The sequence below is a fragment of the Mycobacterium simiae genome (genome assembly GCF_008370645.1).
GTDB lineage: Bacteria > Actinomycetota > Actinomycetes > Mycobacteriales > Mycobacteriaceae > Mycobacterium > Mycobacterium simiae_A.
Window position 1 is genome coordinate 1 of the sequence record NZ_VTZN01000025.1, and the last position, 43,391, is coordinate 43,391.

At 63.6% G+C, this 43,391-nt stretch carries 31 protein-coding genes and 1 tRNA gene; 25 read left to right on the forward strand and 7 right to left on the reverse strand.

Features of this window, described 5'->3' with window-relative positions; genetic code table 11:
* The first annotated feature begins 33 nt into the window (after positions 1–33).
* Complete coding sequence (locus tag F0Q45_RS06525) at positions 34–1,374, forward strand: MFS transporter (protein ID WP_149653172.1); 1,341 nt, start codon at positions 34–36, stop codon at positions 1,372–1,374.
* On the opposite strand, the gene F0Q45_RS06530 is transcribed toward F0Q45_RS06525, so the two are convergent.
* Together F0Q45_RS06530 and F0Q45_RS06535 are read right to left on the reverse strand one after the other, a co-directional pair.
* Positions 1,371–2,156, reverse strand: coding sequence for an MmpS family transport accessory protein (locus F0Q45_RS06530; protein ID WP_149653173.1), 786 nt, complete (start codon positions 2,154–2,156; stop codon positions 1,371–1,373). The genes F0Q45_RS06525 and F0Q45_RS06530 overlap by 4 nt on opposite strands.
* Positions 2,157–2,283: 127 nt before the next feature.
* The gene (locus F0Q45_RS06535; RefSeq protein WP_149653174.1) at positions 2,284–2,922 is read right to left on the reverse strand and encodes an SACE_7040 family transcriptional regulator; all 639 of its coding nucleotides are present in this window, start codon (positions 2,920–2,922) and stop codon (positions 2,284–2,286) included.
* Between the two features lie 141 nt (positions 2,923–3,063).
* Here F0Q45_RS06535 and F0Q45_RS06540 point away from each other — a divergent pair, with 141 nt between their 5' ends.
* From F0Q45_RS06540 to F0Q45_RS06595, 12 genes are all read left to right on the forward strand, one after another.
* Positions 3,064–4,677, forward strand: a complete 1,614-nt coding sequence (locus tag F0Q45_RS06540; protein ID WP_149653200.1) for an AMP-binding protein — start codon at positions 3,064–3,066, stop codon at positions 4,675–4,677.
* A 112-nt stretch (positions 4,678–4,789) separates the two neighbouring features.
* Entirely contained in the window at positions 4,790–5,536 is a 747-nt protein-coding gene (locus tag F0Q45_RS06545) for a CoA transferase subunit A (RefSeq protein ID WP_149653175.1), read from the forward strand.
* A gap of 120 nt (positions 5,537–5,656) precedes the next feature.
* A complete protein-coding gene (locus F0Q45_RS06550; RefSeq protein ID WP_149653176.1) occupies positions 5,657–6,304 on the forward strand; it encodes a CoA transferase subunit B in 648 nt (215 codons plus the stop codon).
* On the forward strand, positions 6,301–7,881 hold the full coding sequence (locus F0Q45_RS06555) for a carboxyl transferase domain-containing protein (protein ID WP_149653177.1): 1,581 nt from the start codon (positions 6,301–6,303) through the stop codon (positions 7,879–7,881). Before F0Q45_RS06550 ends, F0Q45_RS06555 begins: the two co-directional genes overlap by 4 nt.
* Positions 7,882–7,885: 4 nt before the next feature.
* Positions 7,886–9,859, forward strand: a complete 1,974-nt coding sequence (locus tag F0Q45_RS06560; protein ID WP_149653178.1) for an acetyl-CoA carboxylase biotin carboxylase subunit — start codon at positions 7,886–7,888, stop codon at positions 9,857–9,859.
* Positions 9,856–11,022 (forward strand): acyl-CoA dehydrogenase family protein, encoded by a 1,167-nt coding sequence (locus F0Q45_RS06565; protein WP_149653179.1) that lies wholly within the window; start codon positions 9,856–9,858, stop codon positions 11,020–11,022. Before F0Q45_RS06560 ends, F0Q45_RS06565 begins: the two co-directional genes overlap by 4 nt.
* Entirely contained in the window at positions 11,019–11,576 is a 558-nt protein-coding gene (locus F0Q45_RS06570; protein ID WP_149653180.1) for a MaoC family dehydratase, read from the forward strand. Before F0Q45_RS06565 ends, F0Q45_RS06570 begins: the two co-directional genes overlap by 4 nt.
* A complete protein-coding gene (locus tag F0Q45_RS06575; RefSeq protein ID WP_149653181.1) occupies positions 11,573–12,394 on the forward strand; it encodes an HpcH/HpaI aldolase/citrate lyase family protein in 822 nt (273 codons plus the stop codon). The genes F0Q45_RS06570 and F0Q45_RS06575 overlap by 4 nt, the downstream gene beginning before the upstream one ends.
* Before the next feature lie 183 nt (positions 12,395–12,577).
* Positions 12,578–13,669: a pyruvate dehydrogenase (acetyl-transferring) E1 component subunit alpha gene (gene pdhA, locus F0Q45_RS06580; protein ID WP_188112817.1), complete on the forward strand. Its 1,092-nt coding sequence runs from the start codon at positions 12,578–12,580 to the stop codon at positions 13,667–13,669.
* Positions 13,670–13,679: 10 nt separating this feature from the next.
* Positions 13,680–14,723 (forward strand): 3-methyl-2-oxobutanoate dehydrogenase subunit beta, encoded by a 1,044-nt coding sequence (bkdB, locus tag F0Q45_RS06585; protein ID WP_149653183.1) that lies wholly within the window; start codon positions 13,680–13,682, stop codon positions 14,721–14,723.
* Complete coding sequence (locus F0Q45_RS06590) at positions 14,720–15,925, forward strand: dihydrolipoamide acetyltransferase family protein (RefSeq protein ID WP_149653184.1); 1,206 nt, start codon at positions 14,720–14,722, stop codon at positions 15,923–15,925. Before bkdB ends, F0Q45_RS06590 begins: the two co-directional genes overlap by 4 nt.
* 439 nt (positions 15,926–16,364) lie before the next feature.
* Positions 16,365–17,342 (forward strand): LLM class flavin-dependent oxidoreductase, encoded by a 978-nt coding sequence (locus tag F0Q45_RS06595; RefSeq protein ID WP_149653185.1) that lies wholly within the window; start codon positions 16,365–16,367, stop codon positions 17,340–17,342.
* Between the two features lie 36 nt (positions 17,343–17,378).
* Here F0Q45_RS06595 and F0Q45_RS06600 read toward each other — a convergent pair whose 3' ends face one another.
* Together F0Q45_RS06600 and F0Q45_RS06610 are read right to left on the reverse strand one after the other, a co-directional pair.
* Positions 17,379–17,747 (reverse strand): DNA-binding protein, encoded by a 369-nt coding sequence (locus F0Q45_RS06600; protein WP_149653186.1) that lies wholly within the window; start codon positions 17,745–17,747, stop codon positions 17,379–17,381.
* Positions 17,748–18,375: 628 nt separating this feature from the next.
* Positions 18,376–18,449 (reverse strand) — tRNA-Arg (locus F0Q45_RS06610).
* 186 nt (positions 18,450–18,635) lie between these two features.
* Between F0Q45_RS06610 and F0Q45_RS06615 the strand changes: the two genes are divergently transcribed.
* The 12 genes from F0Q45_RS06615 (at position 18,636) to F0Q45_RS06675 (ending at position 40,623) form a co-directional block, all read left to right on the forward strand.
* On the forward strand, positions 18,636–19,889 hold the full coding sequence (locus F0Q45_RS06615) for an alpha/beta hydrolase (protein WP_149653201.1): 1,254 nt from the start codon (positions 18,636–18,638) through the stop codon (positions 19,887–19,889).
* Between the two features lie 220 nt (positions 19,890–20,109).
* Positions 20,110–21,582 (forward strand): WS/DGAT/MGAT family O-acyltransferase, encoded by a 1,473-nt coding sequence (locus F0Q45_RS06620; protein ID WP_149653187.1) that lies wholly within the window; start codon positions 20,110–20,112, stop codon positions 21,580–21,582.
* Positions 21,579–23,372 (forward strand): HAD-IB family hydrolase/lysophospholipid acyltransferase family protein, encoded by a 1,794-nt coding sequence (locus tag F0Q45_RS06625; RefSeq protein ID WP_149653188.1) that lies wholly within the window; start codon positions 21,579–21,581, stop codon positions 23,370–23,372. Before F0Q45_RS06620 ends, F0Q45_RS06625 begins: the two co-directional genes overlap by 4 nt.
* Positions 23,369–25,735: a glycerol-3-phosphate 1-O-acyltransferase gene (locus tag F0Q45_RS06630; protein WP_149653189.1), complete on the forward strand. Its 2,367-nt coding sequence runs from the start codon at positions 23,369–23,371 to the stop codon at positions 25,733–25,735. The genes F0Q45_RS06625 and F0Q45_RS06630 overlap by 4 nt, the downstream gene beginning before the upstream one ends.
* 299 nt (positions 25,736–26,034) lie before the next feature.
* The gene (locus F0Q45_RS06635) at positions 26,035–26,550 is read left to right on the forward strand and encodes a single-stranded DNA-binding protein (protein WP_149653190.1); all 516 of its coding nucleotides are present in this window, start codon (positions 26,035–26,037) and stop codon (positions 26,548–26,550) included.
* A 77-nt stretch (positions 26,551–26,627) separates the two neighbouring features.
* Positions 26,628–28,304, forward strand: a complete 1,677-nt coding sequence (ettA, locus tag F0Q45_RS06640; RefSeq protein WP_149653191.1) for an energy-dependent translational throttle protein EttA — start codon at positions 26,628–26,630, stop codon at positions 28,302–28,304.
* A gap of 159 nt (positions 28,305–28,463) precedes the next feature.
* Positions 28,464–33,290, forward strand: coding sequence for an NAD-glutamate dehydrogenase (locus F0Q45_RS06645; protein ID WP_149653192.1), 4,827 nt, complete (start codon positions 28,464–28,466; stop codon positions 33,288–33,290).
* Complete coding sequence (locus F0Q45_RS06650) at positions 33,287–33,700, forward strand: acyl-CoA thioesterase (protein ID WP_149653193.1); 414 nt, start codon at positions 33,287–33,289, stop codon at positions 33,698–33,700. The genes F0Q45_RS06645 and F0Q45_RS06650 overlap by 4 nt, the downstream gene beginning before the upstream one ends.
* Positions 33,688–34,350, forward strand: a complete 663-nt coding sequence (locus F0Q45_RS06655; RefSeq protein ID WP_149653194.1) for a hypothetical protein — start codon at positions 33,688–33,690, stop codon at positions 34,348–34,350. Before F0Q45_RS06650 ends, F0Q45_RS06655 begins: the two co-directional genes overlap by 13 nt.
* Before the next feature lie 1,291 nt (positions 34,351–35,641).
* The gene (locus tag F0Q45_RS06665) at positions 35,642–36,469 is read left to right on the forward strand and encodes a hypothetical protein (RefSeq protein WP_149653195.1); all 828 of its coding nucleotides are present in this window, start codon (positions 35,642–35,644) and stop codon (positions 36,467–36,469) included.
* Positions 36,470–36,904: 435 nt separating this feature from the next.
* Positions 36,905–39,085 carry an Rv1355c family protein gene (locus F0Q45_RS06670; RefSeq protein WP_149653202.1) on the forward strand — a complete coding sequence of 727 codons (2,181 nt, stop codon included), beginning with the start codon at positions 36,905–36,907 and terminating at the stop codon, positions 39,083–39,085.
* Positions 39,082–40,623: an MFS transporter gene (locus F0Q45_RS06675; RefSeq protein WP_149653196.1), complete on the forward strand. Its 1,542-nt coding sequence runs from the start codon at positions 39,082–39,084 to the stop codon at positions 40,621–40,623. Before F0Q45_RS06670 ends, F0Q45_RS06675 begins: the two co-directional genes overlap by 4 nt.
* 267 nt (positions 40,624–40,890) lie before the next feature.
* On the opposite strand, the gene F0Q45_RS06680 is transcribed toward F0Q45_RS06675, so the two are convergent.
* The 3 genes from F0Q45_RS06680 to F0Q45_RS06690 form a co-directional block, all read right to left on the reverse strand.
* Positions 40,891–42,468, reverse strand: coding sequence for a glycoside hydrolase family 13 protein (locus F0Q45_RS06680; protein WP_149653197.1), 1,578 nt, complete (start codon positions 42,466–42,468; stop codon positions 40,891–40,893).
* A gap of 8 nt (positions 42,469–42,476) precedes the next feature.
* Positions 42,477–42,878: a globin gene (locus tag F0Q45_RS06685; protein WP_373424932.1), complete on the reverse strand. Its 402-nt coding sequence runs from the start codon at positions 42,876–42,878 to the stop codon at positions 42,477–42,479.
* 49 nt (positions 42,879–42,927) lie between these two features.
* Positions 42,928–43,391: hypothetical protein (locus tag F0Q45_RS06690; RefSeq protein ID WP_223163880.1), on the reverse strand; the 464-nt coding region annotated here is incomplete at its 5' end.

Genomic DNA, 43,391 nt, shown 5'->3' on the forward strand with positions numbered 1-43,391 from the left:
GGGTCGCTGCCAAGACAAATTAGAGTGCCGAACATGGTCAACCCGATTTCGGGCACGGATGCGCGATCTCGGGTGGTGGCATGGGCGCTGTGGGACGCCGGTTCTACCGGTCTGAACGCCATCGTAACGACTTTCGTGTTCTCGGTGTACCTGACCAGCACGGTTGGGGAGGGCATGCCGGGCGGCACTTCCCCGGCGAGTTGGTTGGGTCGGGCCGGGGCCGCCGCGGGGTTGACTATCGCGCTGCTGGCTCCAGCGGTCGGAGTCTGGGTCGAATCCCCGCATCGCCGGCGGGTCACGCTGGGTGTGTTGACAAGTCTCGCGGTGGGGCTGACCTGTGCGATGTTCTTGATTCGCGACAGCCCCGGTTACCTTTGGGCCGGGTTGGCATTGCTGGCGACGACGGCGTCATGCAGTGACCTGGCTAGCGTTCCCTACAACGCAATGCTGCGCCAGCTCTCGACGCCGCGGACGGCAGGCCGAATTTCCGGATTCGGATGGGCAGCCGGCTACACCGGCAGCGTGCTGCTGCTGTTGCTGGTCTATCTGGGCTTTATGGCCGGTTCCGGTGCGGAGCGGGGGCTGCTGCGCTTGCCTGTCCATGACGGGCTCAACGTGCGGGCCGCGATGCTCTTGGCCGCGGCATGGCTGGCGATATTGGCCCTGCCGCTGATATTGGTTGCACACCGATTGCCCGACGCCGGCGCAGCGTCGAGCCCCACGACCAGCATGCTGGGCGGCTACCGAAAGCTGTGGGCGGACCTTAAGGCCGAATGGCGCCGCGACCATAACCTGGTCTACTTCCTGGTGGCCAGCGCGATTTTCCGGGACGGGTTGGCGACGATATTTGCTTTCGGAGCGGTGTTGGGCGTCCATGTGTACGGTCTCGCGCAGGCCGACGTCCTCGTGTTCGGTGTGGCCGGCAGCGTGGTGGCCGCGGTGGGCGCAGTGCTCGGCGGGTTCATTGACCACCGGGTTGGGTCCAAGCCGGTCATCGTCGCGTCATTAGCCGCGATCCTGTGCGCAGCGCTGATCTTGATGGCGCTGTCGGGTGCGCTGGCCTTCTGGCTATTGGGGCTGGTGCTAACACTTTTCATCGGGCCGGCGCAGTCGTCGGCGCGCGCCTTGTTGTTGCGGATGGCTCAGCATGGCAAGGAAGGGGTTGCCTTCGGGCTATACACGATGACGGGTCGGGCCGTGGCGTTCGTCGGGCCTTGGATGTTTTCCGTCTTCGTCGACGCGTTTCACGCAGTGCGCGCTGGGTTAGGCGGTATCTGTCTGGTGCTGTTGGCGGGGCTCCTGGCGATGCTGGTGGTGCATGTTCCGCGGTGTCCCGCCGTCCCAGTAACTCACGCTGTACCAGAATCGCCCTAGCCCGAGGCGTCGCAGATGGTCAAACCCACCCCGGTGCGCTGGCGCACCTGAACCCCGGCCACCGTCACCGAACAGGTCACGTTGTGGCCGATATTGATGATGGTGACGCTGGCCGGATGGACCGACGACCTCGACAGGCTCACCTCTTTGGTCCACGGCAGCGCCACGTTGAACTCGGTCTGTATGACATCGCCGGTATCCATGTAGGTCACGCTGATTGCGCGGCCTTCTCCGGTGACGTTGTACACAACGGTCTGCATCGCCCCTGGGATCGGCGTCTCGGTGGGCGCAGCCGAGCCGCGTGTCGTTGTGGGCGCGGGCAGGGTGCTGGGGGAGAGCGTTCGGGTCGTGGGCGCCTGATATGTCGAACTTGGGGTCGGCATCGGCGGTAGCGGCTCGACTGCCGTCTGGTTTTCGACCGACATATTCGCGATGACCAGGGCGATGACCAAACCGACGACTAATAGGACGGCCGTGCCGGCAGCGACCCACAGCCAGCGCGGCGTTCCCGGCTCGTTGGGCGGTTGTGGGCCGTCGGGAAGTGCCTCGCCGGATCGGGGCTCGGCTTGCTGCCAGTACTGCGGTGGCAACCGCTGAGTCTGGTTGGGTTCATAGGGGCCAGGCAGCCACTGCGGAACATGGCCGCCGTAGGTGGGCGCATAGGGGGCTTGGTCGGCGTAGGCCGGGTCGGCGGGGGGCGGGTTTACGGGACCCGACGGCCAGCTTGGTGATGGCTCCGGTTGAGGAGGACCATACTGCTGGGGTCGACGTGGATCGTTCATGTCCACCTCATAGTTTGAAGGGTACCTAAGAGTTGAGCGGCGGCGGTTTCGGACTGCGCTTGTACGAGATGACGCCGCATTAATCGGCGGCTGCTCCCTGCGTCCTGCTGGCGGAGTGGTAGACCTACTAAATCTTGGCGGTCAGCGCCGCAATTGTCATGGCGCGCATAACGGTGCGGGAACGAAGCGCGGGCGCCGATTTGGCGTCGGCCGATTTCATGCTGTGCGGCGTGGAGTTCAATAATCCGAAAGCGGCGTGCGCCATCAGCCGGGCGTCGGCTTCGGCCAGGTCGGGATTACGTTGGCGCAGGACGCCCACCCAGAGTTCCACGTATTGCCGCTGCGCCTTGCGCACCTGTCGGTGCGCGGCCGTGGGCAGGTGTCCAAGGTCGCGGTCCTGTATGCGGATGAGGTCCGATTCGCCCAAGGCAAAGTCGAGGTGAAAATCGATGAGCCCGTCCAGCGCGGCGATCGCGTCCGAGCTGCGGGTTGTCACATCGCGGGCGCCGGCGAGCAGTCGGGAGCTGATCCCGACCAGCAGCTCGACCAGCAGCGACTCCTTGTTGGGGAAGTGCCGATAAACTGCCGGTCCGCTGATGCCGGCCGCGGCGCCGATGTCCTCCAGTCGCACGGCGAGGAAGCCGCGTTCGGCGAATAGCCGTTCGGCGGCCGAGAGTAGCTGCAAACGCCGGTCGGACTTCAACTGGCTGCGACGATTTGGGGCATCAGATTGACCAGAAGGACCATCCGGGGCGGAAGCTGTCATGACGGCCTCCGCACTCGTCCTGGACACTTCGGTTAATCGTCACTAACGTAGCACGAGTTATCCCTTACTAACTGTCAGGTCGCGCGGTCAGCAGCAGCTGGAGGAACCGTGGTAGCCAGCGGGCCCGCAGAACGCAGTCCGATGCTGTCCTATGACCAGGGTCCCTGCGTACCCGCGCTGCTGGAGACCACCATCGGCGCCAATCTTGCCGTGACCGCCTCGCGATACGGGCATCACGACGCACTCGTGGACGTGTATGCGGGGCGACGCTGGACGTACAACGAATTCCTGACCGCCGTACGGCGACTGGCAACAGGATTGGTGCGTGCGGGTATCGGTGTGGGTGACCGGGTTGGCATTTGGGCGCCAAACCGTTGGGAGTGGGTGCTTGTTCAGTACGCGACCGCGGAGATCGGCGCGATCCTGGTGGCCTTCAATCCGGCCTACCGAGCTCGCGAATTGCAGTATGCGCTAAAGCATTCTGGCGTCGCGATGGTCATTGCCGCGCCGGGCTTCAAGGAAGTGCTTTACCCGGCGATACTGGCCGAGGTGGCGCCTGATTGCCCGGACCTGCGTGAAGCGGTGTTCATGGACAGCGAACGGTGGGACGAGCTGGCCGATACGCAGCTGGACTTGACCGTGCTGCAGCAGATCATGGCCACGCTGGCAGGTGGCGATCCGATCAACATCCAATACACTTCGGGCACAACGGGATACCCGAAGGGGGTCACGTTGACCCACCGCAACATTCTCAACAACGGCTACTTCGTAGGCGAGCTACTCACTTACACGGCACAAGACCGAATCTGTATCCCGGTGCCTTTCTACCACTGCTTTGGCATGGTGATGGGCAATCTGGCCGCCACTACGCACGGGGCCTGTATCGTCATCCCGGCGCCCGGCTTCGACCCTGCGGCCACCCTGCGGGCAGTGCAGGCGCAGCGCTGCACCAGCCTCTACGGGGTGCCGACCATGTTCATTGCTGAGCTCGGACTGCCGGACTTCGCCGATTACGACCTCACCAGCCTGCGCACCGGGATTATGGCCGGCTCGACCTGCCCGGTTGAGGTGCTGCGTAGGGTGATCGAACAGATGCATATGCGCGCGATCTCGATCTGCTACGGCATGACAGAAACCTCTCCGGTCTGCACCCAGACCCGTACCGATGATTCCCTAAAGCGGCGGGTCAGCACGGTCGGCCGGGTGGGTCCACAGCTGGAGATCAAGGTGGTGGACCCGTCCACAGGCGAGACCGTACCCCGCGGCGTCCCCGGTGAATTCTGCGCCAGGGGTTATTCGGTGATGGCTGGATACTGGAATGACCCGAATCAGACCGCAGAGGTGATCGACGCCGACGACTGGATGCATACCGGAGACCTGGCCGCCATGGACGAATGCGGGTACATCCAGATCACCGGTCGGATCAAGGACATCGTCATCCGCGGTGGAGAAAACATCTCGCCGCGCGAGATCGAGGACTTCCTGCACACGCATCCGAATATCGAGGATGCCTATGTCATCGGCGTGCCCGACGAGCGCTTCGGCGAGGAGATTATGGCGGTGGTCAAGCTAAGGTGCGGCGCGCCAAAGCTGACCATCGAGGGGCTGCGGGAGTTCTGTGTCGGCCAGATCGCCAAGTTCAAGATTCCGCGGTATCTGCAGGTCGTCGACGAGTTCCCCATGACCGTCACTGGAAAGGTCCGCAAAGTCGAAATGCGTCAACAGGCGCTCGACTATCTGCGGGCACAAGACTAAGTGTGGCTCCGGTCCCTTTACCGGCCGCTTAGGCAATGGTATTGTCAGACCTCAGTTAATACTGATTAACTGAAAATTTCAGCCGGCCAGACAGCAAGGAGACTCTGCGGCAATGGACAAGGTGGTTGCTACCGCCGCCGAAGCGGTAGCTGACATAACCGACGGGTCATCCCTTGCCGTGGGAGGATTCGGGCTATGTGGTATCCCGGAAGCGCTGATTTCGGCGCTGGCAAAACACGGCGTCGCTGATCTGGAAACGGTGTCGAACAACTGTGGAGTCGACGGCGTCGGACTAGGGATACTGTTAGAGAACAAGAGGATCCGCCGCACTATCTCCTCTTATGTGGGGGAGAACAAGGAATTCGCGCGTCAGTTCTTGTCCGGTGAACTCGAGGTAGAGCTAACCCCGCAGGGCACGTTGGCCGAGCGGTTGCGCGCCGGCGGAATGGGCATACCAGCTTTCTACACTCCGGCCGGAGTCGGCACCCAGATCGCCGACGGCGGACTGCCGTGGCGCTACGATGCCTCGGGTGGGGTGGCGGTGATGTCGCCACCAAAGGAAACTCGCGAGTTCGACGGTGTCACCTACGTTCTCGAACGGGGAATCCGCACCGACTTCGCGCTGGTGCACGCTTGGAAGGGTGACCGGCACGGCAACCTGGTCTACCGTCATGCCGCGGCCAACTTCAACCCCGAGTGCGCTCCGGCCGGACGAATCACGATCGCCGAGGTCGAGCACCTTGTCGATCCCGGTGAGATCGACCCCGCCGAAGTGCACACGCCGGGTGTCTTCGTGCAGCGGGTGGTGCATGTGCCCAACCCCGTCAAGCGAATTGAGAGAGAGACGGTGCGCTCATGACTGCGGTGACGACGATACAGTGGGGGCGCCGCAGGCTTGCGGGGCAGAGCGGTGCCAAATGACCGCGCCGCTGACGATGCGATGGGGGCACTTCCCGCTTGCGGGGGAGAATGGCGCCAAATGACTTGGAGCAGAGACGGTATGGCTGCGCGGGTAGCCGCCGAATTCAAGGACGGCCAGTACGTCAACCTCGGGATCGGGATGCCCACCTTGATTCCCAACCACATTCCCGAGGGCGTGACCGTTGTCTTGCACTCGGAAAACGGGATCCTGGGTGTCGGGCCATATCCCGGGCCTGAGGACATCGACGCGGATCTGATCAACGCCGGCAAGGAGACGGTGACCACGCTGCCGGGCGCGGCATACTTTGCCTCGTCGACCTCTTTCGGCATCATCCGCGGCGGCCATCTCGACGTCGCAGTGCTTGGCGCCATGCAGGTTTCGGTCACCGGCGACCTCGCCAACTGGATGATCCCGGGCAAGATGGTCAAGGGCATGGGTGGTGCGATGGACCTCGTGCACGGCGCCCGCAAGGTGATCGTGATGATGGAGCATGCGGCCAAAGACGGCAGCTCCAAGATCGTCGAGCACTGCTCCTTGCCGTTGACCGGAGTGGGTTGTGTGGACCGCATCGTCACCGAGTTGGCGGTTATCGATGTCTGCGACAACGGCTTGCACCTGATCGAAACCGCACCCGGAGTGACGGTCGAGGAGGTTGTCGCCAGAACCGAACCACGGCTCATATTGCGGGATTTGGTCACGCCATGACAACAGTCGCCGCACCATCCTTCGCCGACGAGCACCGTCGGTTGGTAGCCGAGTTGAACGCCAAGCTGGCCGCCGCTGCGCTGGGGGGCAGCGAACGCGCCCGGGAGCGTCACGTCAGCCGCGGCAAGCTGCTGCCCCGCGAACGGGTGGATCGGCTGCTCGATCCGGGCAGCCCGTTCCTGGAGTTGGCGCCGTTGGCCGCCCACGGTATGTACGGTGACGAGTCCCCAGGTGCAGGCATTATTACCGGAATCGGCCGGGTATCCGGGCGCGAGTGCGCGATCGTCGCTAACGATGCGACGGTCAAAGGCGGCACCTACTACCCGATCACAGTGAAGAAACATCTACGGGCTCAAGAGGTCGCGCTGCAGAACCGGTTGCCGTGCATTTACTTGGTCGACTCTGGCGGCGCCTTCTTGCCGCGCCAGGACGAGGTGTTTCCCGACCGCGAGCACTTCGGCCGGATTTTCTACAACCAGGCCACTATGAGCGCCAAGGGCATTCCGCAAGTAGCGGCGGTCCTCGGTTCGTGCACGGCGGGTGGTGCCTACGTGCCGGCGATGAGCGACGAGGCCGTCATTGTCCGCGAGCAGGGCACCATCTTCCTGGGCGGTCCGCCACTGGTCAAAGCTGCCACCGGCGAGATCGTCACGGCCGAGGAGCTCGGCGGCGGCGATTTGCACTCCCGGATATCGGGTGTCACTGACCATCTCGCCGACGACGACGAACACGCGCTGCGGATCGTGCGTTCCATCGCGGCCACCTTCGCACCCCGTGACCCGGCTCAGTGGGACGTGGCTCGCGCGGTGGACCCCAAATACCCGCCGACCGAGCTTTACGACGTCGTGCCCCCCGACCCGCGGGTGCCCTACGACGTGCACGAGGTCATCTTGCGCCTGGTCGACGGCAGCGAATTCACGGAATTCAAAGCGAAATACGGCAAGACCCTGCTGACTGCCTTCGCGCGCATCCACGGGCACCCGGTCGGCATCATCGCCAACAACGGCGTATTGTTCAGCGAATCCGCGCTCAAGGGAGCGCATTTCATCGAACTGTGCGACAAGCGCAAGATCCCGCTGCTGTTCCTGCAGAACATCGCCGGGTTCATGGTCGGCCGGGACTACGAGGCCGGCGGTATCGCCAAGCACGGCGCTAAAATGGTCACCGCCGTGGCCTGCGCCCGGGTCCCCAAGCTGACCGTCGTGATCGGCGGATCCTATGGAGCAGGCAACTATTCGATGTGCGGACGGGCGTACTCGCCGCGCTTCCTATGGATGTGGCCGAATGCGCGGATCTCGGTGATGGGCGGTGAGCAGGCGGCATCGGTGCTGGCCACCGTGCGCGGCGAGCAGCTGTCCGCGGCGGGCACGCCCTGGTCTGCTGACGACGAAGAGGCGTTCAAGGCGCCGATTCGTGAGCAGTACGAGTACCAGGGCAATCCCTACTATTCGACCGCCCGCCTGTGGGACGATGGCATCATCGACCCGGCTGATACTAGAACAGTTGTCGGGCTTGCTCTTTCGGTGTGCTCTCGGGCACCGCTGGAGCCGGTATCCTACGGCGTCTTCCGGATGTGACGGGATGTTTGACACGGTACTGGTGGCCAACCGCGGCGAGATCGCGGTACGGGTGATCCGCACCCTGCGCCGGCTGGGTATCCGCTCGGTGGCCGTCTACAGCGACCCCGACGCCGAAGCGCGGCATGTGCTGGAAGCCGACCAGGCGGTACGGCTGGGGCCGGCCCCGGCGCGTGAGAGTTACCTGGACATCGACAAGGTGCTCGACGCTGCCGCGCGCACCGGATCGCAGGCGATCCACCCCGGTTACGGGTTCCTTTCCGAGAAAGCTGATTTCGCGGCGGCCTGTGAGCGTGCCGGGGTGGTTTTCCTCGGGCCGCCGACGCGGGCGATCGAGGTGATGGGGGACAAGATCACCGCCAAGAACGCGGTCGCCGCCTTCGACGTGCCCGTGGTACCCGGTGTTGCGAAGCCGGGGCTCAGCGACGACGACCTGGTTGCGGCGGCCGACGAGGTCGGCTATCCGGTGCTGATCAAGCCGTCCGCGGGCGGTGGCGGCAAGGGTATGCGGTTGGTCGAGGACCCCGCGCGGCTGCGTGACGCGTTGGTGAGTGCACGTCGTGAAGCCGGCTCCTCCTTCGGAGACGACACGCTGTTCCTGGAGCGATTCGTGTTGCGGCCCAGACATATCGAGGTGCAGGTGCTCGCCGACACCCACGGCAATGTGGTGCATCTGGGCGAGCGGGAATGCAGCTTGCAGCGTCGCCACCAAAAGGTCATCGAGGAGGCTCCGTCGGCCCTGCTCGACGCTCAGACGCGGGCGCGAACCGGCACCGCCGCCTGCAACACCGCCCGCAGTGTCGACTACGTCGGGGCCGGAACGGTGGAATTCATCGTCTCCGCGGACCGCCCGGACGAGTTCTTCTTCATGGAGATGAACACCCGCCTGCAGGTGGAGCACCCGGTCACCGAGGCGATTACCGGGCTGGACCTCGTCGAGTGGCAGCTGCGGGTGGCTGCCGGTGAGAAGTTGTCGTTTGCACAAGACGACATTGAGCTTTCCGGACATGCGATCGAGGCCCGGGTGTACGCCGAGGATCCCGCACGGGGATTTCTGCCCACCGGTGGCCGGGTGCTGCGGGCAATTGAGCCCTCCGGCGCCGGGGTGCGGGTGGATTCGTCGCTGCTGGCCGGCACGGTGGTGGGCAGTGATTACGACCCGATGCTGAGCAAGGTGATCGCCCACGGGGCCGATCGCGAGCAGGCGCTGGCGCGGCTGGACCAGGCGCTGGCGCAGACCGCGGTATTGGGCGTGCAGACTAATGTCGAATTCCTGCGCTTCCTGCTCGCCGACCAGCGGGTGCGGTCCGCAGACTTGGACACCGCCTTGCTGGACGAGCGGGTAGCCGACTTCGCGCCGCTGGCCGCGCCTGACGACGTATTCGCGGCGGCCGGGCTTTACGTGCAGTGGGTGCTGGCTCGTCGCGCTGCCGGCGAGCTGTGGGCCGCTCCGAGCGGATGGCGGGTGGGTGGCGGCGGCGCCCCGGTGCGGACTGCGATGCAGACGCCGATGCGTAGTGAAACGGTGTCGGTGTGGGGCTTACCGGAGGCGGCCCGGGTGCAAGTTGGCGACGGTGAAACCATGGACGCCCGTGTGCAACTGGAACGGGACCGGATGAGTGTGACGCTGAACGGGGTGCGCCGTGACTACCGTTGGGCTGAGGCGGACCGGCATCTGTGGATCGCCGACGAGCGCGGAACCTGGCATATTCGCGAGGCCGAAGAGCGCAAGATTCATCGCGCGGCCGGCGAGCGGCAGGCCGAGGTGGTCAGCCCCATGCCCGGCAACGTCATCGCAGTGCAGGCTATGTCGGGCACTGAGGTTGCCGAGGGCGACGTGGTACTGGTGGTCGAGGCGATGAAAATGGAACACTCGCTCTCCGCACCCGTTTCTGGACAGCTGCAGGTGTTGGTGTCCGTCGGGGAGCAGGTGAAAGTCGACCAGGTGTTGGCCCGGATCAAGGATCGAGAATCATGACGACAGCAATTACCGCAGGGACGTTGCCCAAGGAATACCAAGATCTCCGTGACACGGTGGCAGATTTCGCGCGTACCGTGGTGGCGCCGGTATCGGCCAAACACGATGAGGAACATAGCTTTCCGTACGAGGTCGTCGCAAAGATGGGCGAGATGGGGCTGTTCGGTCTACCGTTCCCAGAGGAGTACGGCGGCATGGGCGGCGACTACTTCGCGCTGGCGCTGGCGCTGGAAGAACTCGGCAAGGTCGACCAGTCGGTGGCCATCACCCTAGAGGCCGCGGTCGGCCTGGGCGCGATGCCGATCTACCGCTTCGGCACCGTGGAGCAGAAGCATGAATGGCTGCCGGACTTGACCGCCGGGCGCGCCCTGGCCGGATTCGGGCTCACCGAGCCCGGAGCCGGCTCGGACGCCGGTAGTACCCGTACCACGGCTCGCCTCGAGGGTGATGAGTGGATCGTCAACGGCAGCAAGCAGTTCATCACCAATTCCGGAACCGATATCACCTCACTGGTCACCGTCACCGCGGTCACCGGAACCCGCGCCGGCAGCAGCAAGGAAATATCGACGATCATCGTGCCCAGTGGCACAACAGGATTCATCGTAGAACCGGTCTACAACAAGGTCGGCTGGAATGCATCGGACACCCACCCGCTGACTTTCACCGATGCCCGCGTCCCGGCCGCAAACCTGCTGGGTGCTCGCGGGACTGGTTATGCGAACTTCCTGTCCATCCTGGACGAGGGCCGTATTGCGATCGCCGCGTTGGCGACCGGGGCGGCGCAAGGCTGCGTCGACGAGAGCGTCAAGTACGCCAAGGAACGGCAGTCGTTCGGCCAGCCGATCGGTTCCTATCAGGCGATCAGCTTCAAGATCGCCCGGATGGAAGCCCGGGCCCATGTCGCGCGCACCGCGTACTACGAGGCCGCGGCAAAGATGTTGGCCGGCAAGCCGTTCAAGAAAGAAGCGGCGATCGCCAAGATGGTTTCCTCGGAAGCGGCGATGGACAATGCCCGCGACGCCACCCAAATCCACGGCGGATACGGCTTCATGAACGAGTACCCGGTGGCACGTCACTACCGCGACAGCAAGGTCCTCGAGATCGGTGAGGGCACCACCGAGGTGCAGCTGATGCTCATCGCGCGCTCGCTGGGGCTCTCGTGAGCGGGCCGGTCGGCGAGAGTGAATCTGGCGACGCCGCATCGGCGAGTTGCGTCGCAGAATCCACAGTCACCCAGAGGATTGTTCAACGAGGCTTGTGGTTTGAAGAATTCGAGATCGGGACGACCTACCTGCACCGGCCCGGACGCACGGTCACTGAAGCCGACAACGTCGTGTTCACCACGCTGACGATGAACACCCAATCACTGCATCTGGACGCGGCTTGGGCGGCCCAGCAGCCGGGTTTTCGGGGCGAGCGGCTGGTCAACTCGATGTTCACCCTCTCAACGCTGGTCGGGCTGTCGGTGTCACAGCTGACGCTGGGCACCATCGTGGCCAACCTTGGTTTCGCGGAGGTGTCGTTTCCCAAGCCGGTCTTTCATGGCGACACCCTGTACGCAGAGACGGTGTGCACCGGCAAGCGGGAATCGAAAAGCCGTCCCCGCGAAGGCATCGTCATTTTGGAGCACACTGCCCGCAACCAGCACGGTGATGTCGTCGCGCGTGCCGTGCGTACCACGCTGGTGCAAAAGCGGCCGGTCGAGGATGCGCAATGAGCCTACGTGCTGCCGGCCCGGGGTGGCTATTTTGTCCGGCCGACCGCCCCGAGCGGTTCACTAAGGCCGCCGCTGCCGCCGATGTGGTCATCCTCGATCTCGAAGACGGTGTGGCCCAAGCGGAGAAGCCCGCTGCCCGGCAAGCGCTGCGCGATCACCCGTTGGACGCCGAGCGCACCGTGGTCCGCATCAACGCCGCCGGCACCGACGAGCAGGCCCGCGATCTGGAGGCCCTGGCCGGCACCGCATACACGACGGTGATGCTGCCCAAGACCGAATCAGGCGCGCAGGTGGCCGCGCTGCAGCCGCGGGACGTTATCGCGCTGGTTGAGACCGCCCGCGGTGCGTTGTTCGCCGCTGAAATTGCCGCTGCGGACGGCACTATCGGGATGATGTGGGGCGCCGAAGACCTGATCGCCACCCTGGGTGGCAGCTCCAGCCGGCGCCCAGACGGCCAGTACCGGGATGTGGCGCGGCACGTGCGCTCGACGGTCTTGCTGGCCGCGTCCGCCTTCGGGCGTCTGGCCCTCGACGCCGTGCATCTGGATATCCCCGATGTCGAAGGCTTGCTGGCCGAAGCCATCGACGCAGCGACAGTGGGCTTCGACGTCACCGTGTGCATCCACCCCAGCCAGGTCCCGGTAGTGCGCAAGGCGTACCGGCCCGGCGACGAGAAGCTGGCGTGGGCGCGACGGGTGCTGGCCGTGTCCCGAGCCGAGCGTGGCGTGTTCGTGTTCGAGGGGCAGATGGTCGACTCTCCGGTGCTTCGGCACGCAGAGATGATGCTGCGCCGGGCGGGCGAATCTGCTCCGGGTTGACGCCTTCGCTGTCCGCAGGGCACCGGCTTGCCGCGTCGTCTGATCGGTTGCGCTGCGCCCGACACATCCGGACTTGGGCGCATAATGGGAGAAGCGCCAGTGGTGCGACGAGCGAAGGCTTTCGTGCAACGGGCAATTGTCTTCGACTCGCGCTGGTGTGACCGCGTGAGGTAGGGAGGCGGCATGGTTGGGGATTCTCATTCGCCCATGACGGTTGACCTGCAGCCGGTGCAACTCGTCGGCCCCGACGGTAAGCCGACGGCAGAAGACCGTTACAGCCGCGACCTTCCGGCCGAGACGCTGTGCTGGCTATACGAGATGATGGTGCTTACTCGTGAGCTGGACGCCGAGTTCGTCAATCTGCAGCGCCAAGGTGAGCTGGCGCTGTTCACGCCCTGCCGCGGTCAGGAGGCCGCGCAAGTTGGTGCGGCGGCATGCCTGCGCACGACGGACTGGTTGTTTCCCCAATACCGCGAGTTGGGTGTCTATCTGGTGCGCGCTATCCCGCCCGCACACGTGGGCGCCGCCTGGCGCGGCACCTGGCATGGCGGCCTGGAATTCACCACGAAGTGTTGCGCGCCGATGTCTGTGCCGGTCGGCACCCAGACGTTGCACGCCGTCGGCGCGGCGATGGCCGCACAACGCCTCGGCGAGGACTCGGTGACGGTGGCCTTCTGCGGCGACGGCGCCACCAGCGAGGGCGACGTGCACGAGGCGCTGAACTTCGCCGGGGTATTCGGGGTGCCGTGCGTGTTCTACGTCCAAAACAATCAGTGGGCGATCTCGACGCCGGTACAGAAACAGACTGCCGCTATTTCACTCGCGCACAGGGCCATTGGTTATGGCATGCCCGGTGTCCGGGTGGACGGCAACGACGTGTTGGCGTGCTACGCGGTGATGGCGGAGGCCGCCGCGCGGGCCCGAGCTGGCGGCGGGCCCACCCTGATCGAGGCGGTTACCTATCGCCAGGGCCCGCACACCACCGCCGACGATCCCACCCGCTATCGCAGCCAGCAGGAGCTGGATCACTGGCTAGCTCTGGATCCGATTCCGCGTTTTCAGCGGTATCTGCAGGGCCAGGGGCTGTGGTCGCAGGGCCTGCGGGAAGGGGTCGTCGACCGGTCAGCGCGGCAGCGGGCCGAACTGCGCGATGCCGTGGTGGGCATGCCCGACATGGATCTCGACGAACTGTTTACCGCGGTGTACGCCGATATCACGCCGGATTTGCAAGCGCAGCGCCGGCAGCTCCGCGCCGAACTGGCGCACACCGACTAGGGAGGCGTTCATGACTCAGATTGCCGATCGCCCGTCGGATCAGAAGCTGCCCTTGTCACGGTTGGTCGGCGATTCGCAGCCGATCACCATGGTCCAAGCGCTCAACCGCGCACTGCACGACGCGATGGCTGCTGACGAGCGGGTGTTGGTCTTCGGGGAAGACGTCGGGACCCAGGGTGGGGTGTTCCGGGTGACCGAAGGGCTAGCCGAAACATTTGGCGGAGAACGGTGTTTCGACACACCGTTGGCCGAGTCGGCGGTGATCGGCATCGCCGTGGGGCTGGCGCTACGCGGGTTTGTGCCGGTGCCAGAGATCCAATTCGACGGCTTCACCTACCCGGCGTTCGAGCAGGTGGTGAGCCACCTGGCGAAATACCACTTCCGGACGCGCGGTCAGGTGGACATGCCGGTCACGGTCAGGATTCCGTCCTTCGGTGGTATCGGTGCGGCCGAACACCATTCGGAATCCACGGAGACCTATTGGGCGCACACCGCGGGCCTGAAGGTGGTGGTCCCGTCGGGCCCGTCGGATGCGTATTGGTTGTTGCGACACGCCATTGCTTGCTCGGACCCGGTGATGTACTTGGAGCCAAAGCGCCGATATTGGGCGCGCGGGGTCGTCGATACCAGCCGGCCTGAAGCCCCGATCGGGCAGGCCGCGGTGCGGCGGGCCGGCGACGACGTCACTGTTTTGACCTACGGTGGCCTGGTTGGCACTGCGCTGGCTGCCGCGGATCTTGCTGACCAGCAATGGGGTTGGAACCTAGAGATTGTGGATCTGCGTTCGCTGGTGCCGTTGGACTTCGACACGATTGCCGCGTCGATCCGCCGCACCGGGCGGTGCGTGGTGCTGCACGAGGGCCCGCGAAGTGTGGGTTATGGCGCCGAGTTGGCGGCTCGCATTCAGGAAGAGTTGTTCTACGACCTGGAGGCGCCGGTGCTGCGCGCCTGCGGTTTTGACACCCCGTATCCACCGGCGCGGCTGGAAAAGGTGTGGCTGCCCGGCCCGGATCGGTTGCTGGACTGTGTGGAGCAGGTGCTGGGGCAGCCGTGACGTCCCAACCGCAGCGCATCAAGGACTTCCTGGTCCCCGACCTCGGGGAGGGGCTGGACGAGGTGACGCTGTCGTGCTGGAACGTCGCGGTCGGCGAGGACGTCGAGCTCAATCAAACGCTGTGTGCGGTCGAGACCGCCAAGGCGCAGGTCGAGATTCCCAGCCCGTATGCCGGGCGGATCGTCGAGCTCGGCGGGATCGAAGGCGATGTGCTCAAGGTGGGTGCAGTGCTGGTGCGAGTCGACACCGCACTGGCTGGGGCGGTCGCGACCGTGATGGTCGGCGATGGTGAGGCCGCTGCGCCGATGTTGGTGGGGTACGGGGCCGACGCGGATTTTGACACCAGCAAGCGAGGCTCGCGACCGTCTCGGCCGCGGGCGGTGCCGGCCGCGCGCAAGTTGGCCAAGGAGTTGGGAGTTGAGCTGGGCTCGCTGCAGCGCGAGTCGGATATTAGCGGGGTGATAACCCGCGCCGACGTCCAGGCTGCGGCGGCTGGACCCGGGCTTGCTGTGGATGTGCAGCCGGTGCGCGGTGTACAGGCTCGAATGGCAGAGCGAATGACTTTGTCTCACAGAGAAATACCGGCTGCGCAGGCCAGCGTGCAAGTTGATTGCAGCGGCCTGTTGGGGCTGTGTGATCTGCTCCGCGCCGGCCACGGTGTCGACATCACGCCATTCACGCTGACGTTGCGGCTCGTTGTAATCGCGTTGAGGCGGCACATGATTCTCAATTCGAGCTGGGTTGTTTCGGCCGCGGGCCCGCAGGTGCATCTTCATCGCCGGGTGCATTTGGGATTTGGCGTGGCCACTGAGCGCGGGCTGCTGGTCCCGGTGATCACCGACGCCCAGAATCTGACCACCCGCGAACTTGCCTGCCGCGCAGCCGAATTGATCAACGGGGCGCGCGTAGGCGCGTTGTCGCCGGCCGAGTTGCGCGGTTCAACCTTTACCGTGTCGAATTTCGGTGCTTTGGGTGTCGACGACGGCGTGCCGGTGATCAATTATCCCGAAGCGGCGATCCTGGGGATGGGGGCGATCAAGCGGCGACCGGTGGCCGTCGGCGACGATATTGTGGCCCGGCCGACGATGACGCTGACCTGTGTGTTCGATCATCGAATCGCCGACGGTGCCCAGGTAGCCTGCTTCTTGTCCGAGCTGCGCGATCTCATCGAGTCACCGCAGCTGGCGCTGGTGGACTTGTAGGCGCGGGTGCTCGGCGGTATCAGGGGGATACGCCGGTGCTGGATCATGCTTTCTGGTGGCGCCCAGCACCATCGCCGATCAGGTGCGTCCACTGGCAGCCCTCGCTGCCCAGCCCTATACCCCTGTCCGCCAGGCTCCAGCCACCTTGCCGCGGCACAGTCTGTAGCCCGCCCGCGACCACCACTCCTCAGCACGCCCACCGCCCGCTAGCGACAGCCCCGTTGCGAACCCGCAACCCGCCAACACCTCGCCACGCGGCGTGACTAATCGCCGTTGACATATCGAGCAGCTGATTGGATTGTCTTTATCGCAATTGCGGTTCGACAGCGCCTCCCGACTCGGCCGGTGTGGATGACCGAAGGTCACCTGCCATGTCGACCCGTCGGAAGCTGCAGTCGGGGCGAGAATCATCCCACGGGTGCGGAGGAGGCGGGTCAGGGTGGTTGCCAGCGGTATCGCCATCAACCAGATTCCAGGCGTTTCTGTCCAGCGTATGGCCGAACTGGCCCAGGAGGCGGAGCGCCTCGGGTTTAACCGATGCTGGGTGTGCGACCAGGGTCTGGACTGCCACGATATCTTCGTCACCTTGACGGCAGCGGCGCTTCAGACCGGATCGATCAGACTGGGGACCGGGATCACCCACCCCTATGCCCGCCACCCGGCGGTGACTGCGGCCGGCATCGCCAGCTTGGACGAGCTTTCGGGTGGCCGAGCGTTTCTGGGTCTGGGGGCTGGAGGGATCGACACGCTGTCGCCGATGGGTCTCAAGCGCCAGAAGCCGCTGGCCGCGGTTCGGGAAACCATTCAGATCGTGCGGGCACTGGGCGGTGGCTCGCCGGTGGATTTCGACGGTGAAGTGTTCCGCCTGCACGGCGCATATCTGGATTACGCGCGGTGTGACATGGAGATCTGGGTGGCCGGGCGTGGGCCGAGAATGCGGGCTCTCGGTGGCGGGCTGGCAGACGGCGTGGTTTTCGAATTCGTGCACAAAGACATGCTGGCCGGCGACATCGCACGGGTACGGCAAGCAGCTGCGCAGCAGGGCAACCGGCCGCGGATCTGTTACGCGACCATGGTCGTCGTAGACGACCGGACGTTGGATAAAGTTCGACCTGCGCTGTTCTGGCGGCTGGCCGACGCGCCACCGGAGCTGCGAGCGCAGTTGGGTGTCTCCGACACGGACGTCACGGCCATGCGGCAGGCGATGGCGTCCGGCGGCTTTCCCGCGGTTGCTCGGTTGATCAAAGACGACTGGGTACGACCGTTTGTCATCATGGGTTCAGTCGAGGAGTGCGCGGCCGAGCTGCACCGGCTCATAACCGATTTGGCGATCGACGAGTTCCAATTACCGATTCTGGACATGGAGTCGGCACCCGCTCTGATGGCAACGGTGGCGCGAATGGTGGCCGTTGCCTAACGGCCGGAGCAGTGTGGCCGCGGGGCGTTTGGCGTTCTAGACAGCCTGGTGCTTGACGAAATCATCAAGTACCTGACGTGACAGCTTGGAAATGCTCATCTTGCGGGCCTTAACGATCGTCGCCAGCCGATCCCGCGTTGCCTCTGATACCCGGACCTGAACGACCGGCGAATGCTTATGGCCGCCGGATAGCGACTTGCCGCCAGGGATAAGGCCCGCAGCTCGTCCGGCTTGTCGTTCGGCAGCCTCATAGGCATCGGCCTCGCGTGCGGCAATCTCGCCCAGCTCGGCGGCACGCGCCTCGGTCAGCTTCCCTCCCCGGTAGGTGATGTCCAGCTCGTCAAGATTTACGTCCGCGATTGTGTCGTCATTGCCGATGAGGTAAGCGGCAGGGTTCTTGCTCATCGGTCCCACTCCAATGGTGGTGCGTGAATGATCACCAGCGTGTCGGGGTCCTCGGCCGCCTCAATGACACCGACACGGGTCAGCGGGCCTTGGGCGTCACGACCGCTGTACATCATGACGCCATTGGCCTGGCCCGACCGGGATGCCGGAGTTCCGCATTGCGGCGATAGCGTTGCGTATGCTGACGCGGTGTTTGCGCCGGATGCCTTGCGGGAAGGACAACTCGCTTCGGCATACCTACGAGTATATGAGACATGTCCGTCAAGATTCACGGCTAAAGTTACGACTCACCGCGCGGCATCCGTCACGCCAGCACTATTATCCCGGCCGCGCGCTATGCTCACCAAAACCAAGGCGCCGGCGCCGGGCCCGTTTCTCGCCACGTGCGCTCCGGAATAGCGGCTTTGATCCTCGATCGACCAGGCCAGATCGGTGACGCCGGCATCGGTTAAATCCGGCACTACTGCAGTGTCCCCTGTATTTGGCACGAAACAGCTTCGTCCGGGTGCGCATCGTCCGCACCCATACGCGAAGCCCTGTGCGTCATAGGCCCTTCGCTGTACCGGTTGGTGTTCGTGCGTGGGATGCAACGTTGGGTGTAGCTGTTGCGGCACAGGGTTCTGACCAGTGCCCCCGGCACGACTCGAACGTGCGACCTAGGGATTAGAAGGCCCTTGCTCTATCCACCTGAGCTACGGAGGCAATGCGCAGGTCAGTCTATCGAAACGCAATTCAAGATCAGTTTCGGCGACACAACACGCGTGAAAGGTCTTCCCCTGCGCTAAAAATCGGTTATGGTGTGAGCCTCGACACACGTACAACACCGGCCGGCAATCGGCTGTTAACCGCAACGATGCGTGTGCCTGACGTCGAGGGGTGGGCTTTGTTATGTGCATGGCCAGTGTGACTTCGCGATGCTCGCGTGCTGGTGCCGAGGCGCTGCGTCAGGGCACGCAGCTCGCGGCTGACGCACGAGACACCATCCGCTCGGGTGCGGTCCTGCTTCGGGGTTCCCCGTTCGCCCTCGGTTGGGTCGCGGGCTGGGTGTCCACCGAGTTTCCCTTACATGTTGTCACCGGGCATGCGCTGTCTCGGGTATCGCCCCCCGCGATCGGCCGGTTCGGTACCCAGTGGGCGGCGCAGCGTGCGGACCTGGCCTTGACTGGGGCACTCGAGGAATCCTTCGGTCCGGACTTCCGTGACTCGGTATCACATCCGACCACCGATCCTTCCGCATGCGCGCGCCGGGGAAGGTTGCTCCGCAACGGGCCCCGCCGCCGCTACGCGGCACAAACCTCCGACATCTCCTACGGCCCGGGCGGACGGGCACACCTGCTCGACATCTGGCGGCGCCCCGAACTGGCACCCGGCTGCCGGGCGCCCGTGCTGATCCAGGTTCCGGGCGGTGCGTGGAGCGTCAACGCAAAACGCCCGCAGGCGTACACCTTGATGAGCCGGATGGTGGAACTGGGCTGGATTTGCGTCTCCATCAACTACAGCAAGAGCCCGCGCAGCAAGTTTCCAGCACACGTCATCGACGTCAAGAGGGCGATCGCCTGGGTCCGCGAGAATATCGCCGATTATGGTGGCGACCCCAGTTTCATCGGAATCACCGGCGGGTCAGCGGGTGCGCACTTAGCGTCACTGGCGGCGCTCACTCCCAACGACCCGACCCTTCAGCCTGGCTTTGAACACGCCGATACGACGGTCCAGGCGGTGGCGCCGTACTACGGCGTGTATGACTTCACCGACTTCGACAACATGCACGAGATGATGCTGCCGTTCCTTGAGCATTTCGTGTTCAAGGCCCGCTACGCCGAGCAACCGGAGCGATTCACCGAGGCCTCGCCGATTTCCTACGTCCACCGCGAGGCGCCGCCGTTCTTCGTGCTGCACGGCGAAAAGGACCAGCTGGTCCCTAGCGGCCAAGCCCGAGCTTTCTGCGCGGCGTTACGCGGCGCCGGAGCTGCCACCGTGGCCTACGCCGAGCTCGCCAATGCCCACCATGCCTTTGACATCACCCCGACAGTCCGCTCCCGGCTGGCCGCCAATGCCGTTTCCGATTTCCTGGGGGTCGTGTACGGGCGGCAGACCAGCGCCCTGCTGAACTCGCTGGCGCTGTCGGCGACCTCGGCCAGCTGAACAGGGTCGCAGGCGCGAATTTCCGACTCGCTTGCCCATCAGAGTTCACCTCTGCCGGCTGCGGCTCACCGCAGCAATCCGGTGGATCCTCACTTTCACCACCGCGACAACCGGACTAGCGTTGTGTTGGCAATTTCGGTGGCAGGTCGGAAGTAGGAGGCTTGATCAGCGGTGAGAGGGTTGGCGCGCCGAGTTATCCGGACCGCGTGGGGTCGTGACGATGGCTGAGCCTGCCGCGCCCGCCGTGCTGCCCGACGAGCTCGGACCGCTCGACTATTTGTTGCACCGGGGCGAGGCGAATCCACGTACCCGGTCGGGAATCATGGCGCTCGAACTCCTCGACACCACGCCAGACTGGGAACGCTTTCGGGCCCGGTTCGAAAATGCCTCGCGACGCGTCTTGCGGCTGCGGCAGAAGGTGGTTGTTCCAACCCTGCCGACCGCGGCGCCGCGCTGGGTAGTGGATCCAGATTTCAATCTCGATTTCCATGTGCGCCGGGTGCGGGTCGCCGAACCCGGCACCTTGCGGCAAGTGTTCGATCTTGCTGAGGTGATCCTGCAATCACCGCTGGACATTTCTCGTCCGCTGTGGACAGCCACCCTGGTTGAGGGTTTGGCCGACGGCAAGGCAGCCATGCTGCTGCATGTAAGCCACGCCGTCACTGACGGTGTGGGTGGCGTCGAGATGTTCGCGCAAATCTACGACCTGGAGCGTGACCCACCGCCCAGACCGACTCCACCGCAACCCATTCCGCAGGATCTTTCGTCGAACGACTTGATGCGCCAGGGCATCAACCACCTGCCCATGGCTATTGTCGGTGGGGTCTTGGGCGCACTGTCTGGAGCGGTATCGGTGGCCGGCCGCGCGGTTTTGGAGCCTACGTCTACCGTGTCGGGCCTGGTCGGCTATGCGCTGTCCAGTGTGCGGGTGATGAACCGGGCCGCTGAGCCGTCGCCGCTGCTGCGCCGGCGCAGCCTGACCACTCGCACCGAGGCGATCGACATGCCGCTTTCGGACCTGCACAAGGCGGCAAAGGCTGGGGGTGGGTCGATCAATGACGCCTATCTCGCGGGCCTCTGCGGTGCGCTGCGGCTTTACCACGAGGGGCTTGGCGTGCCGATCAGTACGCTGCCGATGGCGGTGCCGGTGAACCTACGCGGCGACGCCGACGCGGCCGGCGGCAACCAATTCACCGGCGTCAATCTGGCTGCTCCGATAGGCACCGTCGATCCGACCGCTCGGATGAGGAAAATCCGGGCGCAGATGACGCAGCGCCGCGATGAGCCGGCGATGAACGTCGTCGGGTCCCTCGCGCCGGTGCTAAGCATCTTGCCGAGAGCGGTATTGGAGGGCATCACTAGTTCGGTGGTCGGCTCTGACGTTCAAGCCAGCAATGTGCCGGTCTTTCCCGGAGATACCTTCCTCGCCGGTGCGAAAATAATGCGCCAGTATGGGATTGGCCCGCTGCCCGGTGTGGCGATGATGGTGGTACTGATATCGCGGGGCGGCTGGTGCACCATTACCGTGCGCTACGACCGGGCCTCGGTCCGCAACGACGAATTGTTCGCGCAGTGCCTGCTGAAGGGTTTCAACGAGATCCTCGCGCTGGCAGGCGACCCGGCTCCGCGGGCGAGACCCGCATCCTTCTCTACGCCGGACGAAGCGGACTCGCGATCGGTTTCCGGCTCATGAGTACCTCCAAAGAACAACAGGAAGAGCGCGAAACGCAAAGGCCAGCATGCGATTTGCGATTGCCTGGCTCGGTGGCCGAGATCATGGCCAGCCCTCCCGGGCCCAAGGTCGGTGCGTTTTTCGACCTCGATGGGACGCTGGTGGCCGGCTTCACGGCCGTCATCCTCACCCAGGAGCGGCTGCGGCGCCGCGACATGGGAGTGGGCGAGCTGCTCAGTATGGTTCAGGCCGGGCTGAACCATACTCTGGGGCGCATCGAGTTCGAAGACCTCATCATCAAGGCCTCTTCGGCGCTGCGCGGGCGACTGCTCAGCGACTTGGAGGAGATCGGCGAGCGGTTGTTTGCCCAACGGATCGAATCCCGGATCTATCCCGAAATGCGGGAGCTGGTACGGGCTCATGTGGCGCGCGGTCATACCGTGGTGCTCAGCTCGTCGGCGCTGACCATCCAGGTCAATCCGGTGGCCCGCTTCTTGGGGATCACCAACATGCTTACCAACATGTTCGAGACCGATGAAGATGGCATACTCAGCGGCGACGTGGTGCGGCCGATCTTGTGGGGACCGGGCAAAGCCGCCGCGGTACAGCGTTTTTCGGCCGAGCACGACATCGACCTCAAAGATAGCTACTTCTACGCCGACGGTGACGAGGACGTCGCCCTGATGTATCTGGTCGGCAATCCGCGGCCGACGAACCCCGAAGGCAAGATGGCCGCGGTGGCCAAGCGCCGTGGCTGGCCGATTTTGAAGTTCAACAGCCGTGGCGGCGTTGGTCTGCGGCGGCAGTTGCGAACGCTTGCCGGCTTCAGCACGATGTTCCCAGTCGCGGCCGGTGCACTAGGTCTCGGTGTGCTCACCGGGAGCCGGCGGCGTGGGGTGAACTTCTTCACCGCGAACTTCTCCCAATTGTTGCTAGCCACCAGTGGCGTGCATCTGAATGTCATCGGGAAAGAGAATCTGACCGCGCAGCGCCCTGCCGTCTTTATCTTTAACCACCGCAACCAGGTTGACCCGGTGATAGCTGGAGCGCTGGTGCGTGACAACTGGGTTGGCGTGGGCAAGAAGGAACTGCAGAACGACCCGATCATGGGCACGCTGGGCAAGCTCCTGGACGGTGTATTCATCGATCGGGACGATCCGGTTGCTGCGGTGGAAACGCTGCACACCGTCGAAGAACGCGCCAAAAACGGATTGTCCATCGTGATCGCCCCCGAGGGCACCCGATTAGACACCACCGAAGTCGGGCCATTCAAGAAGGGGCCGTTCCGCATCGCGATGGCTGCCGGGATACCGATCGTCCCCATCGTGATCCGCAATGCGGAGATCGTCGCCTCGAGAAACTCCACCACGATCAATCCCGGCACCGTCGACGTCGCGGTGTTTCCGCCTATCCCGGTCGATAACTGGACTATCGAAACACTTCCGGACCGCATTGCCGAGGTGCGCCAGCTGTATTTGGACACACTGAAGGACTGGCCGGTCGACGAGCTACCAGAAGTCGGCGTGTACGCCGAGCGAAAGGCTGCGAAGAAAGTGAGGGCTGCCAAAGCCGCCACCAAGAAAACGCCGGCGAAAAAGGCCGCTGCCAAGAGCGCGCCGAAGAAGGTCGTGAAGAAGACCGCGGCACAGGCGCCGGCCAAGAGAGCATCAAAGTCCGCCGCGAAAAAGCCGGCCACGACGAACCCGGACGGATCCGCACTGGCCGTCAAAGATGCTGCGGCACACCAGCCTGACGCGGACGAGGCTACGGCCACTGAGCGTTCGGGCTCGATGCCTAAAGGGCAGCCGTGACCAAGCCAGTTGCCGACACCAGCGCATTCCTCATTGCGCAAGACACGCTGGTGCTAGCTTCGATGGAGTCGCCGGTCGAAATGCAGCTCATTATGGATTGGCTGGACCACCAACGTGCCCGCAATCCGGAGGCGAGAATCGACCTACTGAGGCTGCCGCCCCGCAACGCCGCGCCGACCACTTTGACTGCACTGGTGGAGCAACTCGAGTCCGGGGAAGACCGGTCGATTGTGCCCGTGAAAGTGTTCTGGCAGCCGCCGGCCGATCGCGGCAGAGTGGCCAAGGTAGCTGGACTGCTTCCCGGCCGGGATCCTTACCACCCCAACCCACGTCAGCAACGCCGCATCTTGCGCTCCGATCCCCGTCGAGCCAGGGTCGTAGCCGGGGAACCGGCCAAAGTCTCCGAACTGCGCCAGCAGTGCCGCGAAACTACGGTGGGCGAGGACCAACGCGATTTCGCTCAGTTCGTTACCCGCCGGGCCATCCTGGCGCTGGCTCGCGCGGAGTACCGGATCCTTGGACCGCAATACAAGTCACCTCGGCTGGTGAAGCCGGAGATGTTGGCCTCAGCGCGATTTCGTGCCGGCTTGAAGCAAATCCCCGGTGCCACAGTCGAGGAAGCGGGCAGACTTCTCGACGAGCTGGCTACCGGATGGAGCCAGGTGTCGATAGACCTGATCTCCGTTCTAGGCAGGTTGATCAGCCGTGGATTCGATCCTGAATTCGATTACGACGCGTACCAGGTTGCGGCCATGCGGGCCGCGTTGGAAACTCATCCGGCGGTACTGCTGTTTTCCCATCGGTCATATATCGACGGTGCCGTGGTCCCAGTGGCCATGCAGGACAACCGATTACCGCCAGTGCACATGTTCGGCGGCGTCAACCTGTCGTTCGGCGTGATGGGCCCGTTGATGCGCCGCTCGGGAATGATCTTTATCCGGCGCAACATCGGTGACGATCCGCTGTACAAGTACGTACTCAAGGAGTACGTCGGATACGTCGTGGAGAAGCGGTTCAATCTCAGTTGGTCCATCGAGGGGACCCGGTCGCGCACCGGAAAGATGTTGCCGCCCAAGCTCGGACTGATGAGCTACGTGGCAGACGCCTATCTCGACGGCCGCAGCGACGACATCCTGCTGCAAGGGGTTTCGATTTGCTTCGACCAGCTGCACGAGATCGCCGAATATGCGGCCTACGCGCGCGGCGCCGAGAAGACGCCCGAGGGTTTTGGCTGGCTCTATAACTTCATCAAGGCGCAGGGGGAGCGCAACTACGGCAAAATTTATGTCCGGTTCCCCGAAGCGGTTTCGATGCGCCAATACCTAGGCCCACCGCACGGCTCACTGGCTCATGATCAGGCCGCGAAACGGCTTGCGCTGCAGAAGATGACATTTGAAGTCGCGTGGCGGATCTTGCAGTCGACGCCCGTGACCGCGACCGGATTGGTCTCTGCGTTATTGCTCACCACGCGAGGGGCCGCGTTGACGCTCGATCAGTTGCACCATACATTGCAGGACTCACTGGACTACCTGGAACGCAAGCAGACACCGGTGTCGACCAGTGCGCTACGGCTGCGCTCGCGCGAAGGGGTGCGCGCGGCGGTCGACGCACTGTCGAACGGTCACCCGGTAACTCGGGTGGACTGCGGCCGGGAACCGGTCTGGTACATCGCACCGGACGATCAACTCGCCGCGGCGTTTTACCGGAACTCGGTAATCCATGCCTTCTTGGAGACCTCGATCGTCGAACTTGCGCTCGCACATGCCCGCCACACCGACGGTGACCGCATGGCTGCCTTCTGGGACCAGGCGATGAGGTTGCGAGATCTGCTGAAGTTCGACTTCTACTTCGCTGATTCGGCGGCATTTCGGGCCAACATCGCCGAAGAGATGGCCTGGCACAAAGATTGGGAACACCAAGTCGCCGCCGGTGGTGATGGCATTGACGCGATCTTGTATGCGAAGCGACCGTTGATGTCGGACGCGATGTTGCGGGTGTTTTTCGAGGCCTATGAGATTGTGGCCGACGTGTTGCGTGATGCTCCGGCGGATATCGGAGAAAAGGAACTAACCGAGTTGGCGCTCGGGGTGGGTCGCCAATACGTGGCACAGGCGCGGGTGCGCAGCAGCGAGCCGGTGTCGACGCTGCTATTCGCCACGGCCCGCCAAGTCGCCGCCGACCAGAACCTAATCGCTCCGGCACCGGATCTCGCCGAACGTCGTACCGCTTTCCGGCGCGAACTGCGATGCATTGTGCGTGACTTCGACTACGTTGAGAAAGTTGCGCGTAACCAGTTCGTCGCTCGCGAGTTCAAAGTTCGTCGCGGGCTCGTCGACAACAAGTATTCCAGCGCCGCGCAGTAGCACCGTTATTCGGTGGCTCGGCGTCCTCGGCGGTGGTAATCACCTCCGCCACTGCAGTTACTGCGTCGTGGTGGCGCACCATTGCCCCGCTCTGAGCAGCAGGTTGCTTACGCAATTGGACTGTGCCGTGTTGAGCGTGTGGCTCCCATCCGAGCATCGATACGCGCTTATCCACAGCAGCGACTCTTTCCACAGGCATGCCCCGTGCGCACCCTCGCTGGTGCGGCGTGTCGGTGTCCCGGAGCTCAATAAGACCACCACGAGCGCTACCGCACGAGTATGAAGGGAATTCGAATCACATGTTTGAAACGCAGCTGACCGTCGTCGGTCATATCGTCAACGATCTGCAACGCCGGAAGGTCGGCGACCAAGAGGTCGTCAAATTCCGGGTAGCCAGCAATTCTCGCCGCAGGACTAGTGACGGCGGGTGGGAGCCGGGCAATTCGCTATTTATCACCGTCAGTTGCTGGGGACGGCTGGTCACCGGTGTCGGCGCGGCGTTGGGCAAGGGCGCACCGGTGATTGTGGTGGGCCACGTGTACACCAGCGAGTACGAGGACCGCGACGGCAATCGCCGTTCCTCGCTGGAGATGCGGGCAACGTCGGTCGGGCCAGATCTCTCGCGAGTGTTCGTGCGCATCGAGAAGCCCAGTTACACTGGCCCGAGCCCGGAGAAGGTCCCGGCACCCGGAACGACGGGGGAGTCCGCGATCGTTGTGAACGACGAAGGCCTCGCCGCCGGGGTTGACTCTGTCCCAGACGTGGCTGCCGTCGAGGACGCTGCTGGCGACCCCGCGCTACCGTTATCGGCTTAGTACCGGTAGGTGGTGCCTAGGATGGTCGGCGGGGTACCCCGGCTAACCCTGCAAGATCAGAAAGGCAATACCGCGGCATGGCTGAGTTCATCTACACGATGAAGAAGGTCCGCAAGGCGCACGGCGACAAGGTGATCCTCGACGACGTTACGTTGAGTTTCTATCCCGGCGCCAAAATCGGTGTCGTCGGCCCCAACGGGGCTGGTAAGTCGAGCGTCTTGCGGATCATGGCTGGATTGGACAAGCCGAATAATGGTGACGCGTTCCTGGCTACCGGGGCGGCGGTCGGCATCCTGCAACAGGAGCCGCCGTTGAACGACGAGAAGACTGTCCGGGGCAACGTCGAAGAGGGCTTGGGCGACATCAAGATCAAGCTTGACCGATTCAATGAGGTCGCAGAGCTGATGGCCACCGACTACTCCGACGAGCTGATGGAGGAAATGGGCCGACTGCAAGAGGAATTGGACCACGCCGACGCATGGGATCTCGACTCGCAGCTGGAGCAAGCCATGGACGCGTTGCGCTGCCCACCACCAGACGAGCAAGTGACCAACTTGTCCGGAGGCGAACGCCGCCGCGTCGCGTTATGCAAGCTGCTGCTGTCGAAGCCTGATCTGCTGTTGCTTGACGAACCGACCAACCACTTGGACGCAGAAAGCGTGCAGTGGCTTGAACAACACCTGGCCAGCTATGCCGGAGCAATCCTCGCGGTCACCCACGACCGCTACTTCCTGGACAACGTCGCCCAATGGATCCTGGAACTCGACCGTGGCCGCGCCTATCCGTATGAAGGCAACTACTCGACCTACTTAGAGAAAAAAGCGGAACGCATCGCGGTGCAGGGCCGCAAAGATGCCAAGTTGCAAAAAAGGTTGCAAGAGGAGCTGGCCTGGGTGCGCTCCGGCGCCAAGGCGCGCCAGGCCAAGAGCAAGGCTCGGCTACAGCGCTACGAAGAGATGGCTGCCGAGGCGGAGAAGACCCGCAAGCTCGACTTCGAGGAGATCCAGATTCCGGTTGGGCCGCGGCTGGGCAACGTCGTTGTCGAGGTTGAGCACCTCGACAAGGGCTATGGCGGGCGCACCCTGATCAAGGACCTGTCCTTCACGCTGCCCCGCAACGGCATCGTCGGCGTTATCGGTCCTAACGGGGTCGGCAAGACCACGTTGTTCAAAACCATCGTCGGGCTAGAGCAGCCTGACAGCGGCACGGTCAAGGTAGGCGAGACCGTCAAACTGAGCTACGTTGACCAGGCCCGTGCCGGTATCGACCCGAAAAAGACGGTGTGGGAAGTTGTCTCCGATGGTCTGGATTACATCGAGGTTGGCCAAAACGAGATACCGTCTCGAGCCTACGTGTCGGCCTTCGGGTTCAAAGGGCCAGACCAGCAGAAGCCGGCCGGGGTGCTATCGGGCGGGGAACGCAACCGGCTCAATCTCGCGCTGACCCTCAAGCAAGGCGGCAACCTGATCCTGCTCGACGAACCGACCAACGACCTGGACGTCGAGACGCTGAGTTCATTGGAGAACGCCCTGGTGAACTTCCCCGGTTGCGCTGTGGTGATCTCACACGATCGCTGGTTCCTCGACCGGACCTGTACGCACCTCCTGGCGTGGGAAGGTGACGGCGACAATGAGGCCAAGTGGTTCTGGTTCGAGGGCAATTTCGGCGCTTACGAGGAAAACAAAGTAGAACGGCTTGGTATCGACGCCGCGCGTCCGCACCGGCTTACTCACCGGAGGCTGACGCGCGACTAGTGTGAGGTTTGCTCGGGCCCCGCGACGATGCGGCCGGTACGGCCGCTGAGGAGGGGGGCGATCGGGCAGGGCCCCGCGACGATGCGGCCGGTACGGCCGCTGAGGAGGGGGGCGATCAAGCAGCGCGCTGGTATCCGTCGTGAGTGGGGAGCAGCCGGTATGACGAGCGATCCCGGGGTTAAGCAGGATGTCGGGCCGTGGACCAGCTTCACCGAGCCGGCCGATATTCCGGACTGGATCTCCCGGGCCTACCTGAATAGCTATCGGGGTCAAGCGGACGACGGCTTGGGAGCCGCTCCAGCGCCGCCCTCGGTGGTGAAGCCGCGCATGCTGAGTGCGCACTATCGCCTCGGCATGCATCGCGCGGCTGGTGAGAGCTGCGTCGCGGTATATCCCGCCGATGATCCGGCAGGCTTTGGACCGGCGTTGCAGGTGGTCACCGACCACGGCAGCATGCTGATGGATTCGGTGACGGTGCTCTTACACCGGCTCGGGGTGCGCTACACCGCCGTCATGACGCCAGTGTTCGAGGCGCGCCGCAGTCCCGACGGTGATCTGCTGCGCGTCGAACCTAAAGCGGCCGGTGCGTCACCGTATGTCGGTGAGGCATGGATTCACGTACAGCTCTCGCCCTCGGTCGACAGCAATGCCCTCACCGAAGTGGAACGGCTGCTGCCCAAGGTCCTGGCCGATGTCCAGCGGGTCGCCCAAGACGCGGCGGCGATGATCGACACCTTGGCCGAACTGGCCGCAGCAGTCGACAGCGACCTCGAAGGCCACTACGCGGCGCTCGATCGCCAGGAGGTCGCGGCACTGCTGCGCTGGCTAGGCAACGGCAACTTTCTCTTGCTCGGGTACCAGCCCTGTCGGGTCGACGACGGCATGGTGATCGGCGATGGGTCGAGCGGACTTGGCGTGCTGCGCGCGCGCTCGGGTACCCGGCCGCGGCTGACTGACGAAGAGAAACTGCTGGTCTTGGCCCAAGCGCGGGTGGGCAGCTATTTGCGCTACGGCGCCTACCCGTACGCCATCGCGGTGCGCGAGATGCTCGATGATGGCAGCGTTATCGAGCATCGCTTCGTGGGGCTGTTCACCGTGGCCGCCATGAACGCCGACGTGCTGGAAATTCCGGCGATCTCGCGGCGGGTTCGCGAAGCACTCGAGTTGGCCGGCAGCGACCCTAGCCACCCCGGCCAGCTGCTGCTTGACGTCATCCAGACTGTCCCGCGCCCCGAGCTGTTTACCCTGAGCGCCGAGCGGTTATTGACGATGGCCAAAGCCGTAGTGGATTTGGGCTCACAACGACGCGCATTGTTGTTCTTGCGGGTGGATCGGCTGCAGTTCTTCGTCTCATGCCTGGTCTACGTGCCGCGCGACCGCTACACCACGGCGGTGCGCTTGCAGATTGAGGATATCCTGGTCCGCGAGTTCGGTGGGACGCGACTGGAATTCACCGCTCGGGTCAGTGAATCGCCTTGGGCGCTCATGCATTTCATGGTCCGGTTACCCGAAGACGCTCCGCCGGGATCGGTCGATGTTTCGGAGGCCAACCGGCTGCGGATCCAAGCGTTGCTCAGTGAGGCTGCGCTCACCTGGGCTGACCGGCTTATCGGCGCGGCGACGTCGGGGTCCATCACTCACCATGACGCCGAGCATTACGCGGCTGCGTTCCCCGAGGTCTACAAGCAGGCGATTAGTCCGGCTGATGCCATCTACCACATAGCGATCATCAACGAGCTGGCCGATGATTCGGTCAGGTTGGTGTTTTCCGAGGGCGACGAGCAAGGTGTCGCGCAGTTGACCTGGTTTTTGGGTGGGTGTACCGCATCGCTGAGCGAGCTGTTGCCGATGCTGCAATGCATGGGTGTTGAGGTGCTCGAGGAGCGACCGTTCACCGTCACCCGCCCCGACGGGCTGCCGATCTGGATCTACCAGTTCAAGATTTCGCCCCATCCCACGATCCCGGAAGCCGCGACGGAGGCTGAACGGACTGCGGCTGCACAACGATTCGCCGATGCGGTCACCGCGATCTGGCAGGGCCGAGTCGAGATCGACCGGTTCAATGAATTGGTGATGCGTGCGGGGCTGACCTGGCAGCAGGTTGTGCTGCTGCGCGCGTGCGCCAAGTATCTGCGGCAGGCAGGCTTCCCCTATAGCCAGTCCTACATCGAATCGGTGCTCAACGAACATCCCTCGACCGCGCGCTCACTGATCACATTGTTCGAGGCGCTGTTTGATCCCAGACCGGCAGGCGCACCGGCAAAGCGGGATGCGCAAGCGGCCGCGGCCGCAGTCGCCGCCGATATCGACGCGTTGGTGAGTCTGGACACCGACCGCATCCTGCGGGCGTTCGCCTCGCTGGTGCAGGCCACGTTGCGGACCAATTACTTTGTGAAGCGGGAGAATTCAGCGCGCAGCCGCGATGTTCTGGCGGTCAAGCTGGACGCGCAGCTAGTCGGTGAGCTGCCACTGCCGCGCCCGAAGTTCGAAATCTTCGTGTATTCGCCCCGGGTCGAGGGCGTGCACCTGCGATTCGGTCCGGTCGCGCGCGGCGGTTTGCGCTGGTCTGACCGCCGCGACGACTTTCGCACTGAGATCCTCGGTTTAGTCAAGGCTCAAGCAGTGAAGAACGCCGTCATCGTGCCCGTCGGCGCCAAAGGTGGATTCGTCGTCAAGCGGCCGCCGCTGCCCACCGGCGACGCAGCCGCCGACCGTGACGCCGTCCGCGCCGAGGGTGTGGCCTGCTATCAGCTGTTTATCTCCGGATTGCTTGATGTCACCGACAACGTCAACCACGCGACCGGAAAGGTCAGCCCACCGCCCGAGGTGGTGCGGCGCGACGGGGACGACGCCTACCTGGTGGTGGCCGCCGACAAAGGCACGGCCACGTTCTCTGATATCGCCAACGATGTCGCCAAGTCCTATGGGTTCTGGTTGGGTGATGCATTCGCTTCCGGCGGATCGGTGGGCTACGACCACAAGGCCATGGGCATCACCGCCAGGGGGGCCTGGGAGGCCGTCAAGCGCCATTTCCGGGAAATCGGGGTCGACACGCAGACCGAGGACTTCACCGTCGTGGGCATCGGTGACATGAGCGGCGACGTGTTCGGCAACGGCATGCTGCTCAGCAAGCACATCAGGCTCATTGCTGCGTTCGATCACCGGCACGTCTTCCTCGACCCGGACCCCGATGCCGGTGCCTCCTGGGAGGAGCGTCGGCGGATGTTCCAGCTGCCCCGATCCAGCTGGGACGATTACGACAAGTCCTTGATCAGTGAGGGTGGCGGCGTTTATAGCCGCGAGCAGAAAGCGATTCCGATCAGCCCGCAGGTCTGTGCGGCTTTGTGCATTGAGAGCGAAGTCGCCGAGATGTCCCCGCCCAACCTGATCCGGGCAATCTTGCAGGCGCCGGTCGACCTGCTCTTCAACGGCGGCATCGGCACCTACATCAAGGCCGAGTCGGAGTCCGATGCCGATGTCGGCGATCGCGCCAACGACTTGGTGCGGGTTAACGCAAACCAACTGCGCACCAAGGTGATTGGCGAAGGCGGCAATCTCGGGGTGACGGCATTGGGCCGCGTCGAATTCGATCTGTCGGGAGGCCGGATCAATACCGACGCGCTGGACAACTCCGCCGGAGTGGATTGCTCCGATCACGAGGTCAACATCAAGATTCTGATCGACGCACTGGTCACCGCGGGAAAGGTCCGATCCGACGAACGCAAAGAGTTGCTGGAGTCGATGACCGACGAGGTGGCACGGCTGGTGCTCACCGACAACGACGACCAAAACGACTTGATGGGTACCAGCCGCGCCAACGCGGCCAGTCTGTTGCCGGTGCACGCCGACCAGATCAGGCACTTGGTGGCCAAGCGCGGGCTCAATCGGGAACTGGAAGCACTGCCGTCGGAGAAGGAGATCACACGACGCGCCGAAGCCGGTATTGGGCTCACCTCGCCCGAGCTGGCGACGTTGATGGCACACGTCAAGCTGTCGCTCAAAGAAGACGTGTTAGCCACCGAGCTGCCAGACCAGGATGTGTTCGCGTCCAGGTTGCCGGAATACTTCCCACGGCCATTGCGCGAACGCTTTACCCCGGACATCCGTTCGCATCAGCTGCGCCGCGAAATCGTGACCACCATGCTGGTGAACGATCTGGTGGATACTGCCGGCATCAGCTATACCTTCCGGATCGCCGAAGACGTTGGTGTCACGCCGATCGACGCGGTGCGCACCTACGTCGCGACCGATGCCATCTTCGGGATCAACCACTTGTGGCGGCGGATTCGCGCGGCTCAGCTGCCGGTGGCAATCTCAGACCGGTTGACACTGGATACCCGTCGGCTGATAGACCGGGCCGGACGCTGGTTGCTCAACTACCGTCCGCAGCCGCTGGCCGTCGGCGCTGAGATCAACCGCTTCGCCGCCAAGGTCAAGGCGATGACGCCGCGCATGTCGGAGTGGTTGCGCGGAGACGACAAAGCCATCGTCGAAAAGGAGGCCGCTGAGTTCACGGCACTCGGCGCGCCCCACGACCTGGCTTATCGAGTGGCCGTCGGCTTATACCGCTACAGCCTGCTTGACATCATCGACATTGCCGATATCACCGAGGTTGGCTCCGCAGACGTTGCCGACACCTACTTCGCCCTGATGGACCGGCTGGGCACCGACGGCCTGCTTACCGCGGTTTCTCAGCTACCCCGCAAAGATCGTTGGCATGCGTTGGCGCGCTTGGCAATTCGTGACGATATCTATGCCTCACTGCGGTCGCTGTGTCTGGACGTGCTGGCCGTGGGCGAGCCTGATGAAAGCGGGGAACAAAAGATCGCCGAATGGGAGCACATCAGTGCGTCGCGGGTGGATCGGGCCCGCCGCACCCTCGATGAGATTCGGGAAAGTGGGGCAAAGGATTTGGCGACGCTGTCGGTGGCGGCACGACAGATCCGCCGGATGACCCGCACCAGCGGACGTGGAGCTTCGGGATGAGCGCCGGCTTCGTTGCGTCGGTGCCGGTGCGCTGGTCCGACATTGACATGTACCAGCACGTCAACCACGCCACCCTGGTCACCATCCTGGAAGAGGCGCGTGTCCCGTTTCTCAAAGACGCGTTCGCTGCCGACATCACGACTATCGGGTTACTAATTGCCGACGTCCGGGTCACCTACAAGGGTCAACTGCGGCTGTCCGATTCCCCGTTGCAAGTGACGATCTGGGTAAAGCGGCGGCGCGCGGTCGACTTCACGCTCGGTTATGAAGTGCGCTCGGTCAACGCGGAGCCGGACTCCAAGCCGGCTGTCATCGCCGAGTCTCAGCTGGCCGCCTTCCATATCGACGAGCAGCGGCTGGTTCGCCTGTTCCCACATCACCGGGAGTACCTGCAGCGGTGGATGCGGTAGCCGAGCGCGGGCTGTGGCTTAAGGACACGGCTCACCGCGCGGATCTGGCCAGGTTCGTGGAGCGCGCGATGCGGCTCGACGATGCCGCGGTCATCCGACTGCGTGCACGATCGGCCGGATTGCTGACGGCATGGGTGGCAACGGGTTTCGACGTGCTAGCCAGCCGGGTGGTGGCCGGCAAGGTGCGACCCGACGATTTCTGTTCGGGCGCAGACGGGTTGGCGCGCGGACTGGCGGCGATGGACAACTCGGGCTACGTCGATCCGGGTTATCCGATGGACTCGGCATGGCGGGGTGTGTTACCTCCTGAATCAGGTTTCACCCACCTCGACGATGTGCCGGCTCAGGCCATCCTCGAGCTGTCTCAGAACGGCGCATGGCTAGCCAAAGAGTACGGAAGCACCCAGGGGCCGCCGGTCTCGCTGCTGGACCAAGAGGTTGTCCAGGTCAGCTCCGGCGACGTCACCGTTGGGCTGCCGATGCGTTGTGTGTTCGCCCTGACCGCGATGGGTTTTTTGGCGCAGCCGGCCGACGTGGTCGACGCGGACGAAATTGTTCGGGTCCGGGTTCACCCGGCGTGGTTGCGGGTCGACGCCCGCTACGGGTCTGTGTACCTGCGCCGCGGCCATCCTGCGCTGGTGCTGCGCTGACACCTGACTTTTTTGGCTAGCCCGGGTCTTGCCAGTGCAAACCGGTACGGGTAGTAGAGGCGTCGTCGGATTTCGGCGTTGGGCAGAACCTCGTTGGCTACCTGTCGAGTCTGATCGAGGTTTTCGTGGGGCTCGGTGACCGGTGCGCCGATATCACGGGTCTCCCGATGAAGGCGCGTTTCTACCCAGGCGATGGGCCACACAGCAGCGACCATGCCCAGTTGCGGATCGCCTTGTTCGCCGCAAGCACACGACGGCCAGCTCGCCGCCGGGCTTGAGTAGTTGGCGCGTTTTGCCAGCGCCTCTTGCAGCGGCTGGTGGTGAATGCTGGCCACGAACATGATGACGTCGAAGCTCTGCTGGGGCGCGGCGAAGCCTCGAAAGTCGCAGTGGTCGACCGATGTGTTGGCTTTCGAGTGCAGCCGGCGACGGGCTCGTTCGACGGTGGCAGCGTCGGATCGATGCCGACCACCCGGCGCGATACTACTGCCAGCCGCTGCACCAGCAGGCCCCCACCGCACCCCACATACAAGACGTCGGCGTGGTGCCGCGCCGCAATATCGCCAGTAGTCCGCCACGCATGGCAAGTTTGCCAATGTGGCTGCGGTGGGCATCAAGTACGACGCTGACCGGCGCATTCTATCGACCTGCTGCATAGCGAGCTTGGTCCTGGCTGGCCACCCCGCAATCGGGAGGCCCATACCGGGCGCCGGCCGAGGCTGCATACCGATGCCATGCGGCGCCGGTATGCATGTCAAAACTATTGAACAAAACGTTGCAGCCGAGAAAATCGGACCGGTTGTCCAAAAGTTAGACTTAATGGATAGCGCATATAACATTATTATTACGGTTAGCTATCGCTATCATAACGCAACTTGCTGTCTTGAGTTGTCGCCATTACCTTATAGTCATTTCGCGACTATAACCGATTCCAGAGAGTAAGCGCATGACAAGTCCCATTGTTGTCGCCGAACGTATCGATGCCCGACGACGGTCGTGACTTTGGCTGAGCGCGGATGTGCGTCTCTCATGCTTCGGCAAGGGTCTACTTCGTAATGTATCGGCAATGTGGTGGGGTTGTTGACGAATTTGCCCGTCGTGACGACGTCTTTCCGAAGCAAACACAAATAGCGAACATTGACATTTCCAGTGCTGCCACGTATATCAACTCGCGATGGGCGGCCGTGACTGTCGCACATCGATGTAACCCGTCGGATCCGCTTCAGTTGTGCACCAGCTTTCAATTAGAACTCACGCGAGCATAAAAGGGATTGCCATCGACGCTAACAATTTGATCCGCTCGGCTGAGCACGCAGCGGTCAACATCACTATTCCGTCCCATGGCCGGGTCGACGTCACGAGAACTTTCTCGCAGGCTCGCGTCGGCAGATCTCCTCACCGCATTGTCCGCAGCAAATGCCTGCGCTGGGCATCACTGCCGCCCGCGCAGCGTTGTGTCTGGGTGGAGCGGCTCTACGGTCTTTACCGCGAGACGGTGCGCGGCGACACGAAGGATGTGTTTGCGGCCCAGGTTTTTGGGGCCGGTGAGGTTCACCTGAAGATCTTCTTTGGTGCACGCGACGAATTGGCCGGTTTTGCATACCTGGGTGTCGAGCGGATTGAGCATCAGGCCAACCACTACGCCGTATTATTCGGAGGCGCGTTCTTCCGCCCGGGCTATCGCGGCGGAACAAGTAGCATGCTGTTCGCCCTCCGCCAGGTGCTTCGCTTCAAACTCCGTGCACCGCGCACCCCGATCGCCTACTTGACCCGCAGTTCGTCACCCGCTGCATATCGTCTGTTGGCCCGGACGATGCCACGGATCTATCCGCGCCGCGGGCACCGAACGTCTGGTGATGTCGAAGCTCTGGTGATGGTGGTTAGCGAGAAAAGGAATTACGTGCGGGTCGGTGACTCACCCTGGGTCGTGCGTTCGGGCGCTACACCGCTTGATGCCTCGCGGTTGCGCGGGCTCGAACATGACCCGGACGCGCAGTTTTTCTTTCAGGCCAACCCGCGCTTCACCGACGGAGAAGCACTCCTGGTGTGGATACCTGCGAACCTGGCAAACGTCGCTGGCGGGTTGTTGAAGCTACTACGCACGCGGAGTACCACGTGAGCGCACTGCCGAACTCACCGCAGTGCGCGCGTTCGGATCTATCGGCTTCCGCCGCCAGCACGGGTTAACGTAAGCAATTAATCGCACCTGAAGGATGGGAAGTCGCAGGGCATGGGGCAAAGCACCGAGAAGCGCAGCGAACGTCGAGCAAATAGGAGCCCCTAATCTTTCCCGGCATTCGCGTGAGGGACTACGAATTGAGAAGGTTGTAATAGAAACGTCTGGAGCCGGATAATGATAGCCATCAGCAGTTTGCCGATGCTCACCAAAGTTGCCGCAACTACTTATCGATTGATACGACTGAAATCGTCATCTTGATAGAAGTCTTGGTACGACTGCCCCCGAAAATCGTGTTGGCATAGAACCATGCGCCGGTCGCTGATAGAGTCCTTGCGGAAGAATTGTGGGCATGCAAGTATCGCTTGCGTGAACGTAATGACTTGCGGCGTGGGTGATGCAGAGATACAGATTCTCGATCCCGACGATCCCGACGACTATCGGCGGTTGGAAAACCTACGCGCTGATGCCTGCATTGAATTCCTGGACCAGCTTGACGGGCAGGTGGAATCCGTCCGAAGTCTCCGTCCCGGCCCCAACGCTGAGTTGATTGCCGAGCGGAGCCGGTGGGTCTACTACCCCTGGCGCCGAAACGTGGTCGCCGTATTGGGCCCCCAAGCCTTTCGGGCGGTACGGCTCGACCGGAACAGGCATCTGATTACCGTCGAGGAGCAAGGCCGGCTCGCCGCGCTACGCATCGGAGTGGTCGGATTGAGCGTCGGACATGTCATTGCGTATACCATTGCGGCCGAAGGATTGTGCGGAGAACTGCGACTCGCCGACTTCGATCGGTTAGACCTATCCAACCTCAATCGCGTGCCTGCATCGGTGTTGGACCTCGGTACCAACAAGGCGACGGCTGCCGGGCGCCGGATAGCCGAGCTGGACCCGTATTTGCGGGTGCGGACATTTACCGCGGGAGTAACTCCAGATGCTCTGGATGCATTCCTCGATGGCCTTGACATCGTTGTCGAAGAATGCGACTCGCTCGACACTAAAATCCTGGTCCGGCAGGCTGCGCGCAGCCGGCAGATACCGGTCGTCATGGCCACCGACCACCGCGGCTTGGTGGATGTCGAGCGGTTTGACCAGGAGCCGACGCGACCGATTCTGCACGGCTTACTTGGCGACGTTGATGGCGCCACCTTGGCAGGGTTGTCGGCCAGGGAAAAGATGCCGCACTTGTATCGTCTCGCCGACCCTGGCCGGGGGACTGCGCGTGAGGCCGCGACGCTCATCGAGGTCGGAACTACACTGTCCGCGTGGCCGCAACTGGCGAGCCAAGTCACACTCGGCGCGGCGACGGTAGCAGAGGCTGTCCGCAGAATTGGTCTGGGTGAGCCGCTATTGTCTGGCCGGACCCGTATCGACATCGCCGCGGCGCTGGACCATCTCGACGAGCCCGCCACTGCGCACCACGAGGGCACCGCCAGGTGGGACGGCGATCCGCAGTCCGACCCTGACGCCGAAATACTGGCCGATGTTGGCAAGCTGCCCAACATCATCGACGTGGTCGCCACGGCAGCCAGCCGCGCGCCTTCGGTCGGAAACGCGCAGCCATGGCGCATCGAAGTTGATCACGATGCCGTCGCCATCGAACTTGTACCTGAGCGTACGTCGTTGGTGGACATCGATTTTCGAGCCAGCGCAGTCGCCATCGGCGCTGCGGTGTTCAACGCCCGGGTAGCGGCCGCAGCTCACGGAGTCCTCGGGCCCGTGGAGATTGGCCACAGCAGCGAACAATCGCCCCTCTGCGTGGTTGTGAAGCTAGGTGCTGACAGCGACCCCGAGCTGGCGCGACTCTATCGACCGATGCTGCTACGACAAACCAACCGACACCACGGGACACCGGCTCCGATTGCAGATGCGACCCTGGAATTGCTGGAATCAGCGGCCCGGCGCGAAGGCGCGCGGCTGCAGCTTCTGCGGACGCGAGACGAGATCGAGAGGGCCGCAATGATTCTCGGGGAGTCTGATCGCATCCGCTATTTGACTCCCGAACTGCACGCCGAGCTGGTGGCTGAATTGCGTTGGCCGACAGATCCATCCTTGGAGTCGGGTATCGATGTCCGAGGCCTCGAGCTGGATCCTTTCCGATTGGCGATGCTCGACACGCTGTGTCGACCCGAAGTCATGGCCGAACTAGCACGATGGAACGGTGGTGTCGCCCTGGGTGCCGAAAGCTATTTTCGAGTTTGTGCGAGTTCCGCAATAGCCCTCGTGTTCATCCAAGGTGAGACATTGGCCGATTACGCGTGTGGTGGATCAGCTGCTGAGGCCGTCTGGATCCGCGCGCAGCAACATGGGCTGGCAGCGGGACCGATCTCGCCGCTGTTTCTCTATGCCAAGACCAGTCAAGAGCGTTCCGATCTGTCACCGAACTTCGCCCCCCAGTTGCAGCGTCTGCAGCGTGAATTCAACGAACTGGCTGGTACGCAGGCTGGTGAGTCGCCGATTATGGTGCTGAGATTCTGCGCTGCGCCAAGCCCATCGATCCGCAGCCGACGTCGCCCCTTCATGAGGCAGAGCATTCAGGGGCAAGACGGCGCGCGCACATGATAGCGGCGCTCATCGGCAAGCGGCACTTGGCGCGCACGGCGCAGGACATCTCCGCCCGTCCCGCGAACTCGGCCTGGCCTGCGCTATGGGCAATGTTGGTCGGCTACTTCATGATCGTGCTCGACTCCACCGTCGTAGTCCTCGCCAACCCGAGCCTGATGGCCGAGCAGAATGCCAGCTATCAGATGGTGATCTGGGTGACAAGTGCCTACCTACTCGCCTACGCGGTGCCGTTGCTGCTGGCCGGTCGGCTCGGTGACCGGCTCGGCCCCAAAAAGGTGTACTTAGCTGGCCTTGGGGTGTTCACCGCGGCGTCGTTACTCTGCGGGTTCTCTAGCACCATTGCCACGTTGATCCTCGCTCGCGTCGTGCAGGGCATCGGCGCATCGCTGCTTTTCCCGCAAACCTTGACGATGATCACCCGGATCTTTGAACCGCAATGCCGTGGTGTGGCGCTCGGCGCGTGGACTGCCACCGGAGGAGTTGCCACCCTGGTCGGGCCGTTGGCCGGCGGTGTGCTGGTCGAGGCGTTCGGGTGGGAGTGGATTTTCTTCGTCAACGTCCCCATCGGCATCGTCGGGCTGGTGCTGGCAGCTCGCTTGCTTCCGGTGCTGCCCTTGCATAAGCAACAGCTCGATTTGCCCGGCGTCGGGTTGTCCGGTCTGGGTTTGTTGCTCATCGTCTTCGGGCTGCAAGAGGGGCAGCAAGCCGGATGGGCGCCATGGACGTGGGCCATACTTATCGGCGGCGCAAGTACACTGGCGGGTTTCGCGTACTGGCAGGCGGTCAACCCACGCGACCCGCTGATCCCGCTAGAGATCTTTGGCAACCGCAATTTCAGCCTGTCCAACATTGGGGTGGCGGCTGCCGCGTTTGCGACGACCGCAATGATGGTGCCGGCGATGTTCTTTGCACAAGCGGCAGATGGCCTATCGCCGACGCGGTCAGCCGTCCTGATTGCACCGATGGTGATTGTGAGTGCTGTGGTGGCGCCGATTGCGGGCAAAGTTGCCGACAGGTACAGCCCTCGGCTTGTTATTGGTTCAGGCTTTTTGATGCTGGCGCTCTCGCTAGCGTGGCTCTCGGCCGAGATGTCCCTGACCACGCCGATCTGGCGGTTGGTATTGCCGATCACGGGGCTCGGTATGGCGATTCCGTTCGTTTGGGCGCCGTTGGCTACTGTGGGGACTCGCAACTTGCCGTCGCAGCTGGCCGGTGCGAGTGCGGGGGCGTATACAGCCGCCCGCCAGCTGGGCGCTGTCCTGGGCAGCTCGGGTATGGCTGGGTTCATGACCTCGCGGATCGTTGCCCGGCTGCCGCCGTTTGCCGAGGGTGCGCAGCCACCCGTCCCGCAGGGCAGCGAGGGCGCCGTTCCACAGCTACCTGAGTCCTTACGTGAGCCGTTCGCAGCTGCGATGGCGCAGTCGTTGCTGCTGCCCGCGCTGGTTGCGTTGGGCGGCGGCTCCGCCGCCCTGTTCATGGTGAGTTTCACCCAGTCGGCGGACACCCGTCATCGGCAGGCGAACCCAGCCGGGTAACTGGAACACGGCCTCCCGGTCACTGCCGCCTCGCCGCGATTCCGGTCTCTTTTCCCGGCGACCGCAAGGCTCATTGGCGTGTTTTGCCTTCTGGAACTAACCCCCGCATGTGGCGAAGACGGGTTACATGTGCTGTCGGTCACGCGATACGACGCAGCAGCCGGCCGGCACGACGATCACGAAACTGTGCCCGGTGCTCGAATAGATTCGGTCTCGACCGCTAAATCAGCATCGGCCTGGGAGTGGCCCACCGGCGACGGGCCGAAGCTACACCAGCCAGGCGGCGGTGTCCGGCGGTAATTGGCCGTCTATCAACGGCGCGCTTGCCACGAGCAGCTCGCCTGGTGGCAGCGTTATCGGGCGATGGCCTGCATTCAGCGCGCACACCAGTCCACCGCCGCGGCGCGCGAATACTAGCGAATGGTTGGGTGCGGGCAGCCAATCGATCTGACTGCCATCGAATTCAGCCCGGGTGCTGCGTAATTCGAGTGCCGCTCGGAAAAACGACAATGTCGAGCCAGGGTCTGCGAGCTGCTTCTCAACAGTCAACGCCGCCCACTCGTCCGGCATCGGCAACCAGGTCTGGGCGCACGCCGAAAACCCGAATGGGGGAGCGTCGCCCGACCACGGCAGCGGAACACGGCACCCGTCGCGGCCACGTTCGGTATGACCCGAGCGTTTCCAGGTCGGGTCCTGCAGTACCTCGTCGGGCAGATCCACATCAGGTAGCCCGAGTTCCTGACCGTTGTAGAGAAATACCGCGCCCGGTAGCGCGAGTATGACCATCGCCATGGCCCGCGCCCGGCGCAGCCCAATCTCTCCGCCGCCGTACCGGGTGACCTCCCGACCCACATCGTGATTGGCGAGCGTCCAGGTCGGGGTGGCGTTTTCTAGCGCCGCAGCCACCAGCGAGTTCTGCACGGCGTCGTGGATCTCGGCGGCGTCGAATGCAGTCCGGGTCAGCCGGAAGTTGAAGCCGAGATGCAGCTCGTCGGGTCGCACGTATTCCGCCCACCGCGCGTTGTCGTGCACCCACACCTCGCCGACCGTGACCGCTCCGGGATAGTCGTCGATAACTGCGCGGATATCGCGGTGGATGGCATGCACATGCGGGCGGTTGAAGCGGGGATCGTCATCGGTGTGGCGCAAGATCTTGGCTTCGGCGGTGGCGTCGGGCAGCCCAGCGGGCTTAGCCATGCCGTGGGCTACGTCGATGCGAAAGCCGTCCACGCCACGTTCCAGCCAAAAGCGCAGCGTCTTCTCGAAGTCGTCAAACACCTCGGGGTTATCCCAATTGAGGTCAGGCTGCTCGGTGTCGAAGAGGTGCAGATACCACTGGCCTGGGTTGCCGTCCGGTTCGGTCACCCGGGTCCAGGCCGGTCCACCGAATACCGACTCCCAGTTGTTCGGCGGTCGCGATCCGTCCGGGCCGCGGCCGTCGCGAAAGAAATAGCGGTCGCGTGCGGCACTGCCGGAGCCCGCGGCCAGCGCCGCCTGAAACCACGGGTGCTGGGAGCTGGTGTGGTTGGGTACCACGTCCATGGTGACCTTGATACCCCGCTCATGTGCCGCCGCGACCAACCGCTCGAACGCCGCCATCCCGCCGAAAATCGGGTCGATGTCCCGAGGATCGGCGACGTCATAACCGTGGTCGGCCATCGGCGAGACGGTAACCGGGTTGATCCAGACTCCGTCGACACCAAGCTGTTGCAAGTACGCCATATGGGCGGTAAGCCCGTCTAGGTCGCCGACCCCGTCGCCGCTGCTGTCCGCGAACGAGCGCGGATACACCTGGTAGAACACCGCATGTGACCACCACGGCGGGTCAACGCCGCTGCCCGACATGTGGGACCTCAAAACGCGGAGTTGACCAGGGAGTGGGCGGCCATCTCCAGATAGTCGAGCAACTGGCGGCGGTGCTCGTCATCAAGGGTTTCTGAGTCAATGGACGCAACCGCGGTGTGCATGCAGCGCAACCAGGCGTCGCGTTCCAGTGGGGTGATCCGAAAGGGAGCGTGTCGCATGCGCAGGCGCGGATGGCCACGTCGATCCGAGTACGTTCGGGGGCCGCCCCAGTACTGCTCGAGAAACATCCGCAGTCGTTCTTCGGCACCGGACAAGTCCGGTTCGGGATACAGCGGACGCAATATTTCATCGTCAGCGACCTGCTCATAGAAGCGCGACACGATCGCATGAAACGTCTGGGCGCCGCCGACGGCGGCATAGAAGGACTGTGGTTGTTGTTCGGGTTCCATTACCTCCATTGTGGGCTATGCGAGCCGGACGCCGCGGTTACGCCCATCCTCACGGTGCGCTTGCGCCAAATCGTTGTTTGGCGCGCGCCATGTCGGCGGCGAGTCGGTCCAACATGTCGCGCAGCGGCGACGGCGGCAGGCCTGCGCCACCCGTCTCGAAAGTGCTCAGCTCAACCCCGGCCTTGGCACACTCGACAAAGGACCAAGGTCCCCCCGGTTCGTCGGCGCCCAATCGCTCGGTGACCGTAGCCACCGTACGTTCCTGTAGCTCAGCCATCTCCGCGAGCACCGACATGAGGCGATGCTCGTAGCGGGCGCGCCGCACGGTGGCATCGTCACCCGCGAAGCCCTGATGTGCTGCCCCGATGCTGACGCAGCCATCTGATGCCACGACAAAACCCTCCTCGCACGCGGCTGCCGCGATAACCAACCTTTTCTTGTCGAGGTCCTGCATCCCGGAAATGCAGTCACTTATCGCTCGCAGTGCGGTCTGGAGCCGTTCGGGCATTTCCC

Coding starts and splice junctions, on each gene's coding strand:
- F0Q45_RS06545 (WP_149653175.1), top strand. CDS start 4,790: ATGGACAAGGTGGTTGCTACCGCCGCCGAAGCGGTAGCTGACATAACC.
- F0Q45_RS06550 (WP_149653176.1), top strand. CDS start 5,657: ATGACTTGGAGCAGAGACGGTATGGCTGCGCGGGTAGCCGCCGAATTC.
- F0Q45_RS06600 (WP_149653186.1), bottom strand. CDS start 17,747: ATGAGCAAGAACCCTGCCGCTTACCTCATCGGCAATGACGACACAATC.
- F0Q45_RS06625 (WP_149653188.1), top strand. CDS start 21,579: ATGAGTACCTCCAAAGAACAACAGGAAGAGCGCGAAACGCAAAGGCCA.
- F0Q45_RS06540 (WP_149653200.1), top strand. CDS start 3,064: ATGCTGTCCTATGACCAGGGTCCCTGCGTACCCGCGCTGCTGGAGACC.
- F0Q45_RS06565 (WP_149653179.1), top strand. CDS start 9,856: ATGACGACAGCAATTACCGCAGGGACGTTGCCCAAGGAATACCAAGAT.
- F0Q45_RS06650 (WP_149653193.1), top strand. CDS start 33,287: ATGAGCGCCGGCTTCGTTGCGTCGGTGCCGGTGCGCTGGTCCGACATT.
- F0Q45_RS06670 (WP_149653202.1), top strand. CDS start 36,905: ATGACTTGCGGCGTGGGTGATGCAGAGATACAGATTCTCGATCCCGAC.
- F0Q45_RS06575 (WP_149653181.1), top strand. CDS start 11,573: ATGAGCCTACGTGCTGCCGGCCCGGGGTGGCTATTTTGTCCGGCCGAC.
- F0Q45_RS06555 (WP_149653177.1), top strand. CDS start 6,301: ATGACAACAGTCGCCGCACCATCCTTCGCCGACGAGCACCGTCGGTTG.
- F0Q45_RS06680 (WP_149653197.1), bottom strand. CDS start 42,468: ATGTCGGGCAGCGGCGTTGACCCGCCGTGGTGGTCACATGCGGTGTTC.
- ettA (WP_149653191.1), top strand. CDS start 26,628: ATGGCTGAGTTCATCTACACGATGAAGAAGGTCCGCAAGGCGCACGGC.
- F0Q45_RS06675 (WP_149653196.1), top strand. CDS start 39,082: ATGATAGCGGCGCTCATCGGCAAGCGGCACTTGGCGCGCACGGCGCAG.
- F0Q45_RS06620 (WP_149653187.1), top strand. CDS start 20,110: ATGGCTGAGCCTGCCGCGCCCGCCGTGCTGCCCGACGAGCTCGGACCG.
- F0Q45_RS06560 (WP_149653178.1), top strand. CDS start 7,886: ATGTTTGACACGGTACTGGTGGCCAACCGCGGCGAGATCGCGGTACGG.
- F0Q45_RS06525 (WP_149653172.1), top strand. CDS start 34: ATGGTCAACCCGATTTCGGGCACGGATGCGCGATCTCGGGTGGTGGCA.
- F0Q45_RS06615 (WP_149653201.1), top strand. CDS start 18,636: ATGTGCATGGCCAGTGTGACTTCGCGATGCTCGCGTGCTGGTGCCGAG.
- F0Q45_RS06685 (WP_373424932.1), bottom strand. CDS start 42,878: ATGGAACCCGAACAACAACCACAGTCCTTCTATGCCGCCGTCGGCGGC.
- F0Q45_RS06535 (WP_149653174.1), bottom strand. CDS start 2,922: ATGACAGCTTCCGCCCCGGATGGTCCTTCTGGTCAATCTGATGCCCCA.
- F0Q45_RS06530 (WP_149653173.1), bottom strand. CDS start 2,156: ATGAACGATCCACGTCGACCCCAGCAGTATGGTCCTCCTCAACCGGAG.
- bkdB (WP_149653183.1), top strand. CDS start 13,680: ATGACTCAGATTGCCGATCGCCCGTCGGATCAGAAGCTGCCCTTGTCA.
- F0Q45_RS06635 (WP_149653190.1), top strand. CDS start 26,035: ATGTTTGAAACGCAGCTGACCGTCGTCGGTCATATCGTCAACGATCTG.
- F0Q45_RS06645 (WP_149653192.1), top strand. CDS start 28,464: ATGACGAGCGATCCCGGGGTTAAGCAGGATGTCGGGCCGTGGACCAGC.
- pdhA (WP_188112817.1), top strand. CDS start 12,578: ATGGTTGGGGATTCTCATTCGCCCATGACGGTTGACCTGCAGCCGGTG.